Origin of the sequence: Streptomyces albicerus (assembly GCF_008905045.1) — a bacterium.
GTDB classification, from domain to species: Bacteria; Actinomycetota; Actinomycetes; order Streptomycetales; family Streptomycetaceae; genus Streptomyces; species Streptomyces albicerus.
This window is the reverse complement of the sequence record NZ_VWMY01000004.1, coordinates 1-52776: the sequence shown is the minus strand read 5'-3', so window position 1 is coordinate 52776 and position 52776 is coordinate 1. Positions and strand designations below refer to the sequence as shown.

The window sequence follows — 52776 nt, the reverse complement described above, 5'->3', positions numbered from 1 at the left end:
GCCCACCTGGACTGGCTGCGGAGGCAGATCTGCGCGGTCAGGGCGCGGCTGGCCAGGCCGCTGGGCGCCAAGGCGAACAAGCGCGAAGGACTGGCGCGTGGGTATGCCTCGCGGGGCGGGTGGCATGCCAAGGCCCGCCGCCTGCAGGCATTGGAGGCCCGGCTGGCGGCGGTGGAGGCGGACTGGGCAGCGGGCCGGGTGCGGGTGGTGCGCGGCGGCAAGCGCCTTGCGAACACCCGCCACCACCTGAACGACGCCGGGCTGAGTGAGCAGGCGTGGCGGGAACGCTGGCAGGCAAGCCGGGAGAAGCACGGCCGCAACAAGCGCTTCAGGCGGCTGCTCGCCCGCTTCCCGACCGCGAAACTCAAGGCCCGGCTGGTGTCGATGGCCGCCGAGCAGGACATCGCGATCGTCGCGGTGGACCCGGCCTACACCTCCCGGTGGGGTGCGCAGCACTGGCAGAAGCCGCTGGCCACACCACGACGCCAGATTTCCCGGCACGATGCGGCGAGCATCGCGGTCGGGCGCCGCGCCCTCGGGCATCCGATCCGGCGACGGACGGCACCGCCCCCGGCACACCGGAGTGATGTGCCGGGGCATCGGACCGTCCAGGCCCGACCGGAGACCCGACGGCGTGAGGAAACCCGCCCCCACCCGCCCGGACCACGCACCGGATGCGCGCCGCCCGGTGGTGGAGCGAAAGCGGGGGACCAGGGTGCCCAACACCGTTCGGGGCACCCGGCTGAGCAGGAGTTCTGGCACCAGGACTCACTTCCGCTCAGTCTTTAGGACCGGTTTGCCGCACAGTGCCGTCAGACATGGGCCAACCTGGCCGCGGCCCTGGCTCACCACGGGATGGGGCTGTCCGACCTGGTCAAGGTGACCACCTTCCTGTCGGACAGGGCCTACTGGGAGGAGAACTCCGCAGTCCGGCGTGAGGTACTCGGCGACCACGCTCCGGCTTTGACGGTCATCATCACGGGCATTTACGACGAGGCGTGGCTGCTGGAGATCGAGGCTGTCGCCGCGCGGTAGATGCCCTGGCGGTCATGAGCGCGGCCAGACGACGGTGGCGGACCGGCGGCGGAGTCGGTCGATCAGGACGACGCGGTGGCGGGGGAGTGGGACGCCGGCACGTTCTGCCATGAGGCGTTCTTGTAGTTTGACGGCGGTGATGCGGCCTTCGTTGACACCGGAGTTGTAGAGGGTCGGGATCCCTGGGCGACGGCGTGCTGGTCTTCCCGCAGGGCTTCTACGATGCCGGCGCGTGGCTCACCTGGACCGTTCCCGTCGACGGAGGCCTGCCCGAACGGCCCCACCGCATCGGCGTCTTGCCGCCCGCCGCGACGCGTGCGGACCGTCTGGCGATGCACTGGCAGCCGCGTGCCGTGGGGCCGACCTTCGCTGGCTGCTGTGCCACCTCCACCGCATCAAGCGAGTTGGCGTATCCGGACGGCTTGATGAGGCCGTGAAATTCCGTCTCGGGCTCTCAGATAGCGTGCCGCCCATGATGCGTACGCAACGCACCGGTGCAGCGCCGGCTACTCACGTGGTTACGGACGAGGATGGGGTACGTCTCCCGCGGCTGCGCTTCAAGGACGTGGTGGTGAGAGGGGCGGTGCAGGGAATCGCCGCTGTCGTCCTGCTCTTCGTGGGAATGTTCTTCGTCGCCGATCACCATGATCGCGAAACGTTCCTTGCCGTGGTGGGAGGATTCTCCGCTGTGTTCGCGGGGACCGGGATCGTGTTCGGGGGCTTCTTCTGGGCGGTCTGCGCGGGTGACATCCGGCGTTGGCGGGACTGGCGCACGATCACCGGCCAGACAGGCGGCGTCATGATCATGGCGCCGGTACTCGTACGGTCGGGCGTCCTCGCCTTGGTGCTCTTCCCCGGCGCCCTCGGGCTCTACCACCTGGTCGACAACGCCGCATACGACAGTTGGCTGTACGGGAGTTGAGCCGGGATGCGTGGGGCCTCCTGTGCTCCTGACGTGACGTCGTTTCGCACGATGCATGGAGGGCGCACTCGGGGGCTGGCACGATCAGCCCCCATGAATGATCAGGAAACTGTGCAGGTTCAAGCTCAGCGCTTGGTGGCGGCCCGCTTCCCGCAGACTCTGGGCGCCGTGCTCGGTGGCTCGGCCGCCCAAGGTCGCGCCACCTCGGCCAGTGATCTGGACGTGGCCGTCCTCTTACCGGACTCCGACAGCAGCCGCCGGGAGGTCATCCGCCATGACGGTCGCCTGGCAGAGTTGTTCTTGAACACCGTCGTGGATGTGCCGGAGTTCTTCGAGTGGGACCGAGCCCGTCGCCGCGGGACCGTCCTGTTCATCTATGCCGAGGGCCTGCCCCTGACCGACCCGCACGGCCACCTGGCCCGTACCCGCGATCAGGCGCGAGCGGTGCTCGCGGCCGGCCCTCCCGCGCTGACCCCGGCGGAGTGGGAGCACGGCCGTTACGTGCTCACCTGCTACGTGGATGACCTGGTCGATGCCTCGCCCGCTGACCGCTACGAACAGCTGTCCATCGCCGACCACACCCTGCGCGAAGCAGCGCATCTGCTCACTGCCCACCACTGTGCGTGGACGGGTATCGGCAAATGGCTTCCCCGCAGACTGCTGAGCGCAGACCCGGCACGGGGCAAGGCCCTGTTGGACGGTCATCGGGCGGTGGCCGAACGCGCCGACCCCGCCCCATTGGCGGCGGCGGTGAAGCCGGTGCTCGACCTGCTCGGCGGACCGCTGAGGGAGGGATACGCACAGCCCTGGCGCATCTGAGCCGGACGCCGTGTCTGCGCCGTGGTGCCTGTCCGGGCATGCCTGTGCTGGTCAGCGCGAGCAGACCACGGTGACCAGGGTGAAGGAGGCGTAGAAGGGGCCTTCGGAGAGACCGGTGAACCAGCGGTGGCCGCGGTTTCGGTCGATGCGGCCATCGGTGATGGCTTGGTGCAGGTTGCGCCCGAGCCCCAGTGTGTGGTCTGCGTCTTGGAAGTCCCGGAACACCGGTGTCGTCGTGTTCACGGTTCGGATCTGGAATCCGGCCTTGTCGGCGAGCCGGGCGAGGCTGCGTCCGATGGTGGCGTGCCGGACCACTTCCTCGGTGGTGTAGCGGGTGAAGGCACGGCTGGTCTCGAGATCTTCCGCATCGACCACGAGGGTGTCCCAGTCCGGCTCGACAAGACCGACCGCGGCACCGGGCCGGGTGATGCGGTGCAACTCTGCCAACGCCTGGGCAGGGTGGGCCACATGCATAAGAACCCGGTCGATCTTGGCCCGGTCCACGGACCCCGACTCGACGGGCAGGGCGTGTACGTCGCCCTCCCGGATCTCCACACGTAGCCCGTTCGTGCGCTCCCGGGCCCGCTCCAGCATGGCGGGGTCACGGTCGACGCCGATGACTGTGCCCTGCTCGCCGACCCGTTCCGCGAGTGCGGGAAGATCTGTACCGGGGCCGCATCCCGCATCGAGCACGGTCTGACCCGAAGCGATGTCAAGCAGGTCGATCAGCTGTTGCTTGTATGCGCGGCCGGCGTCGCTCGAGGCGGCTCGCAGCATGTAGGAAGCCTGGTCCGGCCGGGAGACACCAAGAGACGTCGACATACCGGCAAGTCAAGCACGCCGGAGGGCGTCGGCACTGTCAACTGATCCATTCTCACAGGGGCGTTGGGGCGTCCGCCGTTCAAGTGCAGACACCTATTGGCTGTGTTGTCCCGACTGGTTCCGAATGCAGCGCGATGCCATCGCGGTGACCGTGAGCGAGGCCAAGCCGACCTGCGGCTTTCAACCTCCGCTGCGCTGCTCCTGCCTGGGGGCATCAAATCCTCGGTCCCTGCCGGCGGCTGGTGTGGTTCCCAGTGATCGGCGTTCTCCCGCCGGGCACGCTCCGGGAACTCGTCGTACGCAGGCCGCGATAGAAGCATCCCCGGAGGGGCCGATCCCTTTTGACCGCGGGCACGATGGCATCCCGCGGAGTGCTGTCAGGCTCGACGACAGCCCCAGCTGCATACGGAGCTGAGGCTGTCGATGAGCGCGGGAAGGGCCGATGGCATTTCCGCCAACGCGTTCCCCGAGCACTGTGCGTACTGCGGTCAGCCCGGCCGGACGTTGGCCGGCTCAGAGACGTAGCAGACTCCGCACGGGACGCCAGTGGTCCTCCACAGCAGCCTGCAGAACTTCGGTGAAGCTCAGGCCCCATGCCTCCATCGTCGTCTGCTCGAACAGATCAGTGGAGTACTCGAAGGTGACGGTTAGGGTGTCCTCCCCGGGCGACAGGACCACGTAGAGTTCGTTCCGTGCCACGCCCGACGTGGGAAGGCCGCATACCGTGGCTGTCGCCGATCGCAGGTCCAGCGCTGGTGGCGGTGTGGTGACCACGGTGAACAGCACGGTGGGGAACAGTGCGTCGCCGGTCCCGGGTGACACGAGCTCCGCCACCTGGCTCAGCGGCAGTTCCTGGTGGTCGAGCACGGTGAAGAGGGTCGAGCCCAGTTGCTTCACGAGATCGGCGAAAGTCTCGGCCTCGCCGAGCCGGGCGCGCAGCAGGACGGCATCACCCAGCAGCCCGACCACGTCCGACCGCTCGCGCTGCGTGCGGTTCGCGCTGGACGCGGCCAGCACCACATCGTCAGGGCGGCCGCACAGTCCGGCCGCCCAGGTGGCAAACGCCGCGGCCAGCACGGTGTACGGGGTCGTCCCGAGGCGTGCTGCGGTGTCCGCGACCCGACCTGGCGTGTCGCCGTCGATGGTCCAGGTGTGCAGGGCGCCCCGGCCGGACAACGACTCGGGCCGCGGCCGGTCGCAGGGAAGGTCCAAACGCAGTGGTACACCGTCGAGTTCGGTGCGCCAGAACTGCTCGAGTTCAGCCCTGCGCTCGCCCCCGAGCCGGTGTTCCGCTCGTGCGCAGTCCGTGACCTGCACTGCGGGTGGAGCCGGCGGGGCGTCGGTGCCACTGCGCCGGGAGTTGTAGAGCTCCTGCAGTTCATGCCAGATGATGCCCATGGACCAGCCGTCGCAGATCGCGTGGTGGAACACGGTTACCAGTACCCAGCGATCGGGGCCGAGCCGTGCCAGCCGGAAGCGGAACAGCGGCGCGCGGTCCATCGCGAACGCGCGGGACGCGTGCTCCTGGCACCACCGCTCAACGAACGCGGCGTCCTCTGTGTGTTCGGTGAGATCGGTGACCGGCAGGTCCACGGGCACGTCGGCCAGCACCTCGACCAGGTACTGCCCCTCGCGCCGGACACTCCTGCTGCGTAAAGCGTGGTGGCGTCGCACCAGGTCGTCCAGGGCACGCGTCAGCATCCCGTGGTCCAGGTCGCCGTGCAGGTCGATGCGGTGGGCGATGTTGTAGACGCCGGGGTCGGTGCGTTCGTGGTGCCGGTGCCACAGTCGTCGCAGAGTGGAGGTCATCGGCACGGTGTCCACCACCTCATCCGCGGCGGTGACGAGTTCAGGCACCTCAGGCGCGGACTGTTCCCAGCGTTCCGCGATGCCCCGGATGGTCGGATCCCGGAAGAAGTCGGCCATGGACACCTCGACGCTCAGGTGATCCGCCATCCGGTTGAGCAGCCTGATGGCGCTCAGGGAGTGGCCGCCGAGTTCGAAGAAGGATCGGGTCACCGGCACCTGGGGCGAACCGAATTCGTCGCACCACAGCTCGTGCAGAGACTTCTCCAGCTGGGTGGCGGGCTCCGCGTCCGCCGCCATGGTCTCGTCATCTGGCGCGGGCTCGGGTTCGGGCAGCCTGCTGCGGTCCAGCTTGCCGGAGGCGTTGACCGGGAGCCGTTCCAGGCGTACCCAACGGCGCGGCACCATGTGGTCGGGAAGTTCCGCGACGAGCGCGGTGCGCAGCTGACGGAGGTCATCCGACAGCGCCGCGGAGACCACATAGGCAATGAGCTCCATTTCGCCGTGCCGGTCGCGGCGGGGCACGACAGCCGCGTCGCGAACTCCGGGGAGCGCGGTCAGCGCCCTGAGAACCTCGGCGGGTTCGATCCGGTGGCCACGGATCTTGACCTGGTCGTCGGCGCGGCCGCAGTACTGGAGGGAGCCGTCCGTGCGCCAGCGTCCGAGGTCACCCGTCCGGTACAGCACCGATCCGGCAGCGTCGTCGAGGAAGGCCCCGGCGGTCTCCGCGGGCCGTGCGTGATAGCCGTGTGCGACCGGCGCACCGCTCACATGGATCTCGCCGACAGCGCCAACCGGCACCTCACGCCCGGCGCCGTCCCGCAGCAGAATCCGCGCCCCCGGTACCGGGGTACCGATCGGCGGCCACTCCTCGCCACTGGGGTCCACGCGGTGCGAGGTGACGATGACGGAGGTCTCCGTGGGGCCGTACTGGTTGTACAGGGCGCACTGCGGGTGCGCGGCGAGGAAGCGACGGAACGCGTCGGTGAGCTGGAGCGCCTCGCCCACCGAGAACAGCTCGCGCAGGGACGGCAGTTCGGGGCCCGTCTCGATGAGGTACTTGAGCGGCGTACAGGGCATGAACATCCGCTGCACGCCGTGGCGGCGTACCGCATCGGCGACGGACGCCGGATCGTGACGCACCTTGTCGTCGATCAGCACGAGCGCGGCTCCGGAGGCCAGCGTGGTGAAGATCTCCTGCACACTGACGTCGAACGCGGGCGAGGTCCACTGCAGGGTGCGCAGCGCGGGATGTCGTGCCACATGCCCGCGTACGAGGTTGACCGGTCCGCGGTGGGGCACGACGACTCCCTTGGGATGGCCGGTCGAGCCCGAGGTGTAGATGCAGTACGCCGGGTCCTCCGGCCGTGCTCCGTCGTCCAGGACGTCGCCCGCTTCGTCCAAGTCGCCCGCATCGTCCACCAGGTGTACAGACCGCCGGGCGGCGAGCTCCGGATGCCGGGCGAGGAGGTCATCGGATGTCAGCAGCAGGACGGGCCCGCCGTCGTCGAGGAGGGCGGCGAGTCGAGGGGTGGGCACGGACGGGTCCAGGGGCAGATACGCGGCGCCGCTCTTGAGCACCCCCAGCAGCGCGGTGATCAGCTGCGTCCCGCGGGGCAGCAGTACCGCCACCCGCTCTCCGCGCGTCGCGCCCTTGGCGCGCAGTTGCCGGGCGAGCCTGTCCGCGCGTGTGTCCAACTCCCGGTAGCTGAGCCTGTCTTCACCGCTCACCAACGCGACGGCGTCCGGCGTGCGTCGCGCCTGCTGTTCGAAGAGCCCGTGCAGGGTGTCCTCGGCGTCGGGCAGTGGTGCGTCCCGGTGTCCCAGCTGTGCCAGGGCCGTCCGGTCGGTAGCGGTGACCGTGGTCAGTTCGCGTAACGGCGTGCCGGGAGCGTCGAGGGCACGGCGCAGCGTGTGCTCGACGTAGTCCACGAAGCGGCGCACCGTACTCTCGTCGAACAGAGCCGTGTCGTACTCGACCATGAAGCGCACACCGTCACGGTGGTGTGTGAGATACACGCTGAGGTCGAAGGGGGCGCGTTCGCTCGGCATATCCAGCAGCGCGGCCGTCAACCGGGGCGGGTCGAACTCCACCTGGCCCTCGTTCTCGTACTCCACCAACACCTGGAAGAGCGGATTGCGGCTCGGGTCGCGGCGCGGGTTCAGCGCGCCGACCAACTCGTCGAAGGGGACAGCGCGGTGTTCGTACGCTGAAGTGCTGCTCTCCCGCACTCGATGCAGCAGCGTCGGGAAGTCCGGGTCACCGGAAAGGTCCAGGCGCAGGGCCACGGTGTCGAGGAACAGACCGACGTGGTGCTGTGCGTCGGAGGGCCGGGCGGAGACAGCGGTGCCGACCACCACATCCTCCTGCCCGCTGAAGCGTCCGAGCACCGCCGCGATGGCACTGGTCAACGTCATGAAGACCGTGGCTCGGTGTCCGGCGGCGAACGCCCGCAGCCTGCCGACGAGTTCAGCGTCCAGCGCGTGGGTGAGGCTCGCCCCCGCCCCCGACCTGACCGGCGGGCGTGGCCGGTCCGTGGGCAGCGAGAGTTCCGGGGCACCGCTGAGCTCACGCCGCCAGAAGTCGAGGGACGCGGCAATCTCCGCGGGATCGGGCTCACTGGGCGTGTGTCCGCCGGCCAAGGGTGGCAGTTCAGTATCGCCGTGCGGCCAGGAGCGGTAGCAGGCGGCGAGATCGCGGGCCAGCACCGCTGTGGAAGACGAATCGAAGACGATGTGATGGGCCAGCAGAAAGAGCAGGTGCCGCTCCTCCGACAGGCGCAGCAGCCGGGCCGAGACCAGCGGACCGGCGCTCAGGTCGAAGATCCGGCGTCCCTCGGTCTCCAGAACGCCGCGCAGCGCCTCCTCCTCCGGCACCCCGCTGCGGTCGTCGACCGGACAGTCGAGGCGCGCCTGGGGACGGATCTCCTGGTATGGAATGCCGTCGGCGTCCGGGAACACGGTACGCAGCGCCGGATGCCGGTCCGCGACCCGTTGCAGCGCCCACTGCAGCGCCGGCACGTTCAGTGGGCCGTCCAGCCGGATCGCCTTGGGCTCGTGGTACATGCTGGTACCGGGGTGCAGTTGCTCCAGGAACCAGATGCGGCGCTGGGCGGGCGACAGGGGCAGCCGTTCTTGCGCAAGTTCCGCTCGCTGCCGCGCCGTCGGCTGCTCACTGCGGCGAACCCGGTCGAGCGCGGGCAGCGCCGCCAGTACCTTCTCCTTCGGCACGCCGAAGTCCACGAAGCAGGCGATCTCGTCCGCTCCGGCGTCCACCAGCCGACGCACCGTCTCGGCGGCCGTGTGCTCGTCACCGATCAGCGCGCGGAAGTCGCAGTAGCGTTCGTAGGCGCGCTCGAGCAGGAACTCCACGTCGTCCTCGGGGGTGTTGTCCAGGTCGACCTCGAAGCCGAGGCTGTTGGTGACCTGGTCGAAAAGCGACAACGAGGAGCGCAGGTAGGACACGAACGGCCGGTACGCCTCAGCCCGCGCCCGCGCGGCGTCGTCGCCGAGATAGGTGTGCACCAGCACCACCACTCTGCCCGCCACGGGATCGAGCCCGTGCTCGGCGCGCGTACGCCGGTACAGGGCGATGTTCTCCGCCAGCTGCTCGACGGTCTGCGTCATCAGGTTGGTGACCACACCCAGGTCCTGGGCGGCCGCCTGACGGTAGCTGTCCGGGTTGCCCACCACCGCCACGTACATGGGGGGCTCTTCCTGCACGGGGTGGGGATACAGCCGTATCTCGGCGGGTTCACCGTCGCCCGCGGTCACCGTGACCGGCTGCCCCGACCAGAGCTGCCGTACGGTGGCCAGCTGCTCGTACATCACCTCGCGGTGCCGGCCGAAGTGCTCCGGAGCGAGCGCGAAGTCGGTGGCGTGCCAGCCGCTCGCGAAGCACAGCCCCGCCCGTCCGCCGGAGATGTTGTCGACCACCGACCACTCTTCCGCAACCCGGATCGGGTGGTGCAGCGGCAGCACCACGGACCCCGCGTGCAGCCGGACACGACTGGTCCTGGCTGCGAGTGCGGCGGCGAGCACGGAGGGGTTGGGGAAGAGCGCGCCGAAGGAGTTGAAGTGCCTCTCCGGGAACCACAGGGCGTGGAACCCGTGTTGGTCGGCGAAGTCCGCGGCGTCCATGATCAGTGCGTACTTGTCGTGCTCGGCGTCCTCGGGGTAATCGCCGAAGAAATACAGGCTGAAGTCGCATCCGGTTGCAAGGGCCGGTGGACGGCGTACTGCAGGAGCTGGTTCAGGCTCCGCCTTGGCCTTCGGCGGTACGGGGCTGGCGGCTGAGGTCCGCTGTACCGGGGCCGCGGCCGGAGCGACCTCAGCGGCGGAGGAAGCGGACGCGAGCACGTCGAGCTGCCGGGAGATCACCCCGGTCACCTGGTCGACGAGTTGCTCGGCCAGCCTCAGCTGCTGAGCGAACAGGTCGTGGTGCTCACCGACACCTTCGGGAACCGGCGCCGGTTCCGGACGGGGCCGCTGCGTGGAGACGGTCACCTCCGTCTCCTGGTGCGGCTCCGCCGAAGGGGCTTCGGTCGCGCCGCCCCGCAGGGACGCCAGGCGTTCGGCAAGCTTGCGCGGGGTGTCGGTCGAGGAGAACAGCTCTCTGATGGGTATGCGTACGCCGTACCGGTGCTCCAGCTCCGTCGTCATGCCCATCAGGGAGAGGGAGTCCGCGCCCAGCTCGAAGAACGAGCTGTCGGGTGCGACGTCCCTGGCCTCGCTGCCGAGTTTGTCGGCCGTCAGTTCCCGTACCAGATCAAGTAGTTCGCTTGGTGCAGCAGGCTCCGCGGCGGTGGCCGGGTGTTGCTGTGGGTGCCCGGGAGCCTGCGTCGGCGGGACGGCTCGGGGTGCCACCTTGCGCCGCCGCAGGGGATGCCCCGGGAGCGGCACCCTGCCTCCGTCTTCGGTGATCGCGCGCCAGTCCAGCTCGGCGCCTGCGCGGTACAGCGAGCCCAGCGCCGTCAGGAGCCCGCGCACCTGGTCGGCTCGCGTGCCCCTGCCCTGCCCGCTCACCCAGCGGCTCCCAGGGAAGCAGTGCCTGCCGAGGCCGGCGAGAGCGTCCACGGAACCGATCTCCACGAAGTCCTCGCACCCGTGCTCCGCCGCGGCGGCCATGGCCAGATCGAAGCGGACCGGCTCCCGCGCCTGTCGGCAGAGGTAGTCCGCGTCGACGGTCCATCCCGTCGGACGCAGCTCGCCGTCGGCCGCGGTGACCAAGGGGACGCGCAGCGGCTCGTACGTCACGCGCTCCGCGTGCGAACGGAAGGCGCGCAGCGGCGGTTCTACCGCGGCCGAGTGGAACGCCCGGTCGACGGCGAGCGCCTGCCATCGCAGCCCTTCCTGGTCGAGGAGGCGCATCGTCTGCTCGACGACCTGTGGTGAGCCGGAGAGCACCTGGGCGTGTGGCCCGTTGACTGCGGCCAGTTCGGCTCCGGTGGCCTGTGCGATGCGCTGCGCGACCGCTGTGTCGGCGCGGACCGCCAGCATGCCGCCGGGCGGACAGACCGTGTGCATCAACCTGCCGCGCCATGCGGTGAGCCGCAGCCCCTCCTCGAGGGTCAGGGCGCCGCCTGCGTGCAAAGCCGCGTACTCGCCGACACTGTGGCCGAGCAGCAGCGCGGGGCGGATACCGGCGGTGCCCCACACCTCGACCAGCGCCGTCTGGTGGGCGAAGAGGGCAGCCTGGGCCGTCTCGGTGGACCACACATGGCCTTCGGCGGCGGACCGGTCCGACTCGTTGAGCAGGAGCGGGAGCAGGGTGCCGCCGAACTCGTCGGCATAGATCTCCTCGCACCGGTCGAGCGTGCGCCGGGCCGCGGGATACGCGGTGTAGAGACCGCTCGCCATGCCGGGGCGGGCACTGCCCTGTCCGGTGAAGGCGAACGCGAGCGGCCCGGGCGGACCGGGCGGTACCGACTGCCCTTGCAGGGCGCGGGCGAGTTCCCCGGCCGTGCGGCCGACGGCTGCGGTCCGTGCCGGGCGGTGTGGCCTGCCGAGTGCCATGGTGGCCGCGATGTCCTTGGCCGCGAGTTCCGGCCGCTGTCGCAGCCGGTCACCGAGCCGTTCGGTCAGTTCGCCCAGAGCCTGCGCGTCGCGGGCCGACACCGGAACAAGTACCGGTAGGTCTGTGTCAGTGGCCAGGGGCACTGTCGGCGACGGGGGCTCCTCCAGCACCACATGGGCGTTGGTGCCGCCGACCCCGAGGGCACTGACCCCGGCCCGCCGCGGCACACCGTGCGGCGACGGCCACGGCCGTAGCTCGGTGCCCAGCGCCAACGGACCGTCTGCCAGAGGAAGTTCCGGGTTGGGGTTGGCCAGATGCAGCGTCGGCACCAGCGTGCGGTGCCGCAGCATGAGCACCGTCTTGATCAGCCCGGCCATTCCGGCACAGCTGTCGAGGTGCCCGATGTTCGGCTTCACTGATCCGACGGTGCAGAAGGCCCTGTTCCGTGCGCCTTCGCCAAGAGCCCGGCTCAGTGCTTCGAGCTCGATCGGATCGCCGAGCCTGGTGCCGGTCCCGTGCGCTTCCACGTACGAGATCGTGTCCGCGGGGACGGCCGCCCTGCGCAGCGCCTGGCGTACGACCTCGACCTGACCCGCGACGCCAGGGGCGCTGAAGCCCACCTTTTCCGCACCGTCGTTGTTGACCGCAGAGCCCAGAATCACCGCGTGCACGGTGTCACCGTCGGCCAGTGCGCGGTCGAGTCGCTTCAGCAGGACGGCGGCCACGCCGTTGCCGCCGACGGTTCCGTCGGCGTCCGCGTCGAAGGCCCGGCAGCGTCCGGTGGGTGACAGGATGGAGCCGGGGTGACTGCGGTAACCCGTCTCCTGGGGGAGGTGCACAGCGGCGGCGCCCGCCAGCGCCAGGTCCGACTCGCCGCTCAACAGGGTCTGCACCGCAAGGTGCACAGCGACCAGCGAGGTGGAGCAGGCCGTCTGCACGCCGATGGCGGGGCCGGTGAGCCCGAGCCGGTAGGCGACTCGGGAGGCGAGGAAGTCCGGCTGCTGCCCGACGGCGGCCTGTATGCCGGTGGCAGGGTCGCTCCCGTCGTGCGGGGCACCGATCGCCGAAGGTTGCTGGTGGTCATAGAGGTTCATGCCCGAACCCGCGAACACCCCGACGCTGGTCCCCGGCTCAGCCGCAGCGTAGCCGCCGTCTTCGAGCGCCTCGTGGCAGCACTCCAGGAACAGCCGGTGCGCGGGGTGCGTGAGCCCGGCCTCCTTGGGGCTCATCCCGAAGAAGTCCGCGTCGAATTCGTCGACGCCGTCAAGGACTCCGGCGACGGGCACCAGGCCGGGTGCGCGACGCTGCTCCGGAGACAGCCCCGCCGCCGCGAGCTCTTCCTCCTCGAAGACGCGGACGCTGTCCACGCCGTCGCGCAGGTTGGCCCAGAACCCTTCCACCGTGTCGGCGCCCGGGAAGCGCACGGAAAGTCCGACGACCGCGATACGGTGGTCGGCCGTGTCTTCGCAGGTACCGGACTCGGCGCCGACGTGGGCGGGGCGCGTCGGCGTCGCGGCGGCTTCGGCCAGATGCGCGGCGAGCGCGGCCGCCGTGGGATGTTCGAAGAACGCGGTCTGCGCGATCGTCGTCGCGAACCGCGACTCAAGGCGCGCCCGAAGACGTACCAGGAGCAGGGACGTCAGGCCCTGTTCGTAGAACGGCGCGTGAGCCTCCACCCGGCGCCCCAGCAAGTCCGTTATCTCCTCTTGCACCGCCCGCGTCACCTCATCGGGGTCTGCTGCGACGCGCGGGGCAGAGGGCGTGCGCAGCCCGCCGCCGATCAGGCGGTCCCTGAGTTCGCTACGGCGCACCTTTCCCGCGGGCGTCCTCGGGAACTCGCCGTGCGGGATGGGCAGGACATGGGCGGCGGTGAGGCGGAGTCGGGAGAACAGCGCCGCCTTCACTTCCCGTGTGATGCGTGCGTCGTCGTGGGCACCGTGGCTCACGAAGAACACGGCCAGCTCCTCCGTTCCGCTGTCCGGGCGCGGAATGCCGCAGGCGGCGACCTCCCCCGGTCTGATGCCGGCGACGGCGGTGGTGGCGGCTTCCTCGATCTCGTGGCAGTAGATGTTGTGCCCGTTGATGATGATCAAATCCTTGCGGCGGCCGGTGATCACGACCTGGCCCGCATCGAGAAAGGCCAGATCACCGGTGTCCAGCCAGTCACGTCCGCAGGGGAAGGCCGCCGCGTCCGCCTCCGGGTTGTTCACGTAGCCGGGGGTCAGGCGGGCGGGTGAGTGCACTTGAAGCCGACCGATCCGGCCCTCGGGTGCTGGATCGCCGCGGTCGTCCACAATGCGCAGGGTGACCCCGTGCGCCGGCGAGCCCGCCGCGACGAAGGTGACGCAGTCGCGCTCGGGCGTCTGCTCATCGGCCCGCATCAGGTCACCACTCAAGCTGCTCTTGAGCAGGCGGTGCACGGTGCCCGGCCGGTCGAGGCGACCATAGGTGACGGCCGTGACCGTCTCGGCCATACCCCACACCGGAACGATGTGTCCCTCCCGGATCCCGTACGCGCCCGTCGCGTCGAGGAAACGACGCAGCACCGGGAGTACGATCTGCTCGCCCCCGCAGAGCAGGGATTTGATACGGCTGAGGTCCCAGCCGCCCCCGCCCCGCTCCGCAAGCGCGTCCGCGACGAGCTGGTAGGCGAAGGTCGGCGCCCAGCTGTGCTGTGCCCCGTACTCGTCGAGGAGGTCGAGCCAGCGCAGCGGTTCGGCCAGGACCAGATCGGTAGGTGCGTGGACGTTGGTGCATCCCGCGAAGACGGCGAGCAGGTGGTACAGCAGGAACGCGCCGCTGTGGTCGACCGGCAGCCAGTTCACCATGGCGTCGTCCGGGCCAACATCCAGGATGCGCCGGCTGCTCGCGGCAAAGTCCGCCAGTCCGGCGTGCGTCAGCTGCGCGGCCTTGGGCACACCAGTACTGCCGGAGGACAGCATCAGCAGCGCGACGTCGGATGCGGCCGGCTCAGTGTGATCGTCCGCAGGCGGGGCATTCAGGCAGTCCTGTGCAACCGCGACCCGCAGCTGCGGAGCCGTCTGGGCCAGAGCCGCCGCCCCGGCCGCGTCGCTGAGCACCAGTGGTTGGTCCAGCAAGGTACAGGCGTGCAGCAGGCGTTCCAGCGCCGGGGAGCCCTCGGCGGCGCGCTCCGCGATGGCCATGGGCCTGGCACCGCCGAGCACACCGGCCCAGAAGGCGGGGAAGAACTCGTCCAGCGGCAGTCCGCACAGCACCAGCACGTCACCGGCGCGCAGTCCGCGCTCCCGCAGTCCGGTGAGCAGACGGCGAGCCCGAGCCAGCAGTTCGGAATACGGCAGCTCGGTCGCGGAACCATCCGGAGCGATGGTGACAACCCCCGCACCGGAGCCGGAGCCGGAGCCGGAGCCGGAGCCGGAGCCGGAGCCCGCAGCGCGCAGCAGTGCCTGCAGGGCGCTGCGCGGATCGTCCTCGGTGTACTCCAGCTCAGGCCCTCGGCAGAGGGCTTGCCCCTGTACGCGTTCCATGAGTGTCCTCTCCGTCTCCTTCATTGATGGACCCGTCTTCTTCGCTGGTGGACGACAGAGGCGCAGCCGTGCCGCGGGTGGCGATGGCCAGCAGCAGAACCAGTGCCGCGCACGCCGCCGCGCTGTGGAAAGCAGCCACCACGGCCAGGGCGGGCAGTACTTCGAGAGCCGCGGCCGCCGCCACCGTTCCCAGCGCGAACCCGAACTGCTCCGCCGTGGCGGACCATCCGAACAGTCGGCTGCGCTGCCGGTCGGGGGCCGCCTGCAGGCGCGAGGTGTAGATGATCTCGGTGCAGCCGTCGGCAAACCCCGCCGACGCAGCCGCCACCATCAGTGCCGGAATGGGCAATCCGGCGAACGCGACCACGAAGGCGAGCGACATCAAGCAGGTGCCGACCGCGAACGCGCGCTCTCCCCACGCTGCCGCGTCCCGCCTCCGTTTGAGTACCTGGTGGGCGAGGAGGGTACCTGTCGCCCACGCCACCCAAAACTGGGTCATGAACACCGCCGGGCCGGACGGGGTGGTGGAGTGCGCGACCACAGGCAAAGCCACATTGTGCGAGGAGGAGGCCAGGGCGTCGACGCCTCTCAGCAGGACCATGCCGAACAGAAGGGCCGGCACGCCTGCCATCACGCGCCGTACCCGGCTACCGCACGCCATGCGGAGCAACGGCCCGGCGCTCTTCCGACTGTCGGGCTTCGCGACTTCCTCGGAGTTGCCGGCTTCAGGCTCGTCCGTGCGCGGGCGCAGGACCAGGAGCGCTGTGGCGGACACCATGAAGCTTGCGGCGTTGACGGCGAATGCGGCGGTGTAGCCGCCCAGCCCGATGACCGGCGCTGCCGAGGCGAAGCCGAGCACCGTGGCGAAAGACCGCGCCGTGACCAGCAGGCCGTTTGCATGAGAGCGGGCGTCCTGGCCGACTATGACCGGAACCGCGCGTGCGCAAGGCAACGGTGAAAAACGTGTTCCCCGCACCCAGGACCATGACCGCGCAGGCGAGCAGCCACAGCGGCATCCGCGAGACGCACAGCGCCAGCACCGTCATGGCGACGGCCTGGGCAACGTCCGCGCAGATCATCGACGTCCGCCGCGCAAACCTGGCCGACAGCGCCCCCGCAGCGAGCCCGGCCAGGAAACCGGAGACCAGCCGTACCGCCATGACCGCGCCGACACCGAACGCGGTACCCGTCACGTCGTAGGAGAACAGGCTCAGCGCGATCAGGTTGAGGTAATTGCCGTAGCCGGACATGGCGTACGCGGACACAATTGCCCGGAACCGCCAATCCACACCGCCCACTTGACCGCCCATCAGCCTAGTTACGGACTTGGAGCTCTCCTGGTCCTTCCCCGCACCCAGATCAGAGTGACGTGAGGCGCTCGAGGGCCGCTGGTTCGGCGACCTGAGGCCTGCCGTACAGGCCTTCACGGACACGTGTGCCGAGCACACCACCGGGATGGTCACGTGGGAGCTGCGCCCAGGCGAGGCCTACACCCGTGCGATCAAGGCTCCCCGCCCCCGCTACCTCCGCGACCGCGAAGGCTGGGAGAGGCGGTCCATCGAGGCGGAATACGCCGTGCACGGGTTCTTGCCGGCTCAAGCGCAGAACGCGGTGTCTGGGCCTGATTCCCGCCACCTCACCGCCGGACGCGGACTGATCGTGCGCCCGTGGCGGCACACCAGTTCTCGTCCGGCTGGCAGTGACCCCTACCCCACCGCCCGATGACGCCGACCCTCGCCATCCCTCGCGCAGCGTGCGGCCCGCCGCGACGATGCGCCTCTGACAACCGGCCCATCCCACAAGGAGAATCACCCTTGCACGTCCTCGACAACGCCCCCTCGCAGTCCGACATGCCACGCCGAGCAGGTACTCGGACACGGAAGGACCGTCGTCCCGGCCCTTGCCAAGGCGGTGAACGAGGCGCCCTGGGAGGCTGTCCTGCTGCAGGGGCTGCCCACGTTCGACGCGGTGACGCAGACGAAGATCCTGACCCTGCTCCTGGCGGACTGCGCGGGCAGGCTGACCGCCTACGCGGACTTCAACGCCTCCGTGCTCACCGACATCCGTCCGAACCCCCGGTCGCGCGAACAGAATGCCCAGCCGGAGCGGCTGGGCATGCACCACGACTTCCCCTTCATCGCCGACCGGTGTGTTGTCGCGGATCGGCCTCGGTCAGCGCGCAGATCCGCCTGAATCGCCAGGTCGGCGCGCAGGAAGACCGGTTGGGGCTTTGGTTCAAGTCCCCCCTCGGACACAGACCGTATCCCCAACTTGTGCGGGTCGAGGCGAGCCTCGGCCCGCACGAGCTGTTTTCCGGGCTCGTAGGTGAGCCGGAGCCCGAGGTTCTGGTAGACGTCTGCCATGTCCTGTGGTTGGGCGTCCGTGAGCACGTCACGGATGCTGCCGAGTGATGTGATCATCGCGTGGATGTCCTCCTTGCTGAATCGGTGCTGGCTGGTGGGCGTGCGGGTACGGACCGGGCCGACGGTGTGATCAACGCCGCCAACCGTGACCACCGTGCCGCTGTGGAGGCGCTCAGGGCCGGCCTGGAGGGCTCCGGCAAGCCGTTCGTCCACACAAGCGGCTCGGGCGTCGTCGGTGACGACGCCCGAGGAGAGCGGAACGAACAGTCGTACGGTGACGACATCAACGACGCCGGCTCCACCTGGCAGCCGGAACACCCGATCCGAGTAGCCAGGGCAGCCATCCACCGCGTGGTCCTGGATTCGGCCGAAGCCGGAATCCGATCCTCGGTCTTGTGTCCGGCCATGATCTACGGTCACGGGCTCGGCCCCGCCTGCAACGAGGTGCATATTTCCGCCCTGGTCGAGCAGGTCCGGCACAGCGGCGTCGTTCGCCATGCCGGCGCCGGCCGGAACATCTGGTCGACCGTCCACATCGAGGATCTCGCCGACCTGTACCTCCTCGCCCTCGAACGGTCGCCTGCAGGCACCTTCTACTTTGTCGAGAACGGGGAGGAATCACTCAAGGGGCTGGCCGCCTCGATCGCCGAGACACTTGGCCTCGATGGTCCCGAGCCCTGGGACATCGAGGCCGCCGGCGCCTTCTGGGGGCCTCAATTCACTACCGGGGCCCTGGCCTCCAACAGTCGCGTCCGCACCACACGAGCCTGCGACATTCTCGGCTGGAAGCCCCGCCACGGCTCGGTCACCGAGTGGATCGCCGCGGACTTGACCTCGTGACCCGACGCGGGGTGTGTCAGTGACGGCACCACTGCCTCGTCGGCCAGGTGTGGTGTGTGCAGTACTCCTAGGAAGATCCCGGCCTTCTCCTGCCATCGAAAGCACGGCAAGTTCGCAGGTGAACGATCCGTCAACGGGGCTTCTGCCCTGACTGAGCAAGGAGGACGCGGTGACACGGACAACCCCGGAGACCACAGAGCAGGGCAGCAACCGGAAGGTCGTACTCGTCACGGGTGCCACGAGCGGCATCGGCGAAGGCATCGCCAGGCGGCTTGCTGCGGAAGGCCACCACGTCGTTGCCGGTGGGCGTCGAGAGGATCGGCTGACCAGCCTGGCGGAGAGCGTCCGAGCCGAGGGCGGCAGCATCGACGTACGCCGTCTCGATGTCACCGACCGGGCCGACGTGGCCGGGTTCGTCGACGAAACGGCTACTGCGCGGGGGCACATCGACGTGATCGTCAACAACGCCGGCGTCATGCCGCTGTCGCGCCTTGACTCACTGCTGGTGGACGAGTGGGACCGGATGATCGATGTCAACGTCAAGGGCCTGCTGCACGGCATCGCCGCGGCCATGCCGCACTTTCAGCGCCAGAACGGCGGGCACTTCATCACCATCGCGTCGATCGGTGCCTACTCGGTGGTCCCCACGGCGGCTGTGTACTGCGCCACGAAGTATGCGGCCTGGGCGATCACGGAAGGGCTGCGGCAGGAGGCTGAGCCGTTCATCCGGGTCACCACCGTCTCACCTGGCGTCGTTGAGTCCGAACTGGCCGACACCATCACCGAACCGGAAGCCGCGGCGGCAATGAAGGCCTACCGCTCGGCGGCCATCTCGCCCGATGCCATCGCTCGTGCGATCTCTTATGCGATCAGCCAGCCCGCCGACGTCGACGTCAACGAGTTGGTCATCCGGCCTGTGCGGCAGCGCCCGTAGCGTCGCGGCTGTTGGCGGTCTGCGCCCGCAGGCGTCCGTATGCCGGTGCACAACGAGCACTCCGTACTGGTCGAAGCGGCGGTCGATGGCCGGCCGACGGCGGCGAGATTCTGCAGGAGGGCGGGGCTGCCTTGAGGTAGTTGAGTTGGACGCCGCGGCCTACGGGCGCGGCGGACTTCAAGGAATGGCGGCCGGAGCGAACTCAATCGTCTGCGGCGGTGTCCTGCCGCACGGAATCCGAGGCTTGCGCCGTCTCTGTCGCGGTCAGGCTGCCGAGCAGCGACAGGGCGTGTGCGGAGGGGCTGCCGGGCTCGGCCTGGTAGACGACAAGTTGCTGACCCGGCGCGCTGTTGATGGTCAAGGACTCGTAGTCCAGCGTGAGTTCCCCGACGACCGGGTGCCGGAAGCGTTTGGTCTCATGCCTCTTCTGGCGGATGTCATGACGCGCCCACAACGTACGGAACGCTTCGCTCTTGAGCGACAACTCGCCGACCAGCTCGACCAATTGCGCGTCGTCATAGTCGGTGCCCGCTGCCTCGCGCAGGCCGCCGACGGTGTTGGCGGCGACCCGGTCCCAGTCCGGGTAGAAATCCCGGGCGTCGGGATCGAGAAAGACGAGCCGCATCAGATCTCCGCTGTAGGTGTGGCCGGCGAACAGGGCGCCGCCCAGGGGGTTGTGCGCCAGCACCTCCATACAGCGCCCCAGAATCACGGCAGGTGTGCCGGTCCAGCTGTTCATCATCTGCCGCAGAGCGGGACTCACCCGCTGACGCCGGGAGTTCTTGCGGGCACGTCCCGGCACGGGCCGGGCCAGCCGGTGCAGATGGGCAATCGCGTCGTCGTCCAGCAATAGTGCTCGGGCCAGTGCGTCGAGCACCTGCACCGAAGGGTTCCTCTCGCGGCCCTGTTCCAGGCGCACGTAGTAGTCGGTGCTCAGCCCGGACAGCATGGCCACTTCCTCCCGGCGCAGGCCCGCCACACGGCGGCGGCCGATCATCGGCACGCCCTGCTCCTCGGGCCGCACAAGGCCGCGGCGAGCTCGCAGAAACTGCCCCAGGAGGTTGTCGCTGTCCATGCCATCGACAGTAGCCCCGGCACAACACGCCATGCAGCTGCGCAGGGTGGCCGCGATACTCCTAGGGTCGCCTTGCCCGGCGGAAGGGCCAGGTAGGCCGTCGGCGAGGGTTTCGTGCTTGTCCGGCCTCAGCGGTTCCGCCGGATCGTCGTCGGCGTCCTGGCGACCCCGGCCGCCTGAACGGTGCGATCACGCACACAGGCCACGGCTACCGTGCCGCTTCCGGACCCTGCTCAGGCCCGTGGCTGTCCGAGTCCGTTCGTGCTGGGAGTCATGTCCTGCGTGCCGATGACGGAGAGAAGTTGCAGCTGGGCGGCGCCTTCGGTGCCGGGTGGGGCGCTGAACCACAGCAGACGCTGGCGTCCGTCCTCGCTGAACAGGCTGTGGCAGTCCAGCTCGATGACGCCCAGCGTGGCGTGCACGATGCGTTTGTGGTCGGTCCGTCGGAGGGCGACGTCGTGGGTGTCCCAGAGGTCGGCGAACTCCTGGTTGCGCCGTCGAAGCGCGGCCACCATCTGGGTCACTTCGGTGTCGCGGCCGCGCCGGGCGGCGACCGCGTGCAGGTCAGCGACGAAGACCCGGGAGTGGTACGGGTGGTCCTCGGCCGGGTAGAGGGTGCGGGCATCGGGGTCGGTGAACCAGCGGTAGACGAAGCTTGCCGCGGGGCCGCGCGCCGCCGGGTGCCGGCCGACGAGCGCGACTGCCAGGGGGTTTTGGACGAGGGTTTCGTGCAGGTCGGTGATGACCTGGGCGGGAGTGGTGGTCAGCTGGTCCAGCAGGCCGAGCAGGCCAGGCTGGACGTGCGCGGTCGGGCCGTGCGCAGCCGGGGGGACCATCCGGTCGGCGAGGTGGAACAGGTGGTCGCGTTCGTCGCCGTTCAAACGCAGCGCCCGGGCGAGCGCGGCCAGCACCTGAGCGGAGGGCTGGGTGCCGCGTCCACGTTCCAACTCGGTGTAGTAGTCGGCGGACAGGCCCGCCAGCTGGGCGACCTCCTCGCGTCGCAGACCGGGCACCCGGCGCCGCGGACCGGTCGGCAGGCCGACGTCGGACGGGCGGATTCGGGCGCGCCGGGACTTCAGGAACGCGGCGAGTTCGGAGTGGTTCACGCTCCCTATCGTCACGCGCGCCGGCGTTCTGAGCCAGGGGGTGGCAACCCCTGGGTAGAGACAGCCATGGCTGGCCCGGCAGCACCGGCCCACGCTGGAGACGCAAGCAGGGAGCAGCCGGTGACAACGCCGACGCCCCACGCCCCACGCCCCACGCCCCACGCCACGATCCACGCGTCGTGGCACCCGCCTCTGGCATTTCTCACAGGAGTCTCCATGTCCTCCCTGGAAGCCGCGTCCTCCCAAGAAACCGCGGCGAGCCGCACCGCGCTCAGCGACCATGCGGACCAGCCCCGCGTCGCCATCGTCACCGGAGGCTCCCGTGGCATTGGCCGCGAGACGGTGAGTCGGCTGGCCGCCGACGGATTCGCCGTCGTGGTCGGTTACGCCGGCAATCGTGATCTGGCCGAGGCCGCCGTAAAGGAGGTCACCGCCGCAGGCGGCCGGGCCATCGCCGTCCAGGCCGACGTCGCCGACGAGCAGCAGGTGGCCGCGCTGTTCGACACCACCGAATCCGAGTTCGGCGGCGTCGACGTAGTCGTCCACGCGGCCGGCCGACTGTACCTGTCCCCGGTCGCCGACCTGGACCTGGCGGAGCTGGACGCGGTCCACCGAACCAACATCCGCGGGAGCTTCGTCATCGCCCAGCAGTCAGCCCGGAAAATCCGCAGCGGCGGGGCCATGGTCACCTTCTCAACTTCCATAGTGGGCCTGGCCTTTCCCGGCTACGGCGCCTACAGCGCCAGCAAGGGTGCCATCGAGGCGCTCACGATGATCCTCGCCCGAGAGCTGCGCGGCCGGGACGTCACCGTCAACGCCGTCGCCCCCGGTCCAACGGCCACCGACCTGTTCCTCGACGGCAAGGACGAGGAGACCATCGCCCGCTTGGCCGCCCAGCCCCCGCTGGAACGACTTGGCACCCCCGCTGACATCGCCGAGGTCGTCGCCTTCCTCACCTCGCCGGCAGGCCACTGGCTCAACGGCCAGGTCATCCGCGCCAACGGCGGCATCATCTGACCGACCACGGCGTCTTTGCCGTACGTGCACCGACCGTGCAGCCGCCTGCGACGAGCGCTACAGCGCTGTGCCGGCCGGACTCGACAAGAGACTGGCCGCGCTCATCCACCGGACGCGGACGCCGCGCAGGTCGCCGACGCCGTCGTACGCCTGGTGGCCGTGCCCGCAGGCACCCGGCCGCTGCGCACCCACATTGACCCCAGCCGCGACGGCAGCGAAGTCGTCTCCGCGGTCGCCGACCGTATCCGTGCCGACTTCTCTCGCCGCGTCGGGCTGGACGACCTGCTCACCGCAGGCAGCTCCCTGTAACCCCATTCCAGAAAAGAGAACCACCATGCCGTTCGCTAACTTCAAGGTCCCTGCCGGCACCCTCGACGAGAAGCAGAAGGAGAAGATCGTCACCCGAGCCACCGAGCTCTACGTCGAGCTCTACGGCGAACGGGCCCGCGCCAACACCATGGTCCTGGTCGAGGAGGTCACCGACGGCGGCTGGGGCATCGGCGGCAACGTCCTGACACTCGCCATGCTCGAGCAATCGCCCGAGGCCTGACGCCTCCAGACACCCACGGCAGACTCAGTCGGCACAGGCCGCCGCCCGGTCGGGAGCCGCCACCGGATCTCGGCGGCACCGACCCGTGCCGCTGCCACGACGGCGAGGGCGCCAACGGGGCCGCTGCCGATAGCCAGGACGCGTTTGCCGCGGAGGTCGCCCGCCCACGAGACGGCGTGCCAGGCAACGGCTGCCGGCACGGCCAGGGCCGCGACGCGCAAGACGATCCCGGCGGGCGGCGCGCGCAGTATCGCCGAGGGCAGCACGATCTCGCGGGCGAAGGCTCCCCTCGGCGTGCGGGAACAGTCGCGCACCGCGCGGCACTGTCCACCGCGCGCTACGACCAGGGCAGGACCAGCGCGCCCCAGGCGACGACAGGACCGAGAGCGACGATTCCGCCGGTGTAGCCGATGACCTGGCGGTAGAAGCGGCGGGGGTCCACCCCGCGGGCGTTGCTGAGGACAAGTGCGCCGTTGGTGGAGAAGGGCGAGGTGTCGACGATGGTCGTGGAGACGGCGAGAGCGGCGATCAGTCCGGCGGCGCTGAGGTGGCTGGAGAGCAGCAGCGGTACGGCGATGGGGATGATCGCGGTGAGGATCGCCGTGGAGGAGGCGAAGGCGGACGTGATGGCCACGGTGAAGCACAGCAGCAGGGCGACGGCGACCGGTGCGCCCAGGCCCGCCGCATGCTCGGAGATGCTCTCGATGATGCCGGCCTTCTCCAGCATGGCGATGTAGGTCATCATGCCCGCGACCAGCAGCAGGGTGGACCAGCTGACGCCGTCCACGGCCTTCTCCTGCCGCTTCATGTCCACCAGAGCCAGCAGGGTACCGGCCGCCAGAGCCAGGAAGCCGATTTCCAGATGGAAACCGAGCGCGCCCACGACGAGGGCGACCAGGCAGGCGAGGGTGAGCCACTGGCGCCAGTCGGGCCTGCCGGACACGGCGAGGTCCTCGTCCTCGGCCGCATCCTCGGAGCCCTCGGCCAGCGGGGCGGGGCGCTTGGCGAGCAGTGCGTAAGTGAGTGCCGAGAGCACAAGGTTGATCAGGAAGCTGGCGCTGAACAGCGTCACCGCGGAGACCTGCAGTTCGGTCTTGTCGACCAGGCCGAGCACCAGCGCACCGGAAACGGCGAGTGGGGAGAACGCGCCCGCGTGCCCGCCGCTGATCACCATCATGCCGACGACCAGCGGGTTGAGCTTGTAGCGGAAGGCGAAGTTCATGCCGATCGGCGCGAGGATCGCGACCGCCGCTGGTGTGAACGTACCGAACGCCGTCAGCAGGGCGGCCACCAGGAACAGCACCCAGGGAATGAGCGCGACCTTGCCGCGCACCAGCCGTACCCCGGCCGCGACGAGCCAGTCGATGGTGCCATTACGGCGGGCGACGGAGAACAGGTAGGTGACCCCGACGATGGTGACGAAGAGCTTCGCCGGGAAACCCTCGAAGATCTCGTCCTCGGTGAGGCCGAGCGAGGCGGTGCCGACCGCGAAGGTGGCGACGAAGGCAAGGATGCCCAGGTTGATCGGCAGCACGGTGCCGATCACGAACATCACCAACAGGGCGCCTATGGAGATCACTTCAGCAGACATCTTTGTCCTTGGTGCGGTGGGGACGGGGTGGCGCGCCCCGAGGGCGCGAGGGTATCCCGGTGCGGATGGCTGGAAGCCGGCCTGACCGAGGTGATGTTCGTCGCGGCTCAGGCAGCTTGCGGGCTGCCTGCTTCCGGTACGTAGATCCGGGCGTCGGCGAGCAGACGGGCCGCGCGCTGCACGGTGACCCGGTGCGGCAGGCCGTCCCTTACATCGGTGCAGCGGACCGCGACGACGCCGGCGGGCGTGCCGAGGCGCAACCACTCGTCGGTCGGGCCGCCCGTGATCCGGGAGACCACGGACCCCTCCAGCAGCCCGGCCGCCGCGACGGCGACGGCAGAGGTCAGGCCGATCGCAGGGTGTGGGGCGTTCATGGTGAGCATGCGCACCGAGAGGTCGTAGTCCTCGGCACCGATCGGTTCACCGAGGGTGGTGGTGTACGGCACCGGCGGCCCGACCAGGCCAACCTTGGGCACCGCGTCGCCCGGTTCCTCGCCCGGCTGGAGCAGCCCCATCAGGGGTGCGGCGGTATGACGGACGGTGCGCAGCCAGGAGACGTCTGCGCTCATCCGCTCCAGTGACTCGGCACCGGTACGCCCGGCACTGGCGGCGTCGACAAGCACGACCGGAGCTCCCGCGGTCACCATGCTCACGCGTACCGGCTCGGCGGCGCCGACCCGCAGGTCCTGGGCGGTCCGGCCGGTGGGGAGCAGTAAGGCAGTGGTACCGGCGGGGTCGCGGAAGGTGAGGCCGACCGCGACCCCACCGGCACGGGTGCCCGGTACCGTCTGGCGGCCGAAGTGGTGCACCACGCCTCCGGGGGTGTCGACGATCCCTTCGAGGACCGCTCCGGTATTGGTGTTGTGCATCACCACGCGCGTCCGGTCGCCGGTGACCGGAACCATTCCTTTGGTCACCGCGTACAGGGCGACGCCGGTGGCGCAGTTGCCGCAGTTGCTCGTCCACTCCACCGACCCCGTCCCGATGCCGACTTGAGCGAACAGGTAGTCGACGTCGACGCCAGGCTGGGGTGAGGCGCTGACCACGGCCGCTTTCGAGGTGGTGGGGGTTGCCCCGCCCACCCCGTCCAGCTCCACGGGGTCGGTGGCGCCGTACGCGGCGACCAGCAGCCTTTCGAGGTCGCCACGGTCGGCAGGGACTTCGACCTGGTTGAACAGCCAGCACTTGCTTGTGCCGCCACGTACCAGGGTCGCGGGAATGTGCACGTCTGAGGCTCTTCCTGGGTCAACGGAGGGGAGGGAAAAAGGGCCGAGAAGCGGTTACGGGCGCATTGCGGACCGGTGAACCGCTCGGAGATTGCGGAGACCTTCGCAGAGGCGTGACTTCGGAACAATCGCAGTTTGCTTCACGAGGGTTTAGCTCAGCTAAAGTCGTCAGCATGCTCAACGTGCGTCGCCTGCTGCTGCTCACCGAGGCCACCGAACGCGGTTCACTCACTGCCGCAGCGGAAGCCCTCGGCATGACCACCTCCGCCGCCTCCCAGCAGATGTCCCTGCTGGAGCAGGAGGCAGGGCAGCCCCTCATCGAGCGGCTGCCACGCGGTATCCGCCCCACCCCGGCGGGTGCCGCGCTGGCCGAACGCGGTCAGGCCATCCGCCGGGAACTCCGTGCCGCCCAGGCCGACCTGGACTCCTTCACCGCCCTCGACCAGGGCACCTTGCGGCTCGGTTCCTTCCCCACGGCGAGTGCGTCCCTGCTGCCGCTGGCGCTCACGCGTTTCCGACGTCGCCACGCCGGCATCCGCATCGAGGTACGCGCCGGAGTCCTCGCGGAGCTCAGGGAGATGCTGCACACCGGCGAGGTGGAGCAGGGGCTGCTCTGGGACTACGAATGGAACCGCCTCGACGATCCGGCGCTCGCCCTAACCCACCTACTGGACGACCCCACGGTGCTGGTCGTCCCTGCCGACTCACCCCTGCGCACACATCCCTCCGTGCGCCTCGGCGACCTCGCCGACCAGGAGTGGATCATCCGCGCCGACAACCACCCCGTCGCCGACGTTCTGCGCCGAAGCTGTCGCCAGGCGGGATTCGAGCCGCGCATCGCCTACTCATCGCACGACTACCAGGAGGCGCAGGCCATGGTCGCCGCCGGTCTCGGCATCGCGCTCGCACCCCGCCTGGCCCTCACCAGCCGACGCAGCGACGTACGCCTTCTGCTCTTCGCCTCCGACGTCCCGGCCCCCACCCGCCGCATCCTCCTCGCACGCGCCGCGGCACGCCCCGCCACCCCACCCGCCCAGGCGATGGCCCGCGTCCTGCGCACGGTGGCGCAGCGATTCACCGCCCCAGACCTGCACCGGGCCCAGCTCGGGGCGGTCCGGCGGGGCTGACGGTGCCGCCGCAGCAGGTCCAGCCGGTACTCGGCGCACAGATCGCGAAGGAGTTCTTGATGTTCGTGGATGATTTCGCGGGCCTGGACGCGCACCCGCAGCTCTGATCTGGTGATGGGATCGTCGGCCGGCAGATCGGCGTAGAAGGCTTCCCAGTCGACTCTGCTCTGGCTGACCCCTCTCGCTTCCTCGGGTCCGTATCCGAGTTGACGAAGCCTCGGGATGTCGGCATCCCGACGCCCCGCCAGGAGCGGGTACTCGGTGAACTGGGCGGCCCTGCGCAGGAAGTCGGGCATCCCTGCCATTGACGCCGGATCGAACGGTTCCGGCGATCTCGCCCCGCTCACACCGGCGGAAATCCAGCGACTCCCGGCAGCTGGCCGCCCCACGCTGCCCACATACGACGCACACACCACGCACTGAACTGGTCTCGCTGGCGCCGCCATCACCAGGCCACCGCACGCCGCTGTCACTATCGCCGCCGCACCCGAAGTCACGAACTATTCGGCGCTGGGAAACGTCGCGCCCGGGTCGGATTCGATGCTCTGGTTTTGTCCGTACTAAGGGCTCTGGTCCACTTCGTGTGGTCGCGTACGCAGCGTGACTGTCGATGTAGGTTCGTGTTTCCCGTGTCCATTTCTCATTGACGGTGGCCTCTGTCCGACCCAAAGGACAGCGGGGTGAGACGAACTCACGCCTGCTCGGATACCTAGAGGTGGGCAGCCAGCAGGCCGTCACGGTGGGATCGCATCGAGCACGTCCTTCAGGCGCTGCAACACGGTCGCGAGCTGGTCCCGGGGTGGTGTGGCGAGCGCCAGTCGGAGTGCTCGGGGGCGGTGAGGGCCGGTGGCGAAGGCGTCTGCGGTGGACACGAGGATGCCTGCGTTGGCGAGTAGAGCTGCGACATGGTCAGGGCGCTGGTGCGGCTCCAGGCCGAGCCAGACCATGTAGGAGACGGGATGTGCCGTGAGGTGCATGCCGTCGAGTGCGGCGCGGGCGATGTCCTGCCGGGCGGCCGCGTCGCCTCGGCGCTCCTCCTCCCAGCGGGCAATGGTGCCGTCAGCCAGCCAGCCGATGGCGAGCGCGGTGATGAGTCCCGGAGCGCCCCAGGCCGCCAGGCGAAGGCTCCTGGCAACAGTCTCCACGTGAGGGCCGGGCAGCACGGTGAAGCCGAATCGCAGGCCGGGGGCCGCGTTCTTGGACAGTCCGGCAACGTAGCAGGTGCGTTCAGGGGCGAGGGCCCGCAGGGGAGGAGGCGGTGACGATGCGAGGAACGCGTAGGTGCCGTCCTCGACGATCAGGCAGTCGTGTGAACGGGCGATGGTGACAAGGCGGTCGCGCTGTTCCCGGTCGAGGACCCAGCCGAGCGGGTTGTGCAGGGTGGGGATCGCATAGATCGCGCGGACGGGGCGTGTGCGGCACAGGCGCTCGAGCGCGGCGAGGTCGGGCCCCGTTTCCGTGACCGGGATCGGGGCCAGATCGAGCCTGTGGGCCGAGGCGAGCAGCTTGATGCCGGGGTAGCTGAGTGCGTCGACCGCGAGGACGTCGCCGGGCCTGGTGAGGGAGCGCAGCACGGCATCGAGTGCCTGCTGGGCGCCGCTGGTGAGCAGGACGTTCGCTGGCGCTGTGTCGATCCCTCGCTCCAGCAGGTAGGTGGCCACGACCGCCCGCTCGTGCAGGTGCCCGCCCGGCGGGTCCTGGCGGAGCAGCGCCTCGACCTCACCCGAGACGGACAGCGCACGCAGCGCCTGCCGCAGTCGGTCGGCCTGGCCTTCGCCCAGCGGCTGGTTGAACGACAGGTCCGCGATCCGCGGCACCGGCAGGGCGCGTGACGGCTCAAGGCCGTCGTAGCCGGACTGCACCCGCACGAATGTCCCGCGCCCCGGTTCCCCCACCACCAGGCCCATGGCGGCGAGTTCGGCGTAGACCCGGGTGGCCGTGGCCAGTGCGATCCGCCGTTCGCGGGTGAGAGCGCGGTGCGTCGGGAGCCGGGTGCCCGCCGGGAGCGCGCCGGACCTGATCGACGCGGCGAACTCGTCGACGATGGCCTTGTAGGACGGTGGCCGCATGTGGCACCTGCATCCATCTGTATCCAGGACAATTAATGGATCGTCATAGGGTACGGCTCCTAGCCTCGATGCGTCCTAGCCCAGGCGGAACGGAGCAGGTGGCATGACCGTACACATCGACCGGGACGAGCACGTCGTCACCATCACCATCGACCGGGAACACAAGCTCAACGCCCTCGACTACCCGACGATCGACGCGTTGCTCGCGGGCCTCGACCGCCTCGACTCCGACGACTCCGTCCGGGCGATCGTCCTGACCGGCGCCGGGCGCAGGGCGTTCAGTGCGGGAGCGGACATTCCGTCTCTGGCGGGGAGCATCGCCGGCGGGCCCGAGCGCGCCCTGCGCGAGATCGTCCGACGGGGACACGCGCTGACCCGGCGGATCGAGGAATTCCCCAAGCCTGTGATCGTCGCCGTCAACGGGCTGGCGTACGGCGGTGGTTGCGAGATCACGGAGGCCGCTCCCCTGGCGATCGCCGCCGAGCACGCCATGTTCGCCAAGCCCGAGATCTCGCTCGGTTTCCCACCGCCCTTCGGTGGATCCCAGCGGCTGCCGCGGCACGTCGGCCGCAAACGCGGCCTTGAGATGATCCTCACCGGCGACCCGATCCCGGCCGCGCGGGCTGCGGAGATCGGGCTCGTCAACGCCGTCGTACCGGGCGACGAACTCCTCGACGCCGCACGGGACCTGGCCGACCGGATCATCCGGCACGCGCCGACGGCCGTAGCGGCCTGCCTGCGCGCGGTCACCCGCGGCATCAACCTACCCGTCGACGAAGGACTTGCGGTCGAGGCGGCCTGCTTCGCCGCCACCGTGCCCACTGACGGCGTGCGGACCGGGCTGCGGCGGTTCCTCGACCGCACGACCGCCGTCCCGCTGAAGAACTCCGTTTCCAGAACGCACACGTGACGTCTGCACCGGACCATCAATGCCTGAGGCTGCCCTCATCACCTCGGCCGAACCACTCAAGTTCGCGGACGAGGCGGAGGAGGCCCGGGACGAGTACGCAAAGGGCTTCTACCGGAACGGAAAGAAGAAGGGTCAGTCCCTGCCGTGCCGGGCTCGGATACCCGGTGCATGTCGGCCAGTTCCCAGACTTGGAGTCGTTCCTGGCAGGCATGAAGGCAGACGGGGGCCTGAAACCTCCGAGGAGTGCATGGGCAGTGCCCAAGGGCCAAGATCGTGAGACGGAATGCCATGGCCCGCGAACGAGACAGAGTGAAACCTCCTGGTCACTGCATCGGAATGGGCCATTCGGAATTGGAACCTACAGTCGATCTTCCCGTGATAGTGGCTGAGGTAGCCCGAAAATCGCCCGGTCGGTGTGCAGCGTGGCCGACAGTGCTGAGCCGTGAACGAAGTACGGCCGCAACTCGAAGAGTTGCTGTTCTCCTCGCTGGAGAACGTGTTAGTGGAGTCGGTCGAGGTGACCGACATGGCCGTCCGGGTCGAGGCCCTGAGCACTGCCCGGCAGGCTACCTGCCCGGGCTGTGGGTGCCTGTCGGGGCGAATACACGGCTCCTATCTGCGGTTTCCCCATGACCTGCCGACGGCGGGCAAGTCCGTCGTAGTGGCATTGAGGGTGCGCCGGTTCGTCTGCGCGGAGGACTCCTGTCCGCGCAAGACTTTCGCCGAGCAGGTGCCGGGCCTCACCCGCCGGTTCGGCCGGCGGACGGAACGGCTGCGATCGACGCTCATCTCGGTCGGCCTCGCGCTCGCGGGCCGGGCCGGGGCTCGCATGGTGAACGTCTTCGGGGCGCCGGTCAGCCGGAACACCCTGCTGAGGCTGATCGCCTCGCTCCCGGATCCGCCCACGGCCACGCCCCGCGTGGTCGGCGTGGACGAATACGCCCAGCGCAGGGGACGGATCTACGGAACTGTGCTCGTCGACGTCGAAACACGTCGGCCGATCGACCTCCTGCCCGACCGAGAGGCGGACACGCTCGCTGCCGGGCTCGCCGATCGGCCCGGCATCGAGATTGTCTGTCGCGACCGCGCACCCTTCTTCGCTGACGGCGCCACCCGCGGAGCCCCGCAGGCCCTTCAAGTCGCCGACCGGTGGCATCTTTGGCACAACCTGGGCGAAGCCGCCGAGAAATGCGTCTACCGGCACCGCGGATGCTTGCGCCCCATCCCGGAACAGCCGGAGGAACCCCAGGAGGAGGCGGAGCCGGCTGCATCGTCGCCCTGGCCGACAGGGCACAGGTTCGCCGAACGCACCCGCGCCAAGCACGCCACCATCCACGCTCTCCTCGCCGCCGGTCACAGCAAGCGGTCCGTCGCCCGGCAGCTCGGCATGACCCTCAACACGATCCTGCGCTTCTCTCGTGCCACCACCCCGGAGGAGATGTTCACGGGCCAGTGGCAAAACCGCGCGACCACGCTCGACGACTACAAGCCCTACCTCGATCAGCGCTGGCAGGAAGGCTGCACCAACGCCTGGAAGCTATGGGAGGAGATCAAGGAACAGGGCTATCCCCGCGGCTACGCCGGCGTCCGCGACTACGTCAGCAGGAACCTTCGCGGCAAACCCCAACCAGTCGGCCCTCGCCCGCCATCGGCCCGCGCCGTCACGTGCTGGATCCTCACCCACCCCGACGCCCTGCCCGAAAGCGACCAGCTCCGGCTCAAAGCCGTCCTGGCCAACTGCCCCGAACTCACCGCACTCTCCGAGCACGTGCGTTCCTTCGGCCACATGCTCGCTCACCTCCAGGGCGACCAGTTGCCGACCTGGATCGAAGCGGCCACCTCCACTACCGACCTGCCCAGCCTCCGGCACTTCGCCCAGCATCTCGAACGCGACCTCGACGCCGTCATCGCCGGCCTCACACTGCCCTGGAACTCCGGCGTCGTGGAAGGTCATGTCAACCGGATCAAGATGCTCAAGCGCCAGATGTTCGGCCGCGCAGGATTCGAACTCCTTCGCAAACGAGTCCTACTGGCGTGACCGAGAGTCACACGACCACACGAAGTGGGCCAGAGCCTTACTAAGGGAGTCGTCTCGACGTGGCTCAGGGAGTTACTCGGCCGTGACCGACAAGATCAATGTCAATGAGTTTGATGTCAGTTCGCAATCGGATCGCAGTGGGGCTCAATCATCACCTGGGTCGGGCGCCTCACCAACGGTCAAGGAGGCGGGCTGCATGGTAGACGTCAGGTCGGAGTTCTCCGCGCGGCTCCGCCCAGGTGTCCGGAGGGACGGTTCCGATGGTGCGGCCGTGGTGGTCAAGGAGGCGGCCCAGCAGCTTCTCGTGCCGCATGGTGATCACCCGTTCGACGATGTCGAGGGTGGGGTGAGAGGCGGCCAGGTGCGTTTCGAAGCGAAGGACGTCGGTCACCGAATGCAGGTTGGCCTGCAGAATGAGGTTGTTGGGGCCGCTGATCGCGGCGCTGTTGCGCGTCTGCGCCAGCCGGATCAGGGCGTGTCCGAGGTCTGGCAGGTCCGCCGGTGCGGCTCTGGCCCAGAAGGTGGCCGCCACGGGCCAGCCGCCCAAAGGGCGGGCGCAGTTGCAACGAAAGCTGAGCAGTCCCAGTCCGGTGAGTTGGTCGATGCGCCGTTTCACTGTGGAGGCGCTGGTCTTCAGCGCGGTGACCAGAGCCTGGTGCGAGGCCCGCCCGTCCTGGGCCAGGTGCGCGAGGACGGCTCGGTCGGCGGGCGTGACCTCGCTAGTGCTGTGACCACATAGGTTCACCGGGTCGGTGTCCCGCCGCTGTCCGATTGCTCAGGGAGTGTTCGCGGTTGCCCAGGAGCGGAACAAGGCGAGGGCTTCGGTGAGGTTGCCGGGCCCGCATCTGACGTGAAAGGCCTTCTCGGAAGTCCATGCCCAGACCCAGTCGTGAGCGCTGCGGTTGACGTCCTGGCGGGGGTACTCGTGGTGCTCCAGGTCCGTCTCCTCCAGGTCGATGGTGACGGTCCAGCCGGGGTTGTCGAGCGTGGCGATCTTCACGCCCCATTCGTGCTCCCAGTCCTCGTTGCACTGCGCGGCGTACCAGTGTTGCAGCCAGTCAAGGACATACTCCGAATCGCTCATGACAGGGGATGCTAGTGGTGCTCTGACCATAGGTTCGCCGGGTCGCTCAGGCTGTGGTGGCGAGGGGTCGTCCGCCCCAGCGGATGCCCTTTTCGCTTCGGATGCGGGCGCGTTCCTTGCGTTCGGCGGCCAGGACGTCGCGGTGGCGGGAGTTGGTGTTTCGCCACCGCAGGTAGGCGTGCAGGGCGCGGGTCTGGACGGTGTGGTTGGGGTGGTCGGAGTTGGCGATGGTGAACTGCCTAAGCGGTCCGAAGTGCGCCTCTATCGGGTTGGCCCACGAGGCGTAGGTCGGGGTGAAGCACAATTCGACCTTGTGTTTCTTCGCCCAGCGCCGGATCTCGGTGCCCTTGTGGGCGGACAAGTTGTCCATGATCACGTAGATTGGCGCGCCGTCGGGCGGGGCGGCGCGGATCGATTTCAGCGCGGCCAGCGAGTTCCCGGCACCCTTCTTGCGGCGGTTGACTCCCCACAACGTGTCGTCGCCGACCGAGTAGCAGCCGTGGAAGTACCGCACCCCGTGAGTGCGGTGGTAGGTGGCGGGCAACCGGTCGGGACGTCGTAGTTCGGCCCAGCCCGAGCCCACGGTGGGGCGGATGCCGAGCGGGCCGAACTCGTCGAACGCGAAGACCCGGTCCGGGAAGCGGTCCAGGACGTGTTCAATGCGGTCGAGTTTGGTGTCCCGTTCCGGGTCCGGGGACTCCTTCCAAGTCTTGGTGCGCTGGAAGGTGATGCCGCGGCGGGCGAGCAGGCAGCGTAATGCTTCGCGGCCGATGCGGATCATCCGGCCGTGGACTTTGCGCAGGTAGGAGACAAGTTTGCGCAGCGACCAGCGAGTGAAGGGCTGGCCGAGCCTGGCCGGTCGGGTGGTGGCCGTCTGGATGACGAAGTCTTCGTCGTCAGCCTTGAGCAGGCGGGGACGGCCTCCCGCCCACTGAGGGTCCACGCAGGCCAGACCGATCTCGTTGAATCGGTGGACCACGTCACGGACGGTGTCCTCGTCGGCCTGCACCAGCTGGGCGATCACCGGAACCTGGTTCCCGCCGGCAGAGGCCAGCAGCATCATCGCCCGCCGATATCGCACCGAATTCGTGCTGCCGCGGCGCACGATCTGCTGCAGTTGCTGCCCTTCCTGATCGGTCAGTCTGCCCACACGGACAGGCTCGGCCACCACGCCTCCAGCGGTCGGAACGGACGTCACCGGACATCCAATCGCCATGATCACCACCTCGGCGAACCTATGCGGTCACAGCACTAGACGAAGGCGGTGACGCCCTCGTACTCACCTTGGGGTGCTTGGCCTGTTGTCTCGTATTCGAGGAGCAGCAGGCCGTTCGGTGTCGCCTCGTGGTGGACCAGGCGGAGACCGGACGGGGCGCCCGGGCCGGTCAGAAGGCGCCGGCCGGTGCGGAGCACGGTGGGCGCGACCGCGAGGCGGAGCGTGTCGATCAGGCCCGCCGACAGCAGCGCGTCGCCGAGGCGGGCGCTGCCGTGGATCTGGAGTTCCCGTCCCGGTCGTGTCTTGAGCTCGGCAACTGTCTGGACCGGGTCGCCCTTGAGTACGGTCGTGGGGTGCCAGGTCCCCTCAGTGAGGGTGTTCGACACGACGTACTTCGGCAGCGTGTTCATGCGCTCGGTGAACGGATCGGCCGGGTCGGTGATCTTCGGCCAGTCGCGCGCGAACGCCTCGTAGGTACGCCGGCCGAACAGCAGGCCGTCGGCGAGGTCGAGCCAGTCGGAGGCGCGCTGGACGAACGTCCCGTCCATGTGGGGCACGAGCCAGCCGCCGAGGGTGAAACCGTCGCTGGTGTCCTCGTCCGGTGAGCCGGGTCCCTGGCTGACCCCGTCGAGCGTGACGAACTCGGTGAGGGTGATCTTCATCGCGGGGCCATGCTCTCGGCGAGGGCGGCCAACTGGGCGGCGACCGAACCCCAGCCCTCGGCGAAGCCGAGCTTTTCGTGATGGGCGCGGGACTCCGGGTCGCCGTGCCGGACGACCATCCGGTAGTCCGTGCCGTCCGGGTGATCGAGCAGCGTGATCGCGGCGGTCATCGCGACCGGGGCGGGATGCGCGGGACGCCAGGTGCTGTTGATCGCGTTGGTGAACACGATCCGCTGGAGCTCGTCGACGGCGAGGAAGCATGCGTCCAGGTGCGGGACGAACTCAGCCCCGTCGTCGCTCAGCTGCGTCACGAACGCCCCGCCGGGCCGCAGGTCCAGGCTGTCCACCCGGCAGCGGGACGGAGCGGGGACCCACCACTGCTCCAGCCGGGACGGGTCGGTCCAGGCGCTCCACACCGTCGCGCGCGGGGCGCGGATGATCCGCTCCAGGCCAAGGTCGAGATCGGGATTCACTGCCTGTTCTCCTCCGGGTCGGTGACGAACTGTTCGAGGCGGTCGGTGCGCTCCTCCCATATCCGGCGCTGCTCCGCGAGCCAGTCGTCGACGAGGGCGAGCCGCTCGCGGTTGAGCACGCAGGTGCGCACCCGGCCGGACTTGACCGTGCGGATGAGTCCGTTCGACTCGAGAGTCCGCACGTGCTTCATGAACGAGGGGAGGGTCATCGGGAACTCGCGGGCGAGGTCGCCGACGCTCGTGGGCCCGTGGCCGAGGCGCCGCACGACGGCGCGCCGGGTCGGGTCGGCGAGGGCGACGAACACGCCGTCCAGTTGCGCCGAATACTGTGCCATGAGGCTAAGTATTGCGGGACGTAATGGTTAGCGCAAGGGCTAAGTGTTGAGGCAGGTGGCCGGGGCGCCGACGGTCCCGTCCGGCTCGGTCATCTCCATGGTCGCCCAGCTGCCGGGCCACAAGCGGTACGCACTGCTCTCGATGCCGAAGTAAGCGAAGATCAACGCGGTCGTGGTGCGGGAGGATGCCCGCGGTCGCGGGATCGAGGCCGCGCTGCTGAAGCGGTGCGTGTACTGGCGGCCGGACTAGCTGCTGCTGTTCGGCGAGTTCGAGACGCCGCGCGACCTCCGGACGTACTACACGCTGCAGGGCTTCACCGTGCTGCGGCCCGGGCAGACGATCGGTCTCGGCACCCTGCTGTCCGGCGTGCCGATTCAGTTCGGTGCGGGTCCGGGCGAGACATTCTTCCCCACCGGTGGCGTGGCTGCATCAGGTGACGCGTCCGGCCCGGTTCACCACGGAGCACGTCGGGAGTCGGGGCGGACATCGGCGACGGTGAAGGCCCGCATGAGCCCTTCCACGAGAACCCGGCCGGCGCGGTGGAACCGCGCTCGCTCGTCCTGCCGGAGCAGCCGGTCCGGGCCGGGCGGGCCGACGCGGGGCCGCACCGCCCGGACGCGTGTGAGGTGCCCGCCGGTCTTCTTGGGTGGGATCGGGTTCATCGGATGGCCGGCGAAGTACTGCTGCACTGCGCCCATTTCTGCGAGTGCGAAGCGTGACGCCTTCAGGACCGCGACGCGGAGGAGGCGGTGATGCCGGCACGGGAACGGTTGGCGCGGATCTCGTCGTGGTGGTCGGCCGCCCAACCGATCAGCTGCTTGACGATCTCGTTCAGGCCGCCGGCGAGCGGGGCGAGCGCGTACTCGACGCGCGGTGGCACCTCGGCGTAGGCGGTACGGCTGATCAACCCGTCCTCTGTGAGTTGGCGAAGGGTGTGGGTCAGCATGCGCTGGGAGATCCCCGGGATCTGGCGCTGCAAGTCGGTGTAGCGCATCGGGCCGCCCTCCAAGACGGCGATGATCAACATGCTCCACTTGTCGCCCACCCGGTCGAGCACCTGGCGGATGAAGTCCATGTGATCGGCGGGGATGCTCGCGCACGGCCCGACCGCAGCCGCCATCCCGATACCCGCACTGTCCTGCATAGCGCCCGTTCCTCTCCGTCGCGCACACCGATGTGCCTTTTGTATCGCCTTCCATACTGGCTCATCATGGCGTTACGAACAAACAGTAGGAATTGGAGGTCAGGGCATGAAAGTCGAGATCTGGTCTGAGATCACCTGCCCCTGGTGCGGCCTGGGCAGCCATCGATTGGATCGGGCCGTAGAGCGGTTCGAGCACAGCGGCCACGTAGAGGTGATCCACCGCTCGTTCCCTCTGGGCAGTGGCCTCCCCGAGGACCGCACGCTCAGCGTCCGCGAATTTGTGCTGGCCAAGTACGGCGTCATCCCCGGGCAGGCCGGCGTACCGGATATCGAAGGCATGGCCGCCGCCGAGGGCCTGGCCCCCTACCGGGTCCTGGACAACCGAGTCGGGAACACCGACCTGGCCCACGAGTTCCTGGCTCACGCCTCCGCCGAAGGCGAGAACGGCGAAGCCTGGAACATGATCTTCCACGCCTACTTCGGCAAAGCCGAGTCGATCTTCACGCCCGACGATCTGCTCGGCCTGGCTGACGAGATCGGCCTGGACCGCGAACAGACTCGCCAGGTGCTCGCCGACCGGCGCTACCGCCGTCAGGTACAGGAAGACGCACACCAGGCGCAGCAGCTCGGGGCAACCGGTGCCCCCTTCACCGTCATCGACGGCCGGTACGCCGTTGCAGGAGCGCAGGACACCGACGCCCTGCTCGGCATCCTGCGTCAGGTCTGGGACGAGACCCACCCGACCGTTCTCGATGCCGACAACGACGCGGCGATCTGCGGCCCGGACGGCTGCGCGGTTCCCGCCGACCACGCCGCCCACGCCTGATCTACACACCTGATCCACACGCCAGCCGGGCATCCGATCTCCGCATGTCCTGGCGGTCACCACACGGAAGAGATCTCACTGTGCCCACTCTCGCCATCGTCGGCGCCGGCCCCGGCATGGGCCTGGCCATCGCGCGCACCTTCGGCAGCCGCGGCTTCGACGTCGCCCTGATCGCCCGTACCAAGGAGAAGCTGGAAACGCTGGTTGCCCAGCTCGGCCAGGAAGGCATCACGGCAGCCGCGTTCCCCGCCGACATCCTCGACCGCGCCTCACTGACCGATGCCCTGGACGCGGCCAAGGCCCGCTTCGGCGGCATCGACGTACTGGAGTATTCGCCGGCCCCGCACTCCCCGGTACCCGGCCTCACCCTGGCCACTCCCTCGGAGGTCACGGTGGACAATCTGCAGCCAATGATCGAGTACGGCTTCTACGGCGCCATCACGGCGGCCCAGACGGTACTGCCCGCGATGCGCGAGGCGGGCGCCGGGACTCTGCTGTTCACCACCGGTGGCGGTTCCGTGGACCCGGTGCCGATGTTCGGCAACGCCAACGCGGCCCAGGCAGCTCTGCGCAACTGGGTGATCAACCTGAACAAGGAACTGGCCGGCAGCGGCGTGCACGCCGCCCACGTGGCGATCAACGTGTGGATCGGCGAGGGCGGCCCGGAGGGCTTCCCGACGGCCACGCCCGAGCAGATCGCCCCTCTGTACTGGGACCTGCACGAAAACCGCGACCGCTCCGAGGCCGTCTTCAACGCCTGACCGGCCGGCTCACCCCGTACTTGTGCTCCAGCGCCCGCCCCGACATCCCAGCCTTGGAGTCACGCCGGATCGCCGCGGTCCTGTACAGGATTGGTGGTGTTGATGAGTTTGGGCACCAGCAGATCGACGGCATACGCACTCAACGATTCTCGCTGCTGACCCCCATCAGGGTGGAGACCCAGCCCACCGCGAACGGGCCACTGGCTCGTCTGGATCACGGACGAGCGACGCTGACCGGCAGCACCAGCGAACACCCCGAGGCCCAGCGGCGAGCTACTGATCGCGCTGGGCCTCTGCCTTGGCCTCGGCCAGGGTCTTGTGTACGACACCGACCGGGACCTTCACTCCGGCCGCGATGATGCGGATGGACTCCCCGTGTTCGGGCGGGCGTCCCCTCGCATCAGGTCGCGCACCCAAACTTCCACCTCAGGAAGGGCATTGCCCTGGGCATCCATCATGAGGAACGGAACGTCCACGCGGCCGGTTCCCACGACCCCACCCACCTGAACTGGGCGCGCCTGCCCCGTCGTCAAAAGTTCTTGTAGATCCGGATCAGTACCGCCCCATGCCATCAGTCGGGCTCGAAGGCTGCACTCTCGCTTTGCTGAGATGGTGCAGTCAACACACCAGGCCGCACCGCGGCCTGCCCGGCAGGGCGCCGATCTCGGCTTTGCGACGAGACCCTCGATGCCGTGGCTGTGTCAGCAGACACCGTTTCCCACGCAGGTCGTGTATCGCTTCACGCGAGGTCGGAGCCCCTTGTGTGTGCCGCGTTGCGGCGATCCATCATGTCCGGTTCCCCGAACCAGGGATCGTCGGGTACGAGAGGGCACGCAGCTTGGTGGGCGCAGCAGGGGCCAGGAGCAACGCAGGCACGGAGCCTCAAGATCACTCGGGTGCCTGATCCCCGTCATCGAATACGAGGATGTCCGTGCCTGCGCTGCCACCCTGGCCTCTCGCTGGCGGATCTGGGACCGCTGCCCGACGGGCGGTTTCAGAATCCGATGGCTTCGCGGAGCAGCAGGACGGTGCCGCGCCCGGGGTGGTGTTCTGCGTTGAGGATGAGAAGGCGGTTGATGGCGCTGGGCCACCCGTAGGCTTCCCGCGTGCGGGCGCTTTCCAGCGGGAGGCAGTGGTCTTCGACGCGCCGCAGCGCGGTGCTCAGATCGGGTACCACCTTCTGCGCCCCGACGATCCAGATCGCGCGGGCGGCGCCGCCGGCGTAGCCGGGCAACTGGCTTCCGCTGCCCGAGGCGACCACGAGGGAGCCGGTTTCGGTGAGCGCGGCGACGCTGCCCACGATGACGTCGGGGCCGGCGAGCAGCCGCCGGATGTCGTCGGCGCCGGTGACGCGGTCCATGGCCAGGACGCGTGGCTTGATGGCCTGGTACCGCCCGCTGTTGTTGATGTCCTCGTCGATGCCGGACAGGCGGAGGGTCTCGCTGGCCCCGGTGAACACGCTGGCGCCCTCCGGTATCAGATCTTTGATGCGGGTACGCGCGGCGGCGGCGTCATCGAGGATTTCCACGGTGAAACCGTGTGCGGTCAGCGCGGTGGCCGCCCGCTCCAGGCGCTGCGCGGGCGCCGGGTCGGCGAACGGTGTTGTCGGCAGTGGGGCAGTCATGATGTCTCTGAGTTTCCTGTTCGCTGGATGATGTGTTCGTCTCAGCAGTTCGACAACACAGCCCCCCGGAATGTGAGGTGACGCACCGGCCTCACATTCCGGTGCGCTGTCTTGTCGAACTGGTGAGGGCAGACGCGACCGAGGGAGCCGTCGACACCATGACCACCCGATCCGGACCAGGACAAAGCCGGCCCGATCCAAGCCTGGACGCGATCATGAGCGAGCGGCGTCAGCTGATCAATCTCGCGTACCGGCTCCTGGGCTCCCTGGCCGAGGCCGAGGACGCCGTCCAAGAGACCTACGCCCGCTGGTACGCCATGTCCCGGCAGCAGCAGGACGCCATCGAATCCCCCGGCGCCTGGCTGACGACGGTCGCCGGCCGCATCTGCCTCAACCTGCTCGGCTCGGCGCGGGCCCGGCGAGAGACCTACGTGGGCGAATGGATCCCCGAGCCGCTACCCGAACATACGGAGTGGATCACCGGAGGGCCCGGCGGCACCACTGTCGACCCGGCCGACCGGGTCACCCTGGATGAGTCGGTCAACCTGGCCTTCCTGGTCGTGCTCGAATCGATGACCCCGGCCGAACGCGTCGCGTTCATCCTCCACGATGTCTTCTGCCACTCCTTCGCCGAAGTGGCCGAGATCGTCGGCCGTACCCCGGCGGCATGCCGCCAGCTGGCCTCCTCGGCCCGCCGCCGCATCCGGGCCTCGCAGCCTTCCGCGACTCCGGCGGCCCAGCGCGCCGGCATCGTCAGGGAGTTCAAGCAGGCATGGGAAGCCAAGGACATCGATGCCCTCATCGGCCTGCTCGACCCCGACGCCACGGCGATCGCCGACGGCGGCGGCCTCGCCACGACCTTCCTGCACCCCATCGAAGGCGGCGAGCAGATCGCACACGCCTGGGCCGAAATCGCCCGCCGGAGGCCCGGAAACATGACGTTGCTGGAGCGTACGGTCAACGGTCAGCCCGGTCTGGTGGCTCAGCAAGACGGCGTCACCGTGACGGTGTTCGCATTCGATGTCGCGGGCGACCGAATCAAACGCATCTGGGTTGTACGCAACCCCGAGAAACTCAGACACTGGACGACGAGCTGACTCGCGTCCAGACCATCGGGTCCGCTCACAGCCGCCACCCAGCAGCGGGACACATCCTTCGGCACTGAGCTGCCCGGCGAGGGCCGGCTCGGTCAGCGCCGCGGCGCGCGACAACTGGCCGCGCCCCAGACCGATCCGGCGGGTTGCTGTCCGGCCAGGGCCTTCAGCCGCTGGCCCGAGCGCCGGCCCGCCCACAGCACCACCAGGAGGGCCAGGGCGAGGAGCGGGTAGCCCATTGCGATCCTCGCGGCGGCCAGCCAGCCCGTGCGGTCCTCGTCGTAAAGCCACTGCCAGACGGCGACCCGGACCGCGAAGACTCCCACGAGCGTGAGCGTGGCGATGTCGTAGTAGCGCCGGGAGGGCTTGTCCTTCAGCCAGGCGGTCCCACTGCCGTTGAGCGCGCCCCAGACGACTCCGGCCAGCGGCCGCCGTACGAGGACCGAGAGCAGGAAGAGCACGCCGAGGGCGAAGTTGGACCAGATGCCCGTCAGGAAGAAGCCCTTGGCCGATCCGGTCTTCCAGGAGACGAAGGCGGCGACCGCGACACCGAACAGGCCGGACAGCGCGGGCTGGAGCGGCTCCTTGCGCATCAGGCGCAGCACGGAGATCGCCAGCGCGACACCGACGGCGGTCCCAATGGCTGCCGTCAGCCCGAAGGCGGAGTTGGCCAGCACGAAGGCCACGATCGGCAGCATCGTGTACACCAGGCCCGTCATGCCGCCCATCTGCTCCAGCGGTGTCTTCTTCGCCTGGCGTCCTGGGGTTGCGTCCGGTTCCGGCCCGTGCAGGGTGGTCGCCGAGTGGGAGGGGGGTATGGGTTCAGTCATGTTGTGGGATCAACTCATCAAGTAGTCGTGTGTCATTACGGCTTGTGGTGACTGCCTTGCGGGTTGCCGGCCGTAGGTCCCGGTGTTTCGCTCCGATACCGGCTGCGACGGGGCGTCGGCTACTGCGCGTTTGGCAGTCCGCCCAGGTGGTGGGCGAGGAAGCGGTCGGCCGCGCGGTAGACGTCGATGTTGTTGTCCGGGTTCACGAAGCCGTGACCCTCGTTGTCCTTGACCAGGTATTCGACCTCGACGCCGCGGGCGCGCAGCGCGTCGACGATCCGGTCGGACTCGGCCTTGACGACGCGGACGTCGTTGGCGCCCTGGATCACCATCAGCGGGGTGCGGATCGCGTCCACCCGGCTGATGGGGGAGCGGGCCAGCAGGTCCGCCTCCTGCTCCGGGTCGCCGGGGTTGCCGGGGTTGCCGGCGAAGAGATACCAGTTGTTGATCAGGTGGGGCCGTACGAACTCGGGCACCGTCTGCAGGAAGGTGACGAGGTTCGAGGGACCGCAGAAGTCGATCGCGGCGGCGAAGACGTCGGGGGTGAAGGTGACACCGACCAGGGCGGCGTAACCGCCATAGGAGCCGCCGAAGATCGCGACGCGGTTCCCGTCCGCGTATCCCTCCGCGACGGCCCAGTCGACGGCGTCGATGAGGTCGGCGTGCATCTTCCCGGCCAGCTCCCCGACGCCGGCCTTGAGGAACGCCTTGCCGAAACCGGCCGAGCCGCGGAAGTTGACCTGCAGCACCGCGTAGCCGCGGTTGGCCAGCAGCTGTACGACGGGGTGGTAGCCCCAGCTGTCGCGGTGCCAGGGGCCGCCGTGGACCAGCAGGACCAGCGGGAGCCCGGCCGGCTCGGTCCCGAGGGGCAGGGTCAGGTATGAGGGGAGGGCCAGTCCGTCGCGTGCGGTGATCGTGACCGGCGTCATGGTGGCGAGGCTCTCGGGATCCAGGTGCGGAAAGGGCCGGAACAGCAGCCGGCTCTCGCCCGTGGAGTGGTCGTAGTAGTAGGTGACTTGGGGGTCACGGTCATGGGTGAAGCTGACGACCCAGCGCTGCCCGCTCGCGTCGGACGACACGGCGGACAGGTCGCCGTCGGACAGCTTCTCCAGGCTCTCAAGCACCGCGGCGAAGTGCGCGTCCAGCGGGTGGATCACCTGCCGCTCGCCGAGGTAACGCACCCCGAGCAGCTCACCGGTACGCCGGTGGCAGATGAGCGGCGACGGCAGCGTCGGGAAGACGGCGGAACGCGTATCCAGGTCGAAGTCCGGGTGGCTGTCGACCACGGTCTCCTCACCGGTGGCCAGATCGAGCCGGACCAGCCGGGTCCGGTCGCTGTCCCGGTTGGAGCCGAGCCACACACCGGTCCCGTCCGGGGTGAGTTGGAAGGGCTGGACGCCCGTCGGATAGTCGGCGCCGTCGATCGTGGTGACCGGGCGCAGTGTCCCCGTCCCGGTGTCCCATTGCGCCAGCTCGATGTCGCCGTCGGCGGTCCATGTCTCGGTGTACAGGTCTCCGTCGGGCGTGTACAGCAAGCCGGCGACCTGGCCGGGGTTCTCCGCCAGCATCGTCAACTCACCCGTGGCGATGTCTACTTCGTAGAGGTCGAACTCGGCGGGATTCCTCGCGTTCAGATGCAGGAACGCCTTGCCCGGCCGGGAGACCATCGTCTCGAAACCCGCGACCGTGGCCCCGGGGAAGGGGGTGAGATCGACCGCCTCGGCATCCGGGCTCTCCAAGTCGACGCGGTAGATGTGCCAGCGCTCGTCGCCGTCGCCGTCCTGCTGGTAGAGCAGCCAGCGCGGATCGTCCGTCCAGTGGTAGACGTGCACACTGCGGTTGTCGTCCGCGGTGACACAGCGCGCTTCCTCATCCGAATCGACGCCCTCCACCCAGACGTTCAGCCGCTCCCGCCACGGCGCCAGGTAGGCGATCCTGGTGCCGTCGGGCGATATCGATGCGGCGATGCGGATTGGTGCGCCGAGGAGGTCCTCGACGGCGAGGTGCGGGACCTCGCGCGAAATGGTGGTCATGGGGGACGCCCCTTCTGGGTTCGCTTCGGTTCGGTCGGAGGGCTTCTCGGCGCTCGGACCCCTCAGGCGACGGGGTCGCCGACGACTCCGCCGGTGGCCGTGCGGATCGCATGGGCGAAACGCCGGGAGACGGCCGTCACGTCGGTGAACTGCGTGACGTCGGCGCCGGCGAGGACGGCGGCGCCGATGTGCTCCTCCAGCACCCGCACGGCTGCGGCGGCGCCCGCGGCGTGCATCCGCACCTCCAGATCATCGGCCGGGCGCTCAAGACGGTCGCCGATGATCACGCACATCGCGCGTTCTACCTGGTCGTAGGCCATCAGCCACGCCGTGCGCAGCGCCGGCTCGGTGTCGGCGAGCCGGATCATCTTCATCGCGAGCATCTCGTCGGCAAGATCGACGGGCGGCGTCTGGTGACCGAGTCTGAGCCGGGTCAGTTCCGTGGTCAGGTGATCTTCGAGCGAGCTGCGCCGGGGCCAACTGCGCAGCACCGTCATCAGGGTGACAACGCCCTGCATGACGATCGGCTCAGCACAACTCTCCTTGCTGCGGAAGTGCCGCCAGATGGTGCGCGTGGAGAGGCTCACGGCCTCCGCGATCTGATCGCCGCTCGTAGCGGCCACCCCCTGCTCCCAGAACAGGCGCGCCGCCTCCCGGGAGATCTCCAGCCGCAGCCGCGCACGCCGCTGCTCGCTCATCCCTCCTCCGCTGCGCTCCTTCGTCACCATGGCGCCTCACACTCTTCGCTTCCACTGTCTTCAAACGACAGTACGTCACTAAGTGACACGGTGCAAAGTAGGCGGACCTGACGCGCTTCGGTTCAGGGAGGGCTAGGGAGCGTAGCGGCGGCTTGACCAGCGGACATGCCCGATCTCGGTCGCGCTTCGCAAGGAGGGCGGCGCATGGCAGTGGGTCGCGGCAGGCCGGTATGCGGTTGCCTGGAGCGTGGCGGGCGACCAGTAACTTCAGGATGAAATGGTCTTATTGGTGACAAAAGCATGGTGTGGCGCGGCGATCGGCTTCCGGAACCGACGGTGTTTGTGGCTGGTGGCGGTGAACTGGCCTCAGGGGAGTGGGCCCTCTGGGCTCGGGTTGAGATCCCCGTAGCTGGATGATCTCGTCGTGCTGGGCCACCGACTGCCCGGAGCGGCCGGAACGCCGGCTGTCGGCCGAGTGGCCGGCCAACGAGAGCGAGCCGGTGCAGATCTGGCCGACCAGCCTGCCCTCCGGGATGCCGCAGGACACTAGGGTGCCCTCTGTGATAGTCGGACGCTCTGCGGAGCAGTCGCGGATCAATCGCCTCGTGGCCGATGCCAAGGACGGCCGCAGCCGATCGCTGGTGCTGCGCGGGGAGGCCGGGATCGGCAAGACGGCGCTCCTCGACTATGCGGAAAGTGTCGCCGGCGGGATGCGTGTCCTGCGGGTGGTGGGGATCGAGTCCGAGGCCGACGTGGCGTACGCCGCCCTCCAACTGATGTTCGTGCGCGACCTCGACCGACTGGACGCCCTGCCCGGCGCACAAGCACAGGCCCTCAGGGCCGCGTTCGGAGCAAGCAGTGCCCCGGTCGAACGGATGCTGCCGGGTGCGGCAGCGCTGTCACTGCTCTCCGAGATCGCCGGCGACCGGCCGCTCCTGTGCTTACTGGACGACGCCCAATGGTTCGACCAGTCGTCGATCGACGCCCTGCTCTTCGCCGTGCGCCGCCTGCCCGCCGACCCGGTCGCGACCGTCTTCGCCGCCCGGGACGGGGAGTGCCCGTTCCCCGCGCCCGGGGTGGAGAGCCGCACGCTCCCGCGGCTGGGCGACGCCGACGCCGCTCGACTCGCGGCGGCCGCAGGGACGCTGCCGAGCGACGTCACCGACCGCATCCTCGAGGAGTCCGGAGGCAATCCGCTCGCCATCGTCGAGCTGGCGGCCCATGCGACCGCGGCGACCGCGGTCCCGCCGCCGGTCACGCCGCTGCCGGCGGCGGGACGGCTCGAGGAACACTTCCGCCGGCAGGTGCGCACCCTCGGGGAGCCCACCAGGACGGTCCTGCTGCTGGCCGCGGCCGACCACGGCTCCGCCCTGCCGACCCTCATCGCCGCCGCCGCGGAACTCGGGGGCGACGCAGGCGACTTCGAGCCGGCCGAGCGGAGCCGGCTCATCCACGTGACCGCCGACGGGGTGCTCTTCCGACATCCCCTGATCAGGGCGGCCGCCTATCAGGAGGCTCCCTTCGCCCGCCGGGTCGCCGCGCACCGGGCGCTCGCGCGGGTGCTGACCGATCCGCGCGACGCCGACCGGCGCGCCTGGCACGTCGCGACGGCCGCCGGCGGGCCGGACGACGCGGCCGCTGACGGCCTGGAGCAGGTCGCCGATCGAGCGACGGGCCGTGGCGCGGCGGCGGCCGCGGCCCGGGCCCTCGACCGGGCCGCCCGACTGACCAGCGCACCGACCGTCCGCGGCAGGCGGCTGGTGGCTGCCGCCCGGGCGGCGTACGACGCCGGGCAGCTCGACCGGGCCGTCGAGCTGGCGGCCACCGGTGCCGAACTGACCGACGAGCCCGGTGAGGTGGCAGAGTCCGGCTGGATTCGCGCTCAGGTGGCATACGAGCGAACGTCGCCGGCCGAGGCGTCCCGGGTCGCGCTGGAGGCCGCCGCCCCAGTACTGGCGACCAAGCCAGACCTTGCCGTCTCGATCCTGACCGAGGCCACCTGGTGCGCGCGCGACGCGGCGGATCCCGCCCTGCTGCGGCGCTGCGCGGAGCGGCTCCGCTCGATCCCGGAAGGCCCCACCCAGCTGATCAACGGGCTGGTGGGCTTCGCCGACCTGTTGTGCGGCGACATCGCGGAGGCGGTCGAGCCGATGCGCAACATGTTCCTCGCAGCCCGGGACGGCGAGTGCGCGGGCACCGTCGAGCGACTGAGCGCCGCGTTCATGGGGTTGCTGATCGGCGAGGACGAAACGGCCGTGACGATGCTCGACGCCCACGTCGCGGAGCTGCGCAGCCTCGGAGCGCTGGGCTGGCTGCCCTATGCCCAGGAGCCGCTGGTGCTCGCCCAGCTGGTGACGGGCCGCCTCCGCGACGCAGACGGCAACGTCGCGGAGGCGATGGCACTGGCCGAGGAACTGGGTCAGCAGCTCCAGGTCGTCGTCCTTTCCGCGATGTCGGCGTGGCTCGCCGCCGCCCGCGGAGACCACGCCCGCGCCGAGCGGGCGGCAGCGCTCGTCCTCGACGACGCGCGGCAGCACGGGATGGCGGCCGCGCAGGCCACCTGGGCGCTCGGTCTTGTCGACCTCATGGGTGGCGACCCGCAGGGCGCGCTCGAGCGGCTCGAGGGCGTCTGCGGCGGCGCACCCGGGCGCGACATCACGGTGCGCGCGGTTCCTGACCTCGTCGAGGCCGCGGTGCGGGTCGGCGACACCCATCGGGCCCGACGGTCCCTGCCAGGACTCACCGACTGGGCAACGCACACCAAGAGCCCGGTGCCCTCCGCCCTCCTGCTGCGTTGCCAGGCGCTCCTCGACGACGGCGGTGACGCCGACGGGCGGTTCGAGGAGTCCTTGGCGGCCGAGCGCTGCGGACCGTACGACCGGGCGCGGACCCGGCTGGTGTTCGGTGAGTGGCTCCGCCGGCACCGCCGCCGAACCGCGGCAAAGGAGCAGCTCCGGGAGGCGTACGAGACCTTCGACAGAATCGGTGCCCACGGCTGGCTGCCGCGGGTACGCACGGAGCTGACCGCTCTCGGCGAGTCCGCTCCGGGGGACGCCGACGCCCGGAGCACCAGCGGGCTCACCCCGCAGGAGCTGCAAGTGGTGCGTCGCGCAGCCCTGGGGATGAGCAACCGGGAGATCGCCGCCGAGCTCTTCCTCAGCCCGCGCACGGTCGGCCATCACCTCTACAAGGCCTATCCGAAACTGGGCGTCGGACGACGGGCCGAGCTGGGACAACTCGACCTGTAACTCGACCTGCAACTCGACCTGTAACTCGACCTATGAAAGGCCTCCGAACCTCCCGTGCCCGGTGGCTCGGCACCAGTCGTTCGACAGATGCGGACGTCCAGGACCGGTTCCTAGCCTGACGGGCATGGGAAAAGTCATCGTTCACAACCAGGTCACCGTCAACGGCGCCTTCGAGGCGCCCACCCCCGAGGAGTGGCTGGAGCTCGACGCCGACAGCGGCGACGCAGGCCTCGAGCAGTTGATCCTGGCCGACGCTCTCCTGCTCGGCCGCAAGACGTACGAGGGGCTGGCGGCCGTCTGGCCGCACCTCGGTGAGGATCCGTCGATGGGCCACTACGCGGAGCGGGTCAACGGCATGCCGAAGTACGTCGCCTCGCGGACACTCACCGCGCCGTTGGAGTGGAACGCCACCCTCATCGACGGCGAGGTCGTCCAGGCCGTCCCCGCGCTCAAGGAGGAGCACACAGGCAACCTGATCGTCTCCGGATGCGGGGAGCTGGCGCACACCCTCGCCCAGGAGGGCCTGGTCGACGAGTTCTGGTTCTGGGTGAATCCGCACCTGTGGCCGGCCGGGCCGCGGATCCTCGACGGTGTCGGCCCCATCCGCCTCCAACTGGTCGCGGCCACGCCCTATCGATCCGGAGTCGTCTGGCTGCGCTACCGGCCGGCCGGGGCCTGAGGCGAGAAGAACGACGGGAAAGACGATCATGTACGCCGCCGTATCAGCCGACGGCTATGCCGCGAGGCCGGACGGCGAGGTCGGCCCACTCTTCGACTGGTACGGGAACGGCGAGGTGGCCTGGGAGTGGAACGGGGCCGAGATGCGCACCACCCAGTTTCCTCGCAGGGTGCCCCGTTCAGGCCGGGGGTGAATGCGAGTCCCTGCGGAGCAGGGCAGGGACGGCCGTTACGCCCCCGGGGCGGAACGGCGTTCGCTGTCTTCAACCGCTCGTCGCACGAGTGACACCAGCCATGAGTTGAGGGAGTGGTCGTCTGTGGCGGCAAGCGCCTTGGCCTTGGCGTACAGGTCGTCGGGAAGTCGCAGATTCAGCTTGGTCACGCGTCAAGTCTGGCCCTGGAATGGGGCCATTTCCAGATTTCGTGTGTACCCGACGCCCGCGCAGGAGAGCGTCATGCTCGAACACTGCGCGCATGCCCGGTACGTGTGGAACCTGGCCGTCGAGCAGCACGCGCACTGGCACAAAGGCCGCAGGACCGCCCGGGGTTTCGCGAACAGTGCCGCCAGCTCACCGAGGCCCGGCGCGACAACGCATGGCTGGGTGCGGGGAACGCGGATGTCCAGCAGCAGGCACTCAAGGACTTCGCCCGGGCCAAGAACGCGCGGTTCACGTCCGGGTTCGGTGAGCCGACGTGGCGCAAGAAGCACGTGCACGAGGGCTTCCGGGTCATCGGCACCGACCGCGTGCCGGAGTGCGAGCCGAACGGCTCGCCGACGCTGAGCGCGAAGACCGGCAGGCAGGTCATGGGCCGATCGGTGCGGGTGCACAAGCTCAACAGGCGGTGGGCGCAGGTGCAGGTGCCCGGCTGCGGCTGGGTCCGCTTTCGTCTCACCCGAGGTGACCTGCCGAAGGCGAAGACGTTCCGCATCACCCGGCGAGGCGGCCAGTGGCACATCGCCTTCGCGGTCGTCCCCGAACCGATCGACGCCCCCGGCACGGGCAACGTCATCGGCATCGACCGGGGCGTGACGATCACGGCCGCGCTGTCGGACGGCCGGAAGCTGAACTGCCCGCAGCTCACGGTCAAGGAACGCGCCCAGGTCCGCAAGCACCAGCGGCGCGCCGCACGCGCACCCCGGGGCAGCGAGCGGAAGACGGCCGAGTACGCCACGGTCGCACGGCTCAAGACCCGGGAAGCGGACCGGCGTAAGGACTGGTGCGAGAAGACCAGCACGATGCTCGCCCGCACCTGTGACCTGGTGCGATTCGAGAAGCTCAACATCAAGAACATGACCCGCTCGGCGAAGGGCACCGTTCAGGAACCCGGCAAGCAGGTGCGGCAGAAGAGCGGGCTGAACCGGGTGATCCTCGCCCAGGGCTGGGGCCTGCTCCGCCAGCGCACCGAGCACAAGGCCCCCGGCAGGGTCGAAGACGTCCCCGCCCCCTACACCAGCCTGCGGCGCAGTGCCTGCGGATGGATCGACAAGAACTCGCGCAAGAGCCAAGCCGAATTCTGTTGCTCCTCTTGTGGCTTCATCTGCAACGCGGACACCAACGCAGCAGCCAACGTCGCGGCAGGACAGGGCGGCACTACTCGCCCCCGGCGCTCAGCCGGTGCCGGGGGGGACGACACCGCCCACACAGCGGTCGAGCGTCCGTGAACCTCAACCCACCTGGGTTGGAATTCCCCTTTTTTAAGAGGCGGAGGATGTCAATCAGGCCTCCAAGGACTTCATCCAGTCTGTCTACACCGAAATCGGCGCGATGGTGGTCGGACGGTTCGTGTCCGACCAGACCAACGGCTGGGCCGGTCAGGCTGTGGCTGGTGATCGCGTCTTCGTGGTCACCCACGAGGCGCCCAAGAGTTGGGAGTTCGACGTCGGTCGGCAGTCGGCTCAGCTCCTTGACGTCGTCCTGCCCGGAGTTGAAATCGGCTTGTCCCGTCAATCCGGCTGACCCTAAAGTGAGATCACTTCGACGAGACGTTCCCCAGAAGCACGCCGCAGAACGGGAGCGTCCCACCTCGCTGAGGTGCCGGAGAGGCGGCAGCAGTCTTTGTCGACCCTTCCCTTCGGAGGATTCCTTCATGAACGTCGGTATCGGCCTGCCCATCGGCGACCCGGCCACCTTGCTCACCTGGGCACAACGCGCCGAAACGGGGCCCTTCAGCACGCTCGGCCTGCTCGACCGGCTCGTCTACGACAACCCCGAACCCCTGGTCGCACTCGCCGTCCTCGCGGGCGCCACCTCTCGCATCCGCGTCCAGACCGAGGTACTGCTCGCACCACTGCGCGACACCGCCCTGCTCGCCAAGCAGGCCGCCACCTTGGATCGGATGACCGGTGGCCGCCTCGTCCTCGGCCTGGGCATCGGCGGCCGCGACGACGACCACCAGGTCACCGGCATCGACAAGCGCACCCGAGGCCGCCGCCTCGACGAGCAGATGGCGGTAATGCGCCGCCTGTGGTCCGGCGAGCCGTACGGCGACAACATCGGCCCGATCGGCCCCGCGCCCGCCCGGCCAGGCGGCCCCGAAGCGCTCTTCGGCGGCTTCAAGCCCGCCGCGATCGAACGCGTCGCGCGCTGGGGCGACGGCTTCCTCGCCGCCGCGGCACCCTCCTGGGCAGGCGGCCTGTTCGACACGGCACGCAGGCTCTGGAAGGAGTACGACCGCGACGGTGAACCGCGCATTGTCGCGCAGGTCAACGTCGCGCTCGGCCCTGACGACGTGCTCCACGACGCCCAGGCCAACATGCACGCGTACTACACCTTCACCGGCATGGCCGACCGGATGGTGGCCGGAATGCTCACCACGCCGACCGAGATCCGCGAAGCGATCGTCGGCTTCACCGACCTCGGCGCCGACGAGGTCATGCTCCATTGCCACGGCCGAGACCCGAACCAGGTGGACCGCCTCGCCGATGTCCTGTGACGGTGGCAGGCATGTGACCGACATGCCTTTCCTGAGACCGCGCTGCTGGTCTTTGCGCTTCTGATCACCCGTCTGTGAGCTGGGACTTCTGGTGCGGGACGGCAGGGATTCCCAGAGCAAGGGGCTGTTCCGCTCGCACCGTCGGGCCTGTTCCCGCTTGCTGCACAGGAACGTCGGGGTGAGGTCGAGTCCTTCGACCTCACCCCGACGGCCCTCCTCGATCGCGCGCTTGTGGCGGGCGAGGAGGGCTTCTTCCAACTCGTCCAGGCGGGGGCAGCACCTTGGGGTTGACGCTGAACATCGGGCAGCGATCGTGCTGGGCTGAGGGAACGCACGCTGATGCAGACGTGTCCGAGGGCGAACTCCGCCGGGTCGACTCGATCGCAGATAATGGAGTCAGCAGACCGGTGGCCGGACATCGCGGCCGCTGCCGCCCCGCAGCTGCCCGACCATGCCGCCGCCGTCGCCCCCGGACACCGGGCAGCTGGACCTGCGCCCCGACTCGCCTGCCTACGCCACCCAGTTGAGGCTGATCACCCCGCGCATCGTCGCCGCGGCGAACGAGTCGGCCGGCACCGATGCCGTACGCACCGTGCGCGTCCTGCCCGCAGTTGCCGCGCCCGCGCCCCGCGTCAGGGAGCCCGCCCCGGCGGCCGCAGGCTTTCCCGAAGCGCCGGTGAGGACCCGGGGACGGCATCATCCGGCTTCGGCTCCATCAGGCGCTCGCCGCGCACCAGGCCACCACGCCCGCGCGGCGGTGGACGACGGCATTTGCAGAGGCAGTCGAACGGCAGACCCGTGCGCGCTCAGCCAGCGTGCGTTCCCTCAGTCCAGCACGATCATCAGGGCCTCGAAGCCGGTGGTCGTGCTGCTGGAGTGCCCGGTGCCTGTCGTGTCCTCGACGAGCAGCAGGTCACCAGGGCGGGCGATCACCGTCTCGCCGGACGCGGTTACCTCGCACTCGCCCGAGAGCAAGACCACCAGACGTCGCCCGGCCTCTGGCTGCTCGGGGTGGCCGCCCCCGACCGGCGCCCGAACCACCATGCAGGCCGACGCCTTCCATGGAGCAGAGGCACTCAACTCGCCCGGACCAGGCACTGCCGGCACTATCCCCGGCTCCCATGACTCGAAGTGGGCGGCTCCATCCTGCCCCGCGTACAGTCGTCGCAGCGTCATAACCACCACGCTAGGTGACCCTGGCTCAGCCGCCATGATGGCACCACCGAATTCTCCCTCCCTGCCTGGCAGATCCATATCCAGATCAGGTTCTGCTTTGCTAGTGTCCTGCGCCAGAGATCCGTCGGTAGAAGCGGGCGAGGGAGTCGAGGATCTCTTCGGCTGTCTTGGTCCAGATGAACGGCTT

43 protein-coding genes and 3 pseudogenes are annotated in these 52776 nt (G+C 69.2%); 22 read left to right on the top strand and 24 right to left on the bottom strand.

Features of this window, described 5'->3' with window-relative positions; translation table 11 throughout:
- From GAS53_RS04325 to GAS53_RS04305, 4 genes and pseudogenes are all read left to right on the top strand, one after another.
- Window positions 1–789 (top strand): annotated as a pseudogene (locus GAS53_RS04325) (hypothetical protein); the annotation flags it as partial.
- Window positions 790–804: 15 nt separating this feature from the next.
- Window positions 805–1035, top strand: a pseudogene (locus tag GAS53_RS04320) (RidA family protein); the annotation flags it as partial.
- A 472-nt stretch (window positions 1036–1507) separates the two neighbouring features.
- Entirely contained in the window at window positions 1508–1957 is a 450-nt protein-coding gene (locus GAS53_RS04310) for a DUF6336 family protein (protein WP_225858714.1), read from the top strand.
- A gap of 93 nt (window positions 1958–2050) precedes the next feature.
- A complete protein-coding gene (locus GAS53_RS04305; RefSeq protein WP_151476064.1) occupies window positions 2051–2776 on the top strand; it encodes a nucleotidyltransferase domain-containing protein in 726 nt (241 codons plus the stop codon).
- Window positions 2777–2827: 51 nt separating this feature from the next.
- Here the strand turns inward: GAS53_RS04305 and GAS53_RS04300 are convergent, their stop codons facing one another.
- The 3 genes and pseudogenes from GAS53_RS04300 to GAS53_RS04290 all read right to left on the bottom strand — a co-directional run bounded on the left by GAS53_RS04300 (window position 2828) and on the right by GAS53_RS04290 (window position 16176).
- Window positions 2828–3553 (bottom strand): methyltransferase domain-containing protein, encoded by a 726-nt coding sequence (locus tag GAS53_RS04300; protein ID WP_151476063.1) that lies wholly within the window; start codon window positions 3551–3553, stop codon window positions 2828–2830.
- 558 nt (window positions 3554–4111) lie between these two features.
- Complete coding sequence (locus tag GAS53_RS04295) at window positions 4112–14926, bottom strand: non-ribosomal peptide synthetase/type I polyketide synthase (RefSeq protein ID WP_151476062.1); 10815 nt, start codon at window positions 14924–14926, stop codon at window positions 4112–4114.
- Window positions 14886–16176 (bottom strand): annotated as a pseudogene (locus tag GAS53_RS04290) (MFS transporter). The gene GAS53_RS04295 and the pseudogene GAS53_RS04290 overlap by 41 nt, the downstream one beginning before the upstream one ends.
- 661 nt (window positions 16177–16837) lie before the next feature.
- Here GAS53_RS04290 and GAS53_RS04280 point away from each other — a divergent pair.
- The 3 genes from GAS53_RS04280 to GAS53_RS04270 all read left to right on the top strand — a co-directional run bounded on the left by GAS53_RS04280 (window position 16838) and on the right by GAS53_RS04270 (window position 19063).
- A complete protein-coding gene (locus GAS53_RS04280) occupies window positions 16838–17119 on the top strand; it encodes a hypothetical protein (protein WP_151476061.1) in 282 nt (93 codons plus the stop codon).
- A gap of 230 nt (window positions 17120–17349) precedes the next feature.
- Window positions 17350–18129 (top strand): NAD-dependent epimerase/dehydratase family protein, encoded by a 780-nt coding sequence (locus tag GAS53_RS04275; protein WP_151476060.1) that lies wholly within the window; start codon window positions 17350–17352, stop codon window positions 18127–18129.
- Window positions 18130–18298: 169 nt separating this feature from the next.
- Entirely contained in the window at window positions 18299–19063 is a 765-nt protein-coding gene (locus GAS53_RS04270) for an SDR family oxidoreductase (protein WP_151476059.1), read from the top strand.
- Window positions 19064–19265: 202 nt separating this feature from the next.
- Here GAS53_RS04270 and GAS53_RS04265 read toward each other — a convergent pair whose 3' ends face one another.
- Together GAS53_RS04265 and GAS53_RS04260 are read right to left on the bottom strand one after the other, a co-directional pair.
- Window positions 19266–20138, bottom strand: a complete 873-nt coding sequence (locus tag GAS53_RS04265; RefSeq protein WP_151476058.1) for a helix-turn-helix domain-containing protein — start codon at window positions 20136–20138, stop codon at window positions 19266–19268.
- Window positions 20139–20371: 233 nt separating this feature from the next.
- The gene (locus GAS53_RS04260) at window positions 20372–21244 is read right to left on the bottom strand and encodes a helix-turn-helix transcriptional regulator (RefSeq protein ID WP_151476057.1); all 873 of its coding nucleotides are present in this window, start codon (window positions 21242–21244) and stop codon (window positions 20372–20374) included.
- A gap of 216 nt (window positions 21245–21460) precedes the next feature.
- On the opposite strand from GAS53_RS04260, the gene GAS53_RS04255 reads away from it, so the two are divergent.
- The 3 genes from GAS53_RS04255 to GAS53_RS04245 all read left to right on the top strand — a co-directional run bounded on the left by GAS53_RS04255 (window position 21461) and on the right by GAS53_RS04245 (window position 22811).
- Window positions 21461–22261, top strand: coding sequence for an SDR family oxidoreductase (locus GAS53_RS04255; protein ID WP_151476056.1), 801 nt, complete (start codon window positions 21461–21463; stop codon window positions 22259–22261).
- A 153-nt stretch (window positions 22262–22414) separates the two neighbouring features.
- Entirely contained in the window at window positions 22415–22570 is a 156-nt protein-coding gene (locus tag GAS53_RS04250) for a short-chain dehydrogenase/reductase (protein WP_225858712.1), read from the top strand.
- A gap of 25 nt (window positions 22571–22595) precedes the next feature.
- Window positions 22596–22811, top strand: coding sequence for a tautomerase family protein (locus GAS53_RS04245; RefSeq protein WP_151476055.1), 216 nt, complete (start codon window positions 22596–22598; stop codon window positions 22809–22811).
- A 337-nt stretch (window positions 22812–23148) separates the two neighbouring features.
- Here GAS53_RS04245 and GAS53_RS04235 read toward each other — a convergent pair whose 3' ends face one another.
- Window positions 23149–24390 carry an SLC13 family permease gene (locus GAS53_RS04235; RefSeq protein ID WP_151476204.1) on the bottom strand — a complete coding sequence of 414 codons (1242 nt, stop codon included), beginning with the start codon at window positions 24388–24390 and terminating at the stop codon, window positions 23149–23151.
- Between the two features lie 119 nt (window positions 24391–24509).
- On the bottom strand, window positions 24510–25628 hold the full coding sequence (locus GAS53_RS04230; RefSeq protein ID WP_151476054.1) for a PrpF domain-containing protein: 1119 nt from the start codon (window positions 25626–25628) through the stop codon (window positions 24510–24512).
- Window positions 25629–25801: 173 nt separating this feature from the next.
- Between GAS53_RS04230 and GAS53_RS04225 the strand changes: the two genes are divergently transcribed.
- Entirely contained in the window at window positions 25802–26755 is a 954-nt protein-coding gene (locus GAS53_RS04225; RefSeq protein WP_151476053.1) for a LysR family transcriptional regulator, read from the top strand.
- A gap of 734 nt (window positions 26756–27489) precedes the next feature.
- On the opposite strand, the gene GAS53_RS04220 is transcribed toward GAS53_RS04225, so the two are convergent.
- A complete protein-coding gene (locus GAS53_RS04220) occupies window positions 27490–28824 on the bottom strand; it encodes an aminotransferase-like domain-containing protein (RefSeq protein WP_151476052.1) in 1335 nt (444 codons plus the stop codon).
- 103 nt (window positions 28825–28927) lie between these two features.
- Here GAS53_RS04220 and GAS53_RS04215 point away from each other — a divergent pair, with 103 nt between their 5' ends.
- Together GAS53_RS04215 and GAS53_RS04210 are read left to right on the top strand one after the other, a co-directional pair.
- Entirely contained in the window at window positions 28928–29734 is an 807-nt protein-coding gene (locus tag GAS53_RS04215; protein WP_151476051.1) for an enoyl-CoA hydratase-related protein, read from the top strand.
- Between the two features lie 442 nt (window positions 29735–30176).
- On the top strand, window positions 30177–31772 hold the full coding sequence (locus tag GAS53_RS04210; protein ID WP_151476050.1) for an ISL3 family transposase: 1596 nt from the start codon (window positions 30177–30179) through the stop codon (window positions 31770–31772).
- A gap of 169 nt (window positions 31773–31941) precedes the next feature.
- Here the strand turns inward: GAS53_RS04210 and GAS53_RS04205 are convergent, their stop codons facing one another.
- The 9 genes from GAS53_RS04205 to GAS53_RS04170 all read right to left on the bottom strand — a co-directional run bounded on the left by GAS53_RS04205 (window position 31942) and on the right by GAS53_RS04170 (window position 36687).
- Window positions 31942–32517, bottom strand: coding sequence for an Lrp/AsnC family transcriptional regulator (locus GAS53_RS04205; protein WP_225858710.1), 576 nt, complete (start codon window positions 32515–32517; stop codon window positions 31942–31944).
- Window positions 32518–32547: 30 nt separating this feature from the next.
- Window positions 32548–32856 carry an immunity 53 family protein gene (locus GAS53_RS04200; protein WP_151476048.1) on the bottom strand — a complete coding sequence of 103 codons (309 nt, stop codon included), beginning with the start codon at window positions 32854–32856 and terminating at the stop codon, window positions 32548–32550.
- A 46-nt stretch (window positions 32857–32902) separates the two neighbouring features.
- Window positions 32903–34024, bottom strand: a complete 1122-nt coding sequence (locus GAS53_RS04195; RefSeq protein WP_318721217.1) for an IS630 family transposase — start codon at window positions 34022–34024, stop codon at window positions 32903–32905.
- Window positions 34025–34107: 83 nt separating this feature from the next.
- Entirely contained in the window at window positions 34108–34734 is a 627-nt protein-coding gene (locus GAS53_RS04190; protein ID WP_151476046.1) for a dihydrofolate reductase family protein, read from the bottom strand.
- On the bottom strand, window positions 34731–35207 hold the full coding sequence (locus GAS53_RS04185; protein ID WP_151476045.1) for an SRPBCC domain-containing protein: 477 nt from the start codon (window positions 35205–35207) through the stop codon (window positions 34731–34733). The genes GAS53_RS04190 and GAS53_RS04185 overlap by 4 nt, the downstream gene beginning before the upstream one ends.
- Window positions 35204–35542 (bottom strand): ArsR/SmtB family transcription factor, encoded by a 339-nt coding sequence (locus GAS53_RS04180; RefSeq protein WP_151476044.1) that lies wholly within the window; start codon window positions 35540–35542, stop codon window positions 35204–35206. The genes GAS53_RS04185 and GAS53_RS04180 overlap by 4 nt, the downstream gene beginning before the upstream one ends.
- 39 nt (window positions 35543–35581) lie before the next feature.
- Complete coding sequence (locus GAS53_RS57555) at window positions 35582–35707, bottom strand: hypothetical protein (protein ID WP_263974102.1); 126 nt, start codon at window positions 35705–35707, stop codon at window positions 35582–35584.
- Between the two features lie 288 nt (window positions 35708–35995).
- Window positions 35996–36241, bottom strand: coding sequence for a hypothetical protein (locus tag GAS53_RS04175; RefSeq protein WP_151476043.1), 246 nt, complete (start codon window positions 36239–36241; stop codon window positions 35996–35998).
- Window positions 36242–36267: 26 nt separating this feature from the next.
- Window positions 36268–36687, bottom strand: coding sequence for a winged helix-turn-helix transcriptional regulator (locus GAS53_RS04170; protein WP_151476042.1), 420 nt, complete (start codon window positions 36685–36687; stop codon window positions 36268–36270).
- Between the two features lie 106 nt (window positions 36688–36793).
- On the opposite strand from GAS53_RS04170, the gene GAS53_RS04165 reads away from it, so the two are divergent.
- Window positions 36794–37513: a DsbA family oxidoreductase gene (locus tag GAS53_RS04165; protein ID WP_151476041.1), complete on the top strand. Its 720-nt coding sequence runs from the start codon at window positions 36794–36796 to the stop codon at window positions 37511–37513.
- An 80-nt stretch (window positions 37514–37593) separates the two neighbouring features.
- A complete protein-coding gene (locus tag GAS53_RS04160) occupies window positions 37594–38274 on the top strand; it encodes an SDR family NAD(P)-dependent oxidoreductase (protein WP_151476040.1) in 681 nt (226 codons plus the stop codon).
- A gap of 273 nt (window positions 38275–38547) precedes the next feature.
- Here the strand turns inward: GAS53_RS04160 and GAS53_RS54990 are convergent, their stop codons facing one another.
- Window positions 38548–38691, bottom strand: a complete 144-nt coding sequence (locus GAS53_RS54990) for a hypothetical protein (RefSeq protein WP_192582948.1) — start codon at window positions 38689–38691, stop codon at window positions 38548–38550.
- A gap of 577 nt (window positions 38692–39268) precedes the next feature.
- The gene (locus tag GAS53_RS04155) at window positions 39269–39898 is read right to left on the bottom strand and encodes an LUD domain-containing protein (RefSeq protein ID WP_151476039.1); all 630 of its coding nucleotides are present in this window, start codon (window positions 39896–39898) and stop codon (window positions 39269–39271) included.
- A 158-nt stretch (window positions 39899–40056) separates the two neighbouring features.
- Between GAS53_RS04155 and sigJ the strand changes: the two genes are divergently transcribed.
- The gene (sigJ, locus tag GAS53_RS04150; protein ID WP_151476038.1) at window positions 40057–40995 is read left to right on the top strand and encodes an RNA polymerase sigma factor SigJ; all 939 of its coding nucleotides are present in this window, start codon (window positions 40057–40059) and stop codon (window positions 40993–40995) included.
- A 92-nt stretch (window positions 40996–41087) separates the two neighbouring features.
- On the opposite strand, the gene GAS53_RS04145 is transcribed toward sigJ, so the two are convergent.
- The 3 genes from GAS53_RS04145 to GAS53_RS04135 all read right to left on the bottom strand — a co-directional run bounded on the left by GAS53_RS04145 (window position 41088) and on the right by GAS53_RS04135 (window position 44553).
- Window positions 41088–41822, bottom strand: coding sequence for a DUF3159 domain-containing protein (locus GAS53_RS04145; protein ID WP_151476037.1), 735 nt, complete (start codon window positions 41820–41822; stop codon window positions 41088–41090).
- A 119-nt stretch (window positions 41823–41941) separates the two neighbouring features.
- Entirely contained in the window at window positions 41942–43855 is a 1914-nt protein-coding gene (locus GAS53_RS04140) for a S9 family peptidase (RefSeq protein ID WP_151476036.1), read from the bottom strand.
- Window positions 43856–43917: 62 nt separating this feature from the next.
- The gene (locus GAS53_RS04135; RefSeq protein ID WP_225858709.1) at window positions 43918–44553 is read right to left on the bottom strand and encodes a TetR/AcrR family transcriptional regulator; all 636 of its coding nucleotides are present in this window, start codon (window positions 44551–44553) and stop codon (window positions 43918–43920) included.
- Window positions 44554–44966: 413 nt separating this feature from the next.
- Here GAS53_RS04135 and GAS53_RS04130 point away from each other — a divergent pair, with 413 nt between their 5' ends.
- The 3 genes from GAS53_RS04130 (at window position 44967) to GAS53_RS54985 (ending at window position 48673) form a co-directional block, all read left to right on the top strand.
- Window positions 44967–47801: an AAA family ATPase gene (locus GAS53_RS04130; RefSeq protein ID WP_151476034.1), complete on the top strand. Its 2835-nt coding sequence runs from the start codon at window positions 44967–44969 to the stop codon at window positions 47799–47801.
- A 124-nt stretch (window positions 47802–47925) separates the two neighbouring features.
- Window positions 47926–48480 carry a dihydrofolate reductase family protein gene (locus tag GAS53_RS04125; protein ID WP_151476033.1) on the top strand — a complete coding sequence of 185 codons (555 nt, stop codon included), beginning with the start codon at window positions 47926–47928 and terminating at the stop codon, window positions 48478–48480.
- Window positions 48481–48508: 28 nt separating this feature from the next.
- On the top strand, window positions 48509–48673 hold the full coding sequence (locus GAS53_RS54985; protein WP_192582946.1) for a hypothetical protein: 165 nt from the start codon (window positions 48509–48511) through the stop codon (window positions 48671–48673).
- 35 nt (window positions 48674–48708) lie between these two features.
- On the opposite strand, the gene GAS53_RS04115 is transcribed toward GAS53_RS54985, so the two are convergent.
- Window positions 48709–48861 (bottom strand): toxin-antitoxin system HicB family antitoxin, encoded by a 153-nt coding sequence (locus GAS53_RS04115; RefSeq protein WP_151476032.1) that lies wholly within the window; start codon window positions 48859–48861, stop codon window positions 48709–48711.
- 105 nt (window positions 48862–48966) lie between these two features.
- Between GAS53_RS04115 and GAS53_RS04110 the strand changes: the two genes are divergently transcribed.
- The 3 genes from GAS53_RS04110 to GAS53_RS04105 all read left to right on the top strand — a co-directional run bounded on the left by GAS53_RS04110 (window position 48967) and on the right by GAS53_RS04105 (window position 51413).
- Window positions 48967–50142 (top strand): RNA-guided endonuclease InsQ/TnpB family protein, encoded by a 1176-nt coding sequence (locus tag GAS53_RS04110; RefSeq protein WP_225858708.1) that lies wholly within the window; start codon window positions 48967–48969, stop codon window positions 50140–50142.
- 121 nt (window positions 50143–50263) lie between these two features.
- Complete coding sequence (locus GAS53_RS54980; RefSeq protein WP_192582945.1) at window positions 50264–50437, top strand: hypothetical protein; 174 nt, start codon at window positions 50264–50266, stop codon at window positions 50435–50437.
- 130 nt (window positions 50438–50567) lie between these two features.
- Entirely contained in the window at window positions 50568–51413 is an 846-nt protein-coding gene (locus GAS53_RS04105; protein ID WP_151476031.1) for an LLM class flavin-dependent oxidoreductase, read from the top strand.
- Window positions 51414–52238: 825 nt separating this feature from the next.
- Here the strand turns inward: GAS53_RS04105 and GAS53_RS56020 are convergent.
- Complete coding sequence (locus tag GAS53_RS56020) at window positions 52239–52457, bottom strand: cupin domain-containing protein (RefSeq protein WP_225858748.1); 219 nt, start codon at window positions 52455–52457, stop codon at window positions 52239–52241.
- Between the last annotated feature and the right edge of the window lie 319 nt (window positions 52458–52776).

Bases quoted from the DNA above. Each gene is read 5' to 3' on its own strand.
- GAS53_RS04255 (WP_151476056.1), top strand. From the start codon at position 21,461: ATGTCCTCCCTGGAAGCCGCGTCCTCCCAAGAAACCGCGGCGAGCCGC.
- GAS53_RS04135 (WP_225858709.1), bottom strand. From the start codon at position 44,553: ATGAGCGAGCAGCGGCGTGCGCGGCTGCGGCTGGAGATCTCCCGGGAG.
- GAS53_RS04225 (WP_151476053.1), top strand. From the start codon at position 25,802: ATGCTCAACGTGCGTCGCCTGCTGCTGCTCACCGAGGCCACCGAACGC.
- GAS53_RS04245 (WP_151476055.1), top strand. From the start codon at position 22,596: ATGCCGTTCGCTAACTTCAAGGTCCCTGCCGGCACCCTCGACGAGAAG.
- GAS53_RS04265 (WP_151476058.1), bottom strand. From the start codon at position 20,138: ATGGACAGCGACAACCTCCTGGGGCAGTTTCTGCGAGCTCGCCGCGGC.
- GAS53_RS04125 (WP_151476033.1), top strand. From the start codon at position 47,926: ATGGGAAAAGTCATCGTTCACAACCAGGTCACCGTCAACGGCGCCTTC.
- GAS53_RS04220 (WP_151476052.1), bottom strand. From the start codon at position 28,824: ATGCGGCCACCGTCCTACAAGGCCATCGTCGACGAGTTCGCCGCGTCG.
- GAS53_RS04130 (WP_151476034.1), top strand. From the start codon at position 44,967: ATGATCTCGTCGTGCTGGGCCACCGACTGCCCGGAGCGGCCGGAACGC.
- GAS53_RS04300 (WP_151476063.1), bottom strand. From the start codon at position 3,553: ATGCTGCGAGCCGCCTCGAGCGACGCCGGCCGCGCATACAAGCAACAG.
- GAS53_RS04105 (WP_151476031.1), top strand. From the start codon at position 50,568: ATGAACGTCGGTATCGGCCTGCCCATCGGCGACCCGGCCACCTTGCTC.
- GAS53_RS56020 (WP_225858748.1), bottom strand. From the start codon at position 52,457: ATGGTGGTTCGGGCGCCGGTCGGGGGCGGCCACCCCGAGCAGCCAGAG.
- GAS53_RS04310 (WP_225858714.1), top strand. From the start codon at position 1,508: ATGATGCGTACGCAACGCACCGGTGCAGCGCCGGCTACTCACGTGGTT.
- GAS53_RS04305 (WP_151476064.1), top strand. From the start codon at position 2,051: ATGAATGATCAGGAAACTGTGCAGGTTCAAGCTCAGCGCTTGGTGGCG.
- GAS53_RS04190 (WP_151476046.1), bottom strand. From the start codon at position 34,734: ATGAAGATCACCCTCACCGAGTTCGTCACGCTCGACGGGGTCAGCCAG.
- GAS53_RS04215 (WP_151476051.1), top strand. From the start codon at position 28,928: ATGACCGTACACATCGACCGGGACGAGCACGTCGTCACCATCACCATC.
- GAS53_RS54985 (WP_192582946.1), top strand. From the start codon at position 48,509: ATGTACGCCGCCGTATCAGCCGACGGCTATGCCGCGAGGCCGGACGGC.
- GAS53_RS04155 (WP_151476039.1), bottom strand. From the start codon at position 39,898: ATGACTGCCCCACTGCCGACAACACCGTTCGCCGACCCGGCGCCCGCG.
- GAS53_RS04170 (WP_151476042.1), bottom strand. From the start codon at position 36,687: ATGCAGGACAGTGCGGGTATCGGGATGGCGGCTGCGGTCGGGCCGTGC.
- GAS53_RS04175 (WP_151476043.1), bottom strand. From the start codon at position 36,241: ATGGGCGCAGTGCAGCAGTACTTCGCCGGCCATCCGATGAACCCGATC.
- GAS53_RS04295 (WP_151476062.1), bottom strand. From the start codon at position 14,926: ATGGAACGCGTACAGGGGCAAGCCCTCTGCCGAGGGCCTGAGCTGGAG.
- GAS53_RS04165 (WP_151476041.1), top strand. From the start codon at position 36,794: ATGAAAGTCGAGATCTGGTCTGAGATCACCTGCCCCTGGTGCGGCCTG.
- GAS53_RS04200 (WP_151476048.1), bottom strand. From the start codon at position 32,856: ATGAGCGATTCGGAGTATGTCCTTGACTGGCTGCAACACTGGTACGCC.
- GAS53_RS04180 (WP_151476044.1), bottom strand. From the start codon at position 35,542: ATGGCACAGTATTCGGCGCAACTGGACGGCGTGTTCGTCGCCCTCGCC.
- GAS53_RS04145 (WP_151476037.1), bottom strand. From the start codon at position 41,822: ATGACTGAACCCATACCCCCCTCCCACTCGGCGACCACCCTGCACGGG.
- sigJ (WP_151476038.1), top strand. From the start codon at position 40,057: ATGACCACCCGATCCGGACCAGGACAAAGCCGGCCCGATCCAAGCCTG.
- GAS53_RS04140 (WP_151476036.1), bottom strand. From the start codon at position 43,855: ATGACCACCATTTCGCGCGAGGTCCCGCACCTCGCCGTCGAGGACCTC.